The 57,671-nt window shown below is 57.4% G+C and carries 50 protein-coding genes (2 of these 50 cut by a window edge); 35 read left to right on the top strand and 15 right to left on the bottom strand.

Annotated features, from left to right (window positions below; translation table 11 throughout):
* The 5 genes from tsaB to EE949_RS16390 form a co-directional block, all read left to right on the top strand.
* Window positions 1-103 carry the end of a tRNA (adenosine(37)-N6)-threonylcarbamoyltransferase complex dimerization subunit type 1 TsaB gene (gene tsaB, locus EE949_RS16410; RefSeq protein WP_122665235.1) on the top strand. The gene continues 572 nt to the left of window position 1, outside the view, so the window shows 103 of its 675 coding nt (coding positions 573-675); its start codon lies off the left edge, out of view; its stop codon occupies window positions 101-103.
* Between the two features lie 356 nt (window positions 104-459).
* Complete coding sequence (locus tag EE949_RS16405; RefSeq protein WP_122665234.1) at window positions 460-771, top strand: hypothetical protein; 312 nt, start codon at window positions 460-462, stop codon at window positions 769-771.
* A complete protein-coding gene (locus EE949_RS16400; protein WP_122665233.1) occupies window positions 768-1,637 on the top strand; it encodes a DUF72 domain-containing protein in 870 nt (289 codons plus the stop codon). Before EE949_RS16405 ends, EE949_RS16400 begins: the two co-directional genes overlap by 4 nt.
* Before the next feature lie 51 nt (window positions 1,638-1,688).
* Window positions 1,689-2,522, top strand: coding sequence for an isocitrate lyase/PEP mutase family protein (locus EE949_RS16395; RefSeq protein WP_122665232.1), 834 nt, complete (start codon window positions 1,689-1,691; stop codon window positions 2,520-2,522).
* A 2-nt stretch (window positions 2,523-2,524) separates the two neighbouring features.
* Complete coding sequence (locus EE949_RS16390) at window positions 2,525-3,223, top strand: extensin family protein (protein WP_162874439.1); 699 nt, start codon at window positions 2,525-2,527, stop codon at window positions 3,221-3,223.
* A gap of 104 nt (window positions 3,224-3,327) precedes the next feature.
* Here the strand turns inward: EE949_RS16390 and EE949_RS16385 are convergent, their stop codons facing one another.
* On the bottom strand, window positions 3,328-3,951 hold the full coding sequence (locus EE949_RS16385) for an energy transducer TonB (RefSeq protein ID WP_122665231.1): 624 nt from the start codon (window positions 3,949-3,951) through the stop codon (window positions 3,328-3,330).
* A gap of 96 nt (window positions 3,952-4,047) precedes the next feature.
* Between EE949_RS16385 and EE949_RS16380 the strand changes: the two genes are divergently transcribed.
* On the top strand, window positions 4,048-4,833 hold the full coding sequence (locus tag EE949_RS16380; RefSeq protein ID WP_122665230.1) for a class I SAM-dependent methyltransferase: 786 nt from the start codon (window positions 4,048-4,050) through the stop codon (window positions 4,831-4,833).
* A gap of 186 nt (window positions 4,834-5,019) precedes the next feature.
* Here the strand turns inward: EE949_RS16380 and EE949_RS16375 are convergent, their stop codons facing one another.
* Window positions 5,020-5,691: a TetR/AcrR family transcriptional regulator gene (locus tag EE949_RS16375; protein WP_122665229.1), complete on the bottom strand. Its 672-nt coding sequence runs from the start codon at window positions 5,689-5,691 to the stop codon at window positions 5,020-5,022.
* A 90-nt stretch (window positions 5,692-5,781) separates the two neighbouring features.
* Between EE949_RS16375 and EE949_RS16370 the strand changes: the two genes are divergently transcribed.
* Window positions 5,782-6,882 (top strand): efflux RND transporter periplasmic adaptor subunit, encoded by a 1,101-nt coding sequence (locus tag EE949_RS16370; protein ID WP_122665228.1) that lies wholly within the window; start codon window positions 5,782-5,784, stop codon window positions 6,880-6,882.
* A 6-nt stretch (window positions 6,883-6,888) separates the two neighbouring features.
* Window positions 6,889-9,957 carry an efflux RND transporter permease subunit gene (locus EE949_RS16365; protein ID WP_122665227.1) on the top strand — a complete coding sequence of 1,023 codons (3,069 nt, stop codon included), beginning with the start codon at window positions 6,889-6,891 and terminating at the stop codon, window positions 9,955-9,957.
* Between the two features lie 142 nt (window positions 9,958-10,099).
* On the opposite strand, the gene EE949_RS16360 is transcribed toward EE949_RS16365, so the two are convergent.
* From EE949_RS16360 to dapE, 5 genes are all read right to left on the bottom strand, one after another.
* Window positions 10,100-10,789 (bottom strand): DUF4197 domain-containing protein, encoded by a 690-nt coding sequence (locus tag EE949_RS16360; RefSeq protein WP_122665226.1) that lies wholly within the window; start codon window positions 10,787-10,789, stop codon window positions 10,100-10,102.
* A gap of 116 nt (window positions 10,790-10,905) precedes the next feature.
* Window positions 10,906-13,407, bottom strand: a complete 2,502-nt coding sequence (gene plsB, locus EE949_RS16355) for a glycerol-3-phosphate 1-O-acyltransferase PlsB (RefSeq protein ID WP_122665225.1) — start codon at window positions 13,405-13,407, stop codon at window positions 10,906-10,908.
* A 212-nt stretch (window positions 13,408-13,619) separates the two neighbouring features.
* On the bottom strand, window positions 13,620-13,997 hold the full coding sequence (locus tag EE949_RS16350; protein ID WP_122665224.1) for a hypothetical protein: 378 nt from the start codon (window positions 13,995-13,997) through the stop codon (window positions 13,620-13,622).
* A gap of 77 nt (window positions 13,998-14,074) precedes the next feature.
* Complete coding sequence (locus EE949_RS16345; protein WP_122665223.1) at window positions 14,075-14,884, bottom strand: putative RNA methyltransferase; 810 nt, start codon at window positions 14,882-14,884, stop codon at window positions 14,075-14,077.
* Window positions 14,884-16,035, bottom strand: coding sequence for a succinyl-diaminopimelate desuccinylase (dapE, locus tag EE949_RS16340; protein ID WP_122665222.1), 1,152 nt, complete (start codon window positions 16,033-16,035; stop codon window positions 14,884-14,886). Before dapE ends, EE949_RS16345 begins: the two co-directional genes overlap by 1 nt.
* A gap of 550 nt (window positions 16,036-16,585) precedes the next feature.
* Between dapE and EE949_RS16335 the strand changes: the two genes are divergently transcribed.
* Window positions 16,586-17,431 (top strand): AbrB family transcriptional regulator, encoded by an 846-nt coding sequence (locus EE949_RS16335; protein ID WP_346010040.1) that lies wholly within the window; start codon window positions 16,586-16,588, stop codon window positions 17,429-17,431.
* 113 nt (window positions 17,432-17,544) lie between these two features.
* Window positions 17,545-18,390 (top strand): tRNA cyclic N6-threonylcarbamoyladenosine(37) synthase TcdA, encoded by an 846-nt coding sequence (gene tcdA / locus EE949_RS16330; protein WP_122665221.1) that lies wholly within the window; start codon window positions 17,545-17,547, stop codon window positions 18,388-18,390.
* Here tcdA and EE949_RS16325 read toward each other — a convergent pair.
* The 4 genes from EE949_RS16325 to EE949_RS16310 are packed head-to-tail and all read right to left on the bottom strand — an operon-like array spanning window position 18,366 to window position 21,451.
* On the bottom strand, window positions 18,366-18,779 hold the full coding sequence (locus tag EE949_RS16325) for a SufE family protein (RefSeq protein ID WP_122665220.1): 414 nt from the start codon (window positions 18,777-18,779) through the stop codon (window positions 18,366-18,368). The two genes, tcdA and EE949_RS16325, sit on opposite strands and share 25 nt — an antisense overlap.
* The gene (locus tag EE949_RS16320; RefSeq protein ID WP_122665219.1) at window positions 18,776-19,981 is read right to left on the bottom strand and encodes an aminotransferase class V-fold PLP-dependent enzyme; all 1,206 of its coding nucleotides are present in this window, start codon (window positions 19,979-19,981) and stop codon (window positions 18,776-18,778) included. The genes EE949_RS16325 and EE949_RS16320 overlap by 4 nt, the downstream gene beginning before the upstream one ends.
* A gap of 57 nt (window positions 19,982-20,038) precedes the next feature.
* Entirely contained in the window at window positions 20,039-21,073 is a 1,035-nt protein-coding gene (gene dapD, locus EE949_RS16315; RefSeq protein WP_122665218.1) for a 2,3,4,5-tetrahydropyridine-2,6-dicarboxylate N-succinyltransferase, read from the bottom strand.
* Window positions 21,074-21,109: 36 nt separating this feature from the next.
* Window positions 21,110-21,451, bottom strand: coding sequence for an ArsC family reductase (locus tag EE949_RS16310; protein WP_122665557.1), 342 nt, complete (start codon window positions 21,449-21,451; stop codon window positions 21,110-21,112).
* A gap of 398 nt (window positions 21,452-21,849) precedes the next feature.
* Here EE949_RS16310 and EE949_RS16305 point away from each other — a divergent pair, with 398 nt between their 5' ends.
* Entirely contained in the window at window positions 21,850-23,496 is a 1,647-nt protein-coding gene (locus tag EE949_RS16305; protein ID WP_122665217.1) for a Na+/H+ antiporter, read from the top strand.
* Window positions 23,497-23,581: 85 nt separating this feature from the next.
* On the opposite strand, the gene dapC is transcribed toward EE949_RS16305, so the two are convergent.
* From dapC to map, 3 genes are all read right to left on the bottom strand, one after another.
* Entirely contained in the window at window positions 23,582-24,775 is a 1,194-nt protein-coding gene (dapC, locus tag EE949_RS16300; protein ID WP_122665556.1) for a succinyldiaminopimelate transaminase, read from the bottom strand.
* A gap of 77 nt (window positions 24,776-24,852) precedes the next feature.
* Window positions 24,853-27,549, bottom strand: coding sequence for a [protein-PII] uridylyltransferase (locus tag EE949_RS16295; protein WP_122665216.1), 2,697 nt, complete (start codon window positions 27,547-27,549; stop codon window positions 24,853-24,855).
* A gap of 41 nt (window positions 27,550-27,590) precedes the next feature.
* Window positions 27,591-28,373 carry a type I methionyl aminopeptidase gene (gene map / locus EE949_RS16290; protein WP_122665215.1) on the bottom strand — a complete coding sequence of 261 codons (783 nt, stop codon included), beginning with the start codon at window positions 28,371-28,373 and terminating at the stop codon, window positions 27,591-27,593.
* Window positions 28,374-29,481: 1,108 nt separating this feature from the next.
* On the opposite strand from map, the gene rpsB reads away from it, so the two are divergent.
* From rpsB to ispD, 23 genes are all read left to right on the top strand, one after another.
* Window positions 29,482-30,222, top strand: coding sequence for a 30S ribosomal protein S2 (gene rpsB, locus EE949_RS16285; RefSeq protein ID WP_122665214.1), 741 nt, complete (start codon window positions 29,482-29,484; stop codon window positions 30,220-30,222).
* Window positions 30,223-30,412: 190 nt separating this feature from the next.
* Entirely contained in the window at window positions 30,413-31,279 is an 867-nt protein-coding gene (tsf, locus tag EE949_RS16280; RefSeq protein ID WP_122665213.1) for a translation elongation factor Ts, read from the top strand.
* 206 nt (window positions 31,280-31,485) lie between these two features.
* Entirely contained in the window at window positions 31,486-32,229 is a 744-nt protein-coding gene (gene pyrH, locus EE949_RS16275; protein ID WP_027898810.1) for a UMP kinase, read from the top strand.
* Window positions 32,226-32,783, top strand: coding sequence for a ribosome recycling factor (frr, locus tag EE949_RS16270; RefSeq protein ID WP_087273906.1), 558 nt, complete (start codon window positions 32,226-32,228; stop codon window positions 32,781-32,783). The genes pyrH and frr overlap by 4 nt, the downstream gene beginning before the upstream one ends.
* Window positions 32,784-32,799: 16 nt before the next feature.
* Complete coding sequence (gene uppS / locus EE949_RS16265) at window positions 32,800-33,555, top strand: polyprenyl diphosphate synthase (RefSeq protein WP_122665212.1); 756 nt, start codon at window positions 32,800-32,802, stop codon at window positions 33,553-33,555.
* On the top strand, window positions 33,555-34,370 hold the full coding sequence (locus EE949_RS16260; protein WP_122665211.1) for a phosphatidate cytidylyltransferase: 816 nt from the start codon (window positions 33,555-33,557) through the stop codon (window positions 34,368-34,370). The genes uppS and EE949_RS16260 overlap by 1 nt, the downstream gene beginning before the upstream one ends.
* Entirely contained in the window at window positions 34,367-35,557 is a 1,191-nt protein-coding gene (ispC, locus tag EE949_RS16255) for a 1-deoxy-D-xylulose-5-phosphate reductoisomerase (RefSeq protein ID WP_122665210.1), read from the top strand. The genes EE949_RS16260 and ispC overlap by 4 nt, the downstream gene beginning before the upstream one ends.
* 60 nt (window positions 35,558-35,617) lie before the next feature.
* Window positions 35,618-36,970, top strand: a complete 1,353-nt coding sequence (gene rseP, locus EE949_RS16250) for a sigma E protease regulator RseP (RefSeq protein WP_122665209.1) — start codon at window positions 35,618-35,620, stop codon at window positions 36,968-36,970.
* A 79-nt stretch (window positions 36,971-37,049) separates the two neighbouring features.
* Window positions 37,050-39,422: an outer membrane protein assembly factor BamA gene (bamA, locus tag EE949_RS16245; protein WP_122665208.1), complete on the top strand. Its 2,373-nt coding sequence runs from the start codon at window positions 37,050-37,052 to the stop codon at window positions 39,420-39,422.
* Window positions 39,423-39,467: 45 nt separating this feature from the next.
* Entirely contained in the window at window positions 39,468-39,971 is a 504-nt protein-coding gene (locus EE949_RS16240) for an OmpH family outer membrane protein (RefSeq protein ID WP_027898803.1), read from the top strand.
* Window positions 39,972-39,974: 3 nt separating this feature from the next.
* Window positions 39,975-41,030: a UDP-3-O-(3-hydroxymyristoyl)glucosamine N-acyltransferase gene (lpxD, locus tag EE949_RS16235; RefSeq protein WP_122665207.1), complete on the top strand. Its 1,056-nt coding sequence runs from the start codon at window positions 39,975-39,977 to the stop codon at window positions 41,028-41,030.
* 111 nt (window positions 41,031-41,141) lie between these two features.
* Window positions 41,142-41,582, top strand: a complete 441-nt coding sequence (fabZ, locus tag EE949_RS16230; RefSeq protein WP_122665206.1) for a 3-hydroxyacyl-ACP dehydratase FabZ — start codon at window positions 41,142-41,144, stop codon at window positions 41,580-41,582.
* Window positions 41,579-42,355: an acyl-ACP--UDP-N-acetylglucosamine O-acyltransferase gene (gene lpxA, locus EE949_RS16225; RefSeq protein WP_122665205.1), complete on the top strand. Its 777-nt coding sequence runs from the start codon at window positions 41,579-41,581 to the stop codon at window positions 42,353-42,355. The genes fabZ and lpxA overlap by 4 nt, the downstream gene beginning before the upstream one ends.
* Before the next feature lie 2 nt (window positions 42,356-42,357).
* Window positions 42,358-43,497 (top strand): lipid-A-disaccharide synthase, encoded by a 1,140-nt coding sequence (gene lpxB / locus EE949_RS16220; protein WP_122665204.1) that lies wholly within the window; start codon window positions 42,358-42,360, stop codon window positions 43,495-43,497.
* Between the two features lie 11 nt (window positions 43,498-43,508).
* The gene (gene rnhB, locus EE949_RS16215; protein ID WP_122665203.1) at window positions 43,509-44,159 is read left to right on the top strand and encodes a ribonuclease HII; all 651 of its coding nucleotides are present in this window, start codon (window positions 43,509-43,511) and stop codon (window positions 44,157-44,159) included.
* A gap of 74 nt (window positions 44,160-44,233) precedes the next feature.
* Window positions 44,234-47,755: a DNA polymerase III subunit alpha gene (dnaE, locus tag EE949_RS16210; protein WP_122665202.1), complete on the top strand. Its 3,522-nt coding sequence runs from the start codon at window positions 44,234-44,236 to the stop codon at window positions 47,753-47,755.
* Window positions 47,756-47,868: 113 nt separating this feature from the next.
* Window positions 47,869-48,816, top strand: a complete 948-nt coding sequence (locus tag EE949_RS16205; protein WP_122665201.1) for an acetyl-CoA carboxylase carboxyltransferase subunit alpha — start codon at window positions 47,869-47,871, stop codon at window positions 48,814-48,816.
* A gap of 137 nt (window positions 48,817-48,953) precedes the next feature.
* The gene (gene tilS / locus EE949_RS16200; RefSeq protein ID WP_122665200.1) at window positions 48,954-50,291 is read left to right on the top strand and encodes a tRNA lysidine(34) synthetase TilS; all 1,338 of its coding nucleotides are present in this window, start codon (window positions 48,954-48,956) and stop codon (window positions 50,289-50,291) included.
* Between the two features lie 264 nt (window positions 50,292-50,555).
* Complete coding sequence (locus EE949_RS16195) at window positions 50,556-52,187, top strand: CTP synthase (RefSeq protein WP_095093583.1); 1,632 nt, start codon at window positions 50,556-50,558, stop codon at window positions 52,185-52,187.
* A 17-nt stretch (window positions 52,188-52,204) separates the two neighbouring features.
* Window positions 52,205-53,050 carry a 3-deoxy-8-phosphooctulonate synthase gene (gene kdsA, locus EE949_RS16190; RefSeq protein WP_122665199.1) on the top strand — a complete coding sequence of 282 codons (846 nt, stop codon included), beginning with the start codon at window positions 52,205-52,207 and terminating at the stop codon, window positions 53,048-53,050.
* Window positions 53,051-53,213: 163 nt separating this feature from the next.
* A complete protein-coding gene (gene eno / locus EE949_RS16185) occupies window positions 53,214-54,500 on the top strand; it encodes a phosphopyruvate hydratase (protein WP_087273932.1) in 1,287 nt (428 codons plus the stop codon).
* Window positions 54,501-54,691: 191 nt separating this feature from the next.
* A complete protein-coding gene (ftsB, locus tag EE949_RS16180; protein ID WP_122665198.1) occupies window positions 54,692-54,970 on the top strand; it encodes a cell division protein FtsB in 279 nt (92 codons plus the stop codon).
* 22 nt (window positions 54,971-54,992) lie between these two features.
* Complete coding sequence (gene ispD / locus EE949_RS16175; RefSeq protein WP_122665197.1) at window positions 54,993-55,706, top strand: 2-C-methyl-D-erythritol 4-phosphate cytidylyltransferase; 714 nt, start codon at window positions 54,993-54,995, stop codon at window positions 55,704-55,706.
* 161 nt (window positions 55,707-55,867) lie between these two features.
* Here the strand turns inward: ispD and EE949_RS16170 are convergent, their stop codons facing one another.
* Window positions 55,868-56,761 carry a LysR substrate-binding domain-containing protein gene (locus tag EE949_RS16170; RefSeq protein WP_122665196.1) on the bottom strand — a complete coding sequence of 298 codons (894 nt, stop codon included), beginning with the start codon at window positions 56,759-56,761 and terminating at the stop codon, window positions 55,868-55,870.
* Window positions 56,762-56,881: 120 nt separating this feature from the next.
* Here EE949_RS16170 and EE949_RS16165 point away from each other — a divergent pair, with 120 nt between their 5' ends.
* Window positions 56,882-57,671, top strand: the 5' portion of a protein-coding gene (locus tag EE949_RS16165) for an S-(hydroxymethyl)glutathione dehydrogenase/class III alcohol dehydrogenase (RefSeq protein ID WP_122665195.1). 323 nt of this gene lie beyond the right edge of the window; only the first 790 of its 1,113 coding nucleotides appear in the window; the start codon lies at window positions 56,882-56,884; its stop codon lies off the right edge, out of view.

The following is a 57,671-nucleotide window of genomic DNA, read 5'->3' as shown; positions in this document are numbered from 1 at the left end:
GACTTTGGCGACCTACGCCTGGCAGCGCGGTGAGGCCATCATTGCAGACGATGCGCAGCCGGTTTACCTGCGCGATAAAGTGGCTACGCCCAAAGCCCGGTGATATCTGTAGAAACTCGTTCTTATCAAACAACATGCAAACTACTTGATTGGAAATGCATTTTCTGTAGGAGCTGCCGAAGGCTGCGAAGCATTTATCCTGACACGCCGCGATCGCAGCCTTCGGCAGCTCCTACAGGTCCAATGTTTGCCGCAAGACAGGGCAGCTTCCACAGCTTCTGTGCCATCCTCTGAAACCCTTTGTGGCCGGTCAAAACACGACCTTTCATCGCCTAAAACCATCAATTCCCCGCTGGTTTCGAAACTTTTGCGATTTGTGTGGTCTAGTTAACGTTCGGGTAATTGCAACAACTAACCCGTGACGTTAAATTGCCACTATAAGATGCAGAGTACGCACTAATGCGCATAGACGGCCCCTCACAACGTTCATACCCCATCAAACGCAAGCCGCGTAGTCAGCCTGCGATCGTTGATGGCACCTTCGAAGAAGTCGAAAACGACGCCGAAGTTGCCCAGCAGCCAGCGCACGGCGCTCGCTCAGGTGGTAGTGGGCAGGCCAACTCGACAGCCAACGTACCTGCTCGTCAGCAAGACATTATCTTTCCGCGCTCCATGAGTACCCGCGTAGCCAACGCTTTGGCCAGTTACCTCGCCACCGCCAGCTTCGTTGATTGGGATCTGGAAGTTTCCGGGCTTGATGTCCACGTTTGAACGATTCCCGCCTGCCATATTTTCTGGGATGTCCGTCATGGAGTGAGAACGCCTGGCGCGAATCACTGTATCCGGAAGACGCTCGCAGTAACGAATTTCTAGGCCTGTATTCACAGGTTTTCAACGCCGTCGAAGGCAACACTACTTTTTACGCCCGACCCGCGCCTGCTGCTGTTCAGCGCTGGGCTGAAGTGCTGCCTGATGATTTTCGCTTCACGGCCAAGTTTCCCGGTGACATCAGCCATGGCGGTGATCTGCGCCTACAGCTGCAAGCGGCTGAAACCTTCATTCAATTGCTGGCCCCGCTGGGCAAGCGTGTCGCACCTTTCTGGCTACAGCTTTCAGCCAGCTTCACGCCGCAACGCCTCGCCGAACTGATCACTTTCATTGATGAGCTGCAGTGCCCGCTGGCTGTCGAAGTGCGTAATAGAGCGTTCTTCGAAAGGGGTGATGAAGAGCGCTTGCTTAATCGTTTGTTGCTTGAGCGCGGCGTCGAGCGCATCTGTCTGGATTCCCGAGCGTTATTCAGCTGTGTGTCCAGCGATCCGGCGGTACTGCATGCTCAGTCGAAGAAACCTAAGGTGCCTGCTCGCCCTGCAGCACTGACCCAATTCCCGCAGGTGCGCTTCATTGGTCATCCCGTGCTGGAAGCCAATGACCCCTTTCTGATCCAGTGGGTGACCAAGGTCGCAGGCTGGATCGAGGAAGGCCGCACGCCTTATGTGTTCCTGCACACCCCGGATAACCTCGAAGCGCCACAGCTGGCCCGCCGTTTTCACAACCAGTTGATGGCACGCCTGCCGGGCTTGCCGCCGTTACCTGAATTGGACCGTACACCACCGGTGCAGCAACTGGGCTTGCTCTGAGGTCGATAACTGTGGCTTCAATAGCCGCATTGACGATCACAGGAGTCAGCAATGGATTCGCAACAACTTCTTCGCGCACAGACTTTCAAAGCGTTGCACGAGCGTGATCATGCATTTGTGATTCCCAATCCTTGGGACGCAGGGTCGGCCAAGCTGTTGGCGTCCATGGGCTTTGAGGCGCTGGCCACGACCAGCGCAGGCCTGGCATTCACCTTGGGGCGTGCCGATGCCGAAGGTGCGCTGAGCTTTGCCGAGTCGCTGGAAAACATCCGCGCTATCGTTGCCGCAACCGAGCTGCCTGTCGCTGCTGATCTCGAAAACTGTTTCGCCGACAGTCCGGAGGATTGTGCGGCCAACCTGTTGGCGGCCGCGCAGGCGGGCATTATTGGTGGCTCTATCGAAGATGCCACTGGCAAGACCGATCAGCCGATTTACGATTTCGAATTGTCCGTAGCGCGGGTCAGAGCGGCGGCGCTGGCTGCACGCAGCTTGCCGTTCCCGTTCATGCTCACCGCCCGAGCGGAAAACCTGCTCAACGGGCGAATGGACTTCGCTGACACCTTGAATCGGCTCCAGGCCTACGCTGACGCTGGAGCTGACATGCTCTACGCGCCCGGCCTGCGTACCCGGGAAGAAGTGATAGCGGTGGTGCGTGCTGTCGCCCCCAAGCCGGTCAACGTATTGATGGGGCTTGGCGGCGTCACGCTGACGGTTGCCGAGCTCAGTGACTGTGGCGTCAAGCGCATCAGCGTCGGCTCCTCGCTCGTCCGCGCAGCCTTCGGCGGTTTGTATCGTGCTGCTGAAGAAATCCGTACCCACGGGACTTTTAACTACGCTGAGCAGGCGCTGCCATTTGCTCAACTCAACGCGTTGTTCAAGGGCTGAGGGTGCGGGGTTCTACGCTGTTTCTGGTTTTCCTGCTGCTATGTGCCGGTGCGGTTGCTGCGGTATGGCGAGGCTGGATTGAGGTGCCTGCGCAGTGGAATCCCTGGGCACCACTGGATATCCAGGCTGAAACCAATTTCCTGACGTCCTACAAATTATCGCGGGTGAAGAGCGATCCACAGCTGTGTGATCAGGTGCTGGGATCGTCGAGCCTGCGTTTCAGCCATCAGGCCGATAGCCCTGCGTCAGCGGATTGCCCGCTCAGCGATGTGTTACGGGTCCAGGGCAGCGAGGTGGCGCTCAGCAGCAGTTTTCTCGCCAGTTGCCCGTTGGCGGTGGCCTACGCGCTATTTGAAGTGCACACCTTGCAGCCCGCCGCCCAGTCAGTATTCGGCCAGCGAGTGACGCGTATCGACCATCTAGGCAGTTTTGCCTGTCGCAACGTATATGGCAGAAGTAGCGGACGTTTGAGTCAGCATGCGAGCGCTAATGCGCTGGATATCGCAGGCTTCCGGCTGGCGGACGGGCAGCGGATCAATTTGTTGCGGGACTGGAAAGATGCGGGAGACAAGGGGCGGTTTCTGCGGGAGGTCCGCGACGGCGCCTGCAAGCAGTTCAATACCGTATTAGGGCCGGATTACAACGCAGCGCATCAAAACCATTTCCATCTGGATATGGGCGGGTGGCGGGTGTGTCGCTGAGGTAGATATTTTTGTAGGAGCTGCCGAGGCTGCGAAGGCGGCGTGTCATGGGAATCCATTCGCAGCCTTCGGCAGCTCCTGCAGATATCACCGAGTCAACGAAATCAAGCCGCCATGCGCAGGTTTTGCAGGATGATCGGGCGAGCCCAGCCCATGTCGTAGTTCAGTGCGCGCTGCTGCGCGACCATGGTGTCGTCATCCAGTGGCAGGGCGGGCTTGTCGGCCAAGTCCCATTCGAACTCGGCGATTGGCAAGTGCAGCGGACGTGGTTGAGGGCCGGGGCCAGGTATCACGCTATCATCGTAAGGATTGAGTACGTTCGGACGAACCCACTCGCTGTCGAACTCCAGGTTACGCTGCTGGGCGATCATCTCGCCGATGCTGAACGGTTCGTTCGGCGGAGGCAGCAGGTCGAGTTCGAATTCAGCGATAGGCAGAAACAGCGGCTTGGCAGGGATAAGCGGCTTGCCTTCAACCGGGCAGGCGCGCTGCTCGACGATCTTGCCCAGCGTGCGGGCACCGGCAACAGGCTCACCGGTGGCAACGTCGGTAGCAACACTGGCAGGGTCAACAGGTTCTGCAGGCGTGTCACGCAGTTGTTCAGCCATCGCACGGGCAAACGCATCCGACCAGATCTGGGTAACACCGCCCAGTGCCCGGCTGTTGCGCAGGGTAAAATCACCTGCGTGCGTTAGATAACCTATGGATGATTGCTGAATGTCTGACATATCGATCGTTACACGTCGTAGGTCTGGCAAAATGCCTGATACTTCTTTATCGGCAGATTTTGCCGATCATTAACACTTTTTGAGCGTGTGGACACAATGAGTGAGCAACAAGCGGGCAGTCGTATCCGGGTCGAGGCCCTTGATAGCCAGAGTCAGGAGCAGGCCGTGCAATGGGCGCAGCGTCTGGACCTGCTTTCAGGCGACGTTGATGCCGATTTTGCCCTCCAAGTGACTGACAATGGTCTGCAATTGCAGCAATTGGGTGATGACGCGCCGGGGCCGGTGCGGGTGGACTTCGTCGAGGGCGCAGTGGCCCATCGACGTTTGTTCGGTGGTGGCAGCGGGCAGATGATTGCCAAGGCCGTGGGTATCCAGCCGGGCGTTCGGCCTACGGTGCTGGATGCAACGGCGGGGCTGGGCAAGGATGCGTTTGTACTGGCCAGCCTTGGCTGCCAGATGAGCCTCATCGAACGCCAGCCAATCATTGCCGCACTGCTGGAAGATGGCTTGAGCCGCGGGCGACAGGATCGGGAAGTGGGTTCAATCATCAGCCAGATGCATTTGCTGACTGGCAACTCCATCGAGCTGATTCGTGGCTGGGAAGGCGAGCCACCGCAGGTAATCTATCTGGATCCGATGTTTCCGCACCGTGAAAAAACCGCGTTGGTGAAGAAAGAAATGCGTCTGTTTCGGCCACTGGTAGGCGACGACATGGATGCCCCGGCGCTGCTGGACGCGGCACTGGCATTGGCAACCCACCGCGTAGTGGTCAAACGCCCGCGCAAAGCCCCGTGCATCGAAGGTCCCAAGCCGAGCTACGCGCTGGATGGCAAATCCAGCCGGTATGACATCTATCCGAAGAAGGCGTTGAAGTCGGTGTGATTTCGACCATTTCTCTGGCACTACACAGGTCCCGCTGGATGTCTGCGGTCTCAGGCGCTCACCGGACCTGTGGGACCGAATTCATTCGGGAAGGCGGTATTCGTCACAACAAATTTGCAGTGGATGTACCGGCCCCTTCGCGAATGAATTCGCTCCCACAGGTTCACCTCGGTCCAATGGGCATCATCAGACCCCATAGGCCCGCATGAATAAGCCCACCACTTCCTGCACATGCGCTTCGGCGCTGGCCTCGTCTGGCCGCTCGCCGCAGCCGACCAGCAGGCGGAAGTTGCACACGCCTTTGATCAGGCTTAGAAAGTGTTCTGCTGCGGTTCTCGGAGAGTCGAACTTCAACTGTCCGCTTTGCTCAAGGCGGCTAAGCAATCGTTCGGTCTCCTGAAGAATCCGTTGTGGCCCGGCTTCAAAAAATATCTGCGACAGCTTTGGGTCCTGAGTGCCCAACGTCACCATCAGGCGATGCAGCTCAATGGATTCCGGGCTGTTGATCAAGACCTGAAACCCGCGCGCAACATTCAGCAGCAATGCCTTGGCAGGCAAGTCGCGATTGAGCTGAATGAACAACTCCGGCATCTGCTCTTCGCAGCGAGCCACGACGGCAGAGGTAAATAACGTCTCCTTGTCGTTGAAATGGCTATACACCGTGAGCTTGGAAACGCCAGCCTCTGCGGCGACGGCATCCATGCTGGTACTGGCGTAGCCATTGCGTACGAATAGCTCTTTCGCAGCATCGAGAATGGCTTGGCGCTTGGCCTGATCTTTCGGCCGGCCGGGTCCCGGATTGTTTTGGGAACCGCTGTGAGGACTGCTATGAGAGCCGCTTTGAGAATCGTCAGACATGTTCGTTTAATAATGTACTGGTGAGTTTGGTAATTTTTAATATACTCGCCAGTACAATTATTCCAAGCATCTTTTGCGAAGGGCTCCACCATGTTGCGCAAATGTCTGTGCCTCGTCCTGCCTCTGGGTCTGATGTCGTTGCTGTCTGGCTGTGGCCAGGAGGCAACCGCACCGATCACCATTCGTCCCGCCATGGTGATTCAGCCTTCACCTTCTGCTCAGGCGATGGACAGCTATCCCGGTGAAGTTCGCGCCCGTTTTGAACCCGATCTGGCCTTCCGGATTGGCGGCAAGGTCAGCAAGCGCCTGGTGGAAGAGGGGCAGCGGGTCAAAGCCAATCAGCCCTTGGCCGAACTGGACGCTCAGGATGTGCGCCTGCAACTGGACGCCACCCGTGCTCAAGTCGCTGCTGCCGAAGCCAATCTGCAACTGGTGCGCTCCGAGCGGGATCGCTACAAGACCCTGATGGATCGGCAGATGGTCAGCCGTTCGCAGTTTGACAATGCCGAAAACCTGTATCGCTCCGGCGAAGCCCGGCTCAAGCAGATCAAGGCCGAATTGACGGTCGCCGATAACCAGACCAGCTATGCCGTGCTGCGCGCGCCTCAGGATGGGGTGGTGGCCAAGCGTCTGGTGGAAGTGGGGCAGGTGGTCGCCGCAGGGCAAACGGTATTCACTCTGGCCGCTGATGGTGAGCGGGAAGTGCTGATCAGCCTGCCGGAACAGAATTTCGCCCGCTTCAAAACCGATCAGCCCGTCACCGTAGAGCTGTGGACCCAGCGTGAGCAGCGTTTTCCTGGTCGGATTCGTGAGCTTTCACCAGCCGCTGACCCGCGCTCGCGAACCTTCGCAGCACGCATTGCCTTTGCTGGCGGCAAGGTGCCTGCCGAGCTGGGTCAAAGTGCACGGGTGTTCATAGAGGCTGCGCAAGCCGTGCCACTGGCGGTTCCGCTCTCGGCCGTAACGTCTGAAAACGGCAGCCATTACGTGTGGCGGGTTGCTGCCGACAGCACGCTCAAGCGGGTTAACGTCCGGCTCGGGCCTTATGGCCAGGAATCGGTGCCGGTGCTGGAAGGCTTGGCGGCCAGTGACTGGATCGTTGCCGCTGGCGTGCACGTGCTGCATGAAGGCGAGCAGGTCCGTCCTGTGGATCGTGATAACCGTGCGGTCAAACTGGCTGCGAAGGAGTAAGCACGGATGCGATTCAATCTTTCCGAATGGGCGCTGCGCAATCGCCAGATCGTGCTGTACCTGATGATCGTTCTGGCTGTTGTTGGCGCGCTGTCCTACACCAAACTCGGTCAAAGCGAAGACCCGCCCTTTACCTTCAAGGCGATGGTCATCCGTACATTGTGGCCCGGCGCAAGTGCTGAAGAAGTCGCGCGGCAGGTCACGGATCGTATCGAAAAGAAACTCATGGAAACCGGCGAGTACGACCGCATCGTCTCGTTCTCACGGCCCGGCGAATCCCAAGTCACGTTTATTGCCCGTGATTCGATCTTTTCCTCTTACCTGCCGGAGCTTTTCTACCAGATCCGGAAAAAGGTCGGGGACATCCGTCAGAACTTGCCGCCGGGTGTGCAAGGGCCGTTTTTCAACGACGAATTCGGCACCACGTTTGGCAATATCTATGCGCTGACCGGCAAGGGCTTTGATTATGCCGTGCTCAAGGACTACGCCGACCGTATCCAGCTTCAACTGCAACGCATCAACGATGTCGGCAAGGTTGAACTGATTGGCTTGCAGGACGAGAAAATCTGGATCGAATTGTCCAACGTCAAGCTCGCAACACTGGGCTTGCCCATGCAAGCCGTGCAACAGGCCCTTGAAGCGCAGAATGCGGTCTCGGCCACCAGTTTTTTTGAAACACCCAGCGAGCGGGTTCAGTTACGCGTCAGCGGCCGCTTCCAGACCGTCGACGAGATTCGGGAATTTCCGATCCGCGTGGGTGATCGGACTTTGCGCATACGCGATCTGGCCGAAGTGCATCGCGGTTTCAATGATCCGCCTGCACCGCGCATGCGTTTCATGGGTGAGGAGGCCATTGGCTTGGCGGTGGCCATGAAGCCGGGTGGCGATATTTTGGTCCTTGGCAAAGCGCTGGAGGGCGAGTTCGCCCGACTGCAGAAAAACCTGCCCGCCGGGATGGAGCTGCGCAAAGTTTCTGATCAGCCTGCTGCGGTGAAAACCGGAGTCGGCGAATTCGTTCAGGTCCTGGCCGAAGCGCTGGCGATTGTGCTGCTGGTAAGTTTTTTCTCGCTGGGCATGCGCACCGGCATGGTGGTCGCGTTGGCGATTCCGCTGGTATTGGCCATGACCTTTGCCTGCATGTATTACCTGGGAATCGGCCTGCACAAGATTTCCCTTGGCGCGCTGGTATTGGCGTTGGGTCTGCTGGTGGATGACGCGATCATTGCCGTGGAAATGATGGCGATCAAGATGGAGCAGGGCTACGACCGGCTGCGAGCCGCGAGCTTTGCCTGGACCAGCACCGCCTTCCCCATGCTGACTGGCACCCTGATTACGGCTGCCGGGTTCTTGCCGATTGCCACTGCGCAGTCCAGCACGGGTGAATACACCCGCTCGATTTTTCAGGTAGTGACCATCGCGCTGTTGGCGTCCTGGGTCGCCGCCGTGGTCTTTGTGCCGTATCTGGGCGAGCGTCTGCTGCCTGATCTGGCGAAGATTCACGCTAAAAAGCATGGCACTGGACCCGGCGCAGTGGACCCTCACGGTACGCCGTTCTACCAACGGGTACGTGCGATGGTGGGCTGGTGCGTGCGCTGGCGCAAGACCGTGATTTTCGCCACGGTGGCGCTGTTCGTGCTGTCGGTGGTGATGTTCAAATTTGTCCCGCAGCAGTTCTTCCCGGCGTCCGGTCGGCTGGAACTGATGGTGGATTTGAAGCTGACGGAAGGCGCTTCGCTGAACAGCACCGCCGAGCAGGTCAAGCGTCTCGAACAGATGCTCAAGGATCATCCGGGTATCGACAATTACGTGTCCTATGTAGGCACAGGTTCGCCACGCTTCTATCTGCCGCTTGATCAGCAACTGCCCGCGACCAGCTTTGCGCAGTTCGTGGTGTTGGCGAAAACGATTGAGGACCGCGAGGCGTTACGGACCTGGCTGATCAGCAACCTCAACGAGCAATTCCCGACCTTGCGCTCACGGGTGACGCGGCTGGAAAACGGCCCGCCTGTAGGTTATCCGGTGCAGTTCCGGGTCAGTGGCGAGCATATCGAAGAGGTCCGCGCATTGGCTCGCAAGGTGGCAGCCAAGGTGCGGGAAAATCCTCACGTCGCCAATGTCCATCTGGACTGGGAAGAGCCGAGCAAAGTGGTGTTCCTCAATCTGGATCAGGATCGGGCGCGCGCACTGGGCGTAACCACTGCTGAACTGTCGAGGTTCCTGCAGCGCTCGTTGACCGGATCCAGCGTCAGTCAGTATCGCGAGGATGATGAGCTGATCGAGATCCTGTTGCGCGGTACACCTGACGAGCGTCAGCAGCTCGGGGCGTTGGCGAGCCTTGCGGTGCCGACTGAAAACGGCACCAGTGTTGCGTTATCGCAAGTGGCGACCCTTGAATACGGATTCGAAGAGGGGGTGATCTGGCACCGTAACCGTTTGCCCAACGTGACGATCCGCGCTGATATTTACGGCAAGGAACAACCGGCGACGCTGGTGCAGCAAATCCTCCCAACCCTGGCAGACGTGCGCAACGAGTTGCCGGATGGCTATCTGCTGGAGGTTGGGGGAACAGTAGAGGACGCGGCACGTGGGCAGAATTCGGTGAAGGCGGGCGTGCCGCTGTTCATCGTCGTGGTGCTGACGTTGCTGATGCTGCAACTGCGCAGCTTTTCACGGATGTTCATGGTGTTTCTGACCGCGCCGCTGGGGCTGATCGGGGTGACACTGTTCCTGCTGGTGTTCAATCAACCGTTCGGATTCGTTGCGATGCTGGGCACTATCGCCTTGTCGGGGATGATCATGCGCAACTCGGTGATCCTGGTAGACCAGATCGAGCAGGACATCGCCGGTGGACTTGATCAGTGGTCGGCGATTATCGAGGCAACCGTGCGGCGCTTCCGGCCTATCGTATTGACTGCTCTGGCGGCGGTGCTGGCGATGATTCCGCTGTCTCGCAGCGTCTTCTTCGGCCCGATGGCTGTGGCGATCATGGGCGGGTTGATCGTGGCGACAGCGCTGACGCTGCTGTTCTTGCCTGCGCTGTATGCCGCGTGGTTCAGGGTGAAGAAGGCGGATTAAAGCGGGTACATATCCGTGGGAGCGAATTCAATCGCGAAGGGGTCGTTACATTCTCAGCTTATGTATCGCCTGAAATATAGCCTTCCCGAATGAATTCGGTCCCACAGAGATAGTATTTCAAATCAAGTATTTGTTTGGCTTCCTACAACGCCCCAAACACCTTCTTCGCCAGACTCGTAGCCGCAGCTGCCGGGTTGGCGCGGATGCTTTCTTCCTGTTTGGCGATCATTTCAAACAGGCCATTGAGCGCCTGCTCGGTCACATATCCTTCGATATTTGAACTCTTGGCATCAAGCACACCCAGCGTCGCTGCCTGACCGGCAAAGGCGTTGTACTTCTGCGCCAGGCCAACCTTGTCGGTGGCTTGTTTGACGATGGGCAGGAATTTGGCTCTGATCTGCTCGCGACTGCTGCTGTTCAAGTACTGAGTTGCGGAATCCTTGCCACCGCTGAGAATGCCCTTGGCGTCAGCCACGCTCATTTTCTTCACGGCATCCACCAGCAACGCCTGAGCTTGCGGAACGGCGGCTTCGGCAGCCTGGTTCATGCTGGTTTCCAGCTGGTCAACCTGAGCGCCCATGCCGAATTGCTTCATCTTTTTGGCGACTTTGCCAAGATTGCCCGGCAGCTCGATGCGCACGTCCTGGTTATCGCTGAAGCCACCCGGTTTACCCAGTTGCTTTACGGCAATTTGCGCGCCCTGAGTCAGCGCGTCTTTCAGGCCGCCGGTGGCGTCCGATTGCGAGACGTCGTTCAGCGACAGGGCAAATACGCTGCCCGACAGCATCAGGCCCGCGCACAGGCTGGCAAACGTAAAGGGGAGATGAAGCATGAGAGCATCCTTTTCTTTGACTTGATTCGGAGACCGCGCCGGGTTGAACCCCGGCGCGGTGGTGCATAGAGCCTATCAGGAAGTCAGGCTGGCTGGCGGTGCTGAAATCGCCAGGATCAACGGCTTTCTTCGACGGGCTCCGGTTCGCTGGCATCTTCACTGCCGTGCAGCGCCACTTGGCGAATCGACAGGCGAATCTCAGCAGGCAGTACCCGCTTGGCAGCTCCCTCGGCCAGTTCGCCCAGCAGCGGGTGATAACTCAATTTGCCAGCCGGGTCCTTACGCAGTACCCCCAGGTCCAGCAGGGTCTGGATGAAGTGACGGAACAGGCTTTTGTCGAAGAATTCCGGGGCGTTCAGGCCGTGCAGGATCGATAGCCGCTGAGCCATCACCGTACACAGGTCTTCCAGTTCTTCTGCGCTGAGGGTTTTCTGTCCGCTGTTGAGCAGTAACGAAATTGCCATGTAAAACCGCTGCAGAGTCTGGGCAATGGCCCGCGACAACAGCGTCAACAACACAAACTCTCGGGAGCTCGGTGCGGGCCGCAGGTAAACGTTGTTCTCGAAGCGCAGCAGGCCTTGCTCGACAAACGCTTGCAGCCATTCATCGACCACTTCGTCCAGCTTGTTCAACGGCCAGCGGATGAACAGCTCCGACTGCAGGTACGGATACAGTGCACGGGTGTAGCGCAGGATCTGCTCGCGGCTCATGCGCGATGAACTCTGGAAGAAACTGGCCAGCAGTGAAGGCAGGGCGAAAATGTGCAGGACGTTGTTGCGGTAATACGTCATCAACACCGCATTCTGTTCGTCCAGGTACAAAATCTTGCCCAGTGCGTCCTTCTGTTCCGAGAGCAGGTCCATGCTTTTCACATGTTCAATCAACGCTCGACCGTCACCTTCCGGCAGGGTGGTATGCGGCGAATACGGTACACGCCGCAGCAGCGTCAGATACAGGTCGAGGACCCGTTCCATCGCCAGATCGTCCAGTGCCAGCTTCTGTGTGGACAGCAGCGCCAGCGCAACCAGATTCACCGGGTTGATCGCAGCGGCTTCGTTCAGATGCTGAGCCACACGTTCGCCCAGTCGATTAGTGGTTTCGTTGAGCCAGGCGGGTTTGAATTGCGGACCCAACTGCTGTTCACGCCAGTCCGGTTGTTCATCATCGAGGAATTCAGCCAGCTTGATCGGCTCTCCGAAGTTCACCGAAACCTGACCGAAGCGCTGCTTCAAGGCGCCAATGACCTTGAAGATATCGAAGATCGATTCTTTCTTTTTTGTCGCACCGCGCAGCTCGCCCAAATAGGTGCGGCCTTCCAGCACGCGCTCGTAACCGATGTACACCGGCACAAATACGATCGGCATCCGTGAGTTGCGCAGGAAGCTGCGCAGGGTAATCGCCAACATACCGGTCTTGGGTTGCAGCATGCGTCCGGTGCGCGAGCGTCCGCCTTCAACGAAGTACTCCACCGGGAAGCCTTTGGTGAACAGCGTGTGCAGATACTCGTTGAACACCGAGGTGTACAGGGGATTGCCCTTGAACGTGCGACGCATGAAAAATGCACCGCCACGACGCAGCAGGCTGCCAATGACCGGCATGTTCAGGTTGATACCCGCCGCGATGTGCGGGGGCGTCAGGCCGTTGCGAAACAGCAGATAAGAGAGCAGCAGGTAATCGATGTGGCTGCGATGGCAGGGCACGTAGATCACTTCATGACCCTGGGCAACGTCCTTCACGCCTTCGATATGACTGACCTTGATGCCGTCGTAAATCTTGTTCCAGAACCAACTCAGGATCACTTCCAGAAAACGGATCGCCGAATAGGTGTAATCCGAAGCGATTTCGTTACCGTAGCGCAGCGCCTGTTCCCGGGCCTTGGCTTCGGGGATTTTCTCCCGCTCGGCTTCTTCGAGAATGGCCTGTTTGACCAACGGCTCGTCGAGCAGGCCTTTGACCAGATTGCGTCGGTGCGACACGTCGGGGCCGATCACAGCGGTCTTCAAGTTACGGAAGTGCGTACGCAGCAAGCGCTGAGCCATGCGCAAGGTCAGTTCATAACCCTTGTTCTCGTTGACCAGATCGCGCATGTGAATCGGTGCAGAGAATTGCACCCGGGTCTTGCGGCCCAGGATCAGAATGCTCACAAAACGCCGCAGGCGGCCAGTGACCGCCCAACTGTCAGCAAACAGCAGCTTCCACGGGCTGGATTCGCGATCCGGCGACTGCCCCCAGAACACACTGACCGGAATGATTTGCGCATCTTCGGTGGCGTTCTGGCTGACAGCACTGACCAGCCGCTCCAGCGTCGGCGGCGCACCGCGTTTGTCCTGACGGCCAAGCCAGTCCGGAGACGGTGTGAGATAGAAAAACGCAGCCGGTTCAACCAGCTCGCCGACTGACACCGGCAGGATAGGACGCGGCAGGCCGGCCTTGCGGCATTCGGTGTCGATAACCGCCAGATCGCTCATGGAGGGCGATTGCAAGGCGTAAAACACCGGGCGACTGCGATCCAGATTGAGCGTGAACGAAGACTGATTGATGGTCTCGGAACGAACCCAGAGATACAACAAGCGACGCAAGGTGCCAAATACAAGGCGGCGGAACGGAGAACGGGTCATACGGCATCTGCGAAAAGGGGGCGGTGCCCGCGAGGACGCTAGTGTGCCGTATCTGGTGGGGTTGGGCAAAAATGCCGTTGCGCGACAAATCTGCAGGCCTTCACAAAGCCTGTGGGAGCGAATTCATTCGCGAAGGGGCCAGTCCAGCCGATGCATATTCATCGTCAGCAATACTGTATTCGCGAATGAATTCGCTCCCACATGAAACAGCGTTACGCCGTCTTCCAGGTAATCTCTTCTTCGCCATCCGCACTGATACGAATCCAGCGATCCGCCGTCTCTTCGCTTTCTTCCTCGACCCAGGTACCGGGTGCGCAGCGCACTTCAACGTTGAGGGCCGCGAAGGCCGCACGGGCGCAGGCGATATCGTCTTCCCACGGGGTGTCATCGCTGTCCAGATGCAGGCTGTTCCATTTGCCTACCGCCTTGGGCAGCCAGGTGACCGGCACGTTGCCCGCTTTGCACTTCCAGGTCTGGCCTTTCTGTACCCAGTCGGTGCATTGACCCAGTGCGGCGCTGAGCCACTCGGCAATGGCCTTGTGATCAACATCAGTGTCTTTCAGGTAAATCTCGATATCGGGTTGGCGCATGGATGCCTCGTGAGAAAGTGAAAAAATCCATTCGCGGATTCAGTCGGATGCCCGTTAGCGGGCATCTTCGTTGTTGGTTATTGCAGTACGAAATAATCGTAGCGCATGGAAACCGTCACCTCGAAAGGTTCGGCCTGTTCAATCACATTGGCGCGACGTTCAGCGCTGGCTCGCCAGCCGTGGGGCGTCATGGCCAGCAGGTTGGCGCGTGCCTGACCGTCAACGAGGCTGAGCTTGAAACGCAGGGTTTCACTGTGAGCCAGCGACATGCCTTCCGGCACCAATGCCAGATGTTTGTCATCGGCATAGTCACGCACTTCGTCGTAGAGCCGCTCGCGCAACTCCATCAGGTGTTCGCTGGTCGGGCCGACCCGCATTAAACCACCGCCCGGCGTCAGCAAGCGCTTGGCCTCGTTCCAGTCCAGCGGGCTGAACACACTGGCCAGAAACTGGCAGCTGGCATCCGGCAGCGGGACGCGAGCCATGCTGGCGATCAACCACGTCAGTTTCGGGTTACGACGACAGGCGCGCTTGACCGCCTCGCGGGAGATATCCAGCGCATAGCCATCGGCATCCGGCAGTGCCTCGGCTATTTGCGCGGTGTAGTAACCCTCGCCACAACCGATGTCCAGCCAGTGCGCCGGGGCACGTTCAGCGGCCAGTTCTGCCAGGCGCTTGGCCACGGGCGCGTAATGACCGGCATTGAGGAAATCCCGGCGCGCCTCGACCATGGCCTGATTGTCACCAGGGTCGCGGCTGTTCTTGTGCTGCACCGGCAACAGGTTCAGATATCCCTGACGCGCGCGGTCAAAACGGTGGTTGGCCGGGCAGGCCACACCATTGTCCACCGCAGTCAGCGGGGCAGAGCAGATCGGGCAGGTCAGCATCAGGCGAGCAACTTGACCAGGGTCTGGTAGTAGATCTCGGTCAATACATCGAGGTCGCTGGCCAGAATGCGTTCGTTGACCTGGTGAATCGTCGCGTTGACCGGGCCCAGCTCTACCACCTGCGTGCCCAATGTGGCGATGAAACGCCCGTCAGAGGTGCCGCCGCTGGTAGACGCTTTGGTCTCGCGCCCCGTGACCGCTTTGATGCTCGCCGAGACGGCATCGAGCAAATCGCCCGGCTCGGTGAGGAACGGCAGACCAGACAACGCCCAGTCCACATGCCAGTCCAGACCATGCTTGTCGAGAATGGCCGAGACCCGTTGTTGCAGGCCTTCGACGGTGGACTCGGTAGAGAAACGGAAGTTGAACACAGCTACCAGATCACCAGGAATCACGTTGGTCGCGCCGGTCCCGGAATTTAGGTTGGAAATCTGGAAACTGGTCGGCGGGAAGAAGTCATTACCTTCATCCCAATGCTCTGCGGCCAGTTCTGCCAACGCTGGAGCGGCCAAGTGAATCGGATTGCGCGCCAGATGCGGGTACGCCACATGGCCCTGTTTGCCGCGAACGGTCAGGGTTGCGCCAAGGGAGCCGCGACGACCGTTTTTGACTACATCGCCAACCAGCGTGGTGCTCGACGGCTCGCCCACGATGCACCAGTCCAGACGCTCGTTGCGCTCACGCAACCGTTCAACCACAGCCTTGGTGCCGTGATGCGCCGGACCTTCTTCGTCGCTGGTAATCAGGAAAGTGACTTTGCCTTTGTGGTTCGGATATTCACCCACAAAACGCTCAGCCGCCACCAGCATCGCTGCCAGGCTGCCTTTCATGTCTGCTGCACCACGTCCGCATAACATGCCGTCGGCATCGATCAGCGCGTCGAACGGGTCGTTTTGCCAAGCCTGTACCGGACCGGTCGGCACCACGTCGGTATGACCGGCAAAGCACAGCACCGGACCTTCGTTGCTGCCATGACTGGCCCAGAAGTTGTCCACGTCCTCGATACGCATTGGCTCAAGCGTGAAGCCTGCGTCACCCAGGCGTTGCATCATCACCGCCTGACAATCGGCATCAATGGGCGTGACCGAAGGACGACGAATCAGGTCGCAGGCGAGTTGCAGCGTAGGCGAAAGGTCGGCTGGGGCCGTCATGTACAAAACTCCGGTTGATAGCGCAGTGGACCTGTAGGAGCTGCCGCAGGCTGCGAATTGCGATGCGTCAGGCTTATCACCTTTGCAGCCTTCGGCAGCTCCTGCAGATCGTATAAGGGCGCGAAAAAGGCGCCTATCTTAAAGCAAAACGGGGATGGGAGGCCGCCGTTTAGTGATGTGCGGGCGTTTATCTCAACGTGACCGCTGTTTCTTCATTGAAGAGACTTTGTGCCGCACTCGAGATGTGCCCTACGGCTTAATGGGAAGAGACCTGCATATTTCGATGCTGTGTCCATGCACACTGGTTTGTCATTACAAACCACCGACATGCACTCAGCTTCGTCCCTGACGAGGAGCGCAAATGTGTGCAGCGCGCAAAGCATGGATCGCTATGAAAATACTATCGTTTTGGCTGGCCTGCATCGGAGGAGGAGTCACTCTTGACTATCTCGGTATTCCCCACGGTTTGCTGCTGGGCTCAATAGTGGTATCAGCGATTATTGTCAGTAAGTGGGGGGTTTCTCCGCACTTGAAGTTTGGCCTTGGTTAGGTGCAGATAGTCCTGGGTGTTGCCACCGGACTTATGTTTGATGCGTGGGACAGTCGAGTCGTCGGTGCTCTGCTTCCGAGTATCGCTTTCATGGTGCTCTGCCATATGGCCCAGATTGCCGTGGCTGGATTCTGGTTGAGCAGCGTTTCAAAGTGGAGCATCAAGGACTCTTTGCTTGCGGTGTATCCAGGTGCGCTCGCAGCGGTCTTTGATCTGATGGAGTCCGAGCGTGCGTCCAGCAAAGTGATGGTTGTACATCTAATTCGTCTTTTAGGAATTACCGTACTGGTTAGCGTATTCATGCCGGTTGATGCGCAAGTAGTCGCGACATCCAGTGAGTTAACAGGTCCGGGCATGTTTCTGGCGGTGTCATCGTTGATTGCCCTGTCTCTGCTGTCTGGACGCTTGCTATTCAGATTCGGTGTACCCGCACCATTCATGCTGACGGCGATTATCTGCACGGGTATCTACGTCAAGATGGGCTACCTGGGTGGTTTCCAAGTACCGCGATGGAGCGTGCTGTTGGCTACATTGGTTCTCGGTGTGTTGATCGGAACCAAATTCCGGGACGTTACGTGGGTAGAACTTGTTCGGCACGGAAGATCAGGCCTCGTCTCAGTGATCTTGATGTTGTCGATTGCAGGCGGTTTTGCTTTGTTGGCTGGGAGGGTTCTAGACGAAGATCCATTTACCCTTTGGCTGGCCTATATGCCAGGCGCAATTGAGACCATCGCAATTGTCGCATTCAGCAGCGGGCTGAATGTTGTATTCATCCTTTCCCATCACTTGGTGCGAATGGTCCTCCTGCACTTCGCGCCAGCGTTGATCATTCGGCTACGTCGCTAGGCGGCAATCATCAACCTGCCCCCTCAGTACATTTTCTGACCAATCACCCACCTTCAGGATGCCCTATCTCACCCAAAGCCCTATAATGCGCGCCGGTTTTTGGGGTATTGGTCATGAGTTCAGAAGATCCGCGTTTTGCAGGTATCGCCCGTTTGTACGGCATCGAAGGTCTGGAGCGGCTGCGTGCTGCCCACGTTGCTGTGGTCGGTATCGGCGGTGTCGGTTCCTGGGCGGCTGAGGCCATGGCGCGTTCAGGGGTGGGTGAGATTTCCCTGTTTGATCTGGATGACGTCTGCGTCAGCAACAGCAATCGTCAGTTGCACGCGCTGGACAGCACCGTGGGTCGGCCCAAGGTCGAGGTGATGGCTGAGCGTCTGCGGGCGATCAATCCGGATTGCGTTGTGCACGCGGTGGCTGATTTCGTGACCCGCGACACCATGGCCGAGTACATCACGCCGGATCTGGATTGCGTGCTGGACTGCATCGACGCGGTCAACGCCAAGGCGGCGCTGATTGCCTGGTGCAAGCGGCGCAAGATCCAGATCATCACCACCGGCGGTGCAGGTGGGCAGATTGATCCGACGCTTATCCAGGTCTGCGATTTGAACCGTACCTTCAACGATCCACTGGCTTCAAAAGTACGCTCGACCCTGCGCCGCGATTATGGCTTCTCGCGGACCATGAACCGTCATTACAGCGTGCCGTGCGTGTTTTCCACTGAGCAACTGCGCTATCCCAAACCGGACGGCAGTATCTGCCTGCAGAAGAGTTTTGTCGGGGATGGGGTCAAGCTGGATTGCGCCGGTGGTTTCGGCGCGGTGATGATGGTGACAGCGACCTTCGGTATGGTCGCGGCCACCAAAGCGGTGGACAAGATCGTTGCAGGCGTGCGCCGCCCATCGGAGCGCGCCAAGCCGGTGTCGGTACCGCCGCCTCAGCCCGCCGCTTCCGCCAGCTGACGCATCTTCTGTAGCACCGCATTCAGGCCGTTGCTGCGTGAAGGCGAGAGTTGACGGCTCAACCCCAATTGGGTGAACCAGTCCGGCAAATCCACTTGCTGGAGCTCCGCTGCCGACAAACCGTTGACCCGGGCCAGCAACAGCGCCACCAGACCACGAATCATCCGAGCATCGCTGGCCGCGCGAAACTGCCAATGGCCTTGGGTCATATCGCCTAGTAGCCAGACCTTGCTTTCACAGCCATGAACCAGATGCTCTTCGGACTTTTCATGATCAGCCAGAGCGGGCAATCGCTCACCCCATTGCATGAGCAGTCGCGCGCGCTGCTCCCAGCCCTGAGGTTGAGCGAAGGTGTCCAGTGCCGTTTGTGCGTCGACGGGCAGGCTCATCGCAGCAACTCCAGCGCCTGATCCAGTGCGTTGAAGAAGTGCTGCAAGTCGCTTGAATCGTTATACAGCGCAAGAGACACCCGAATCGCACCCGACAGACCAAGGCTTTTCAGCAGCGGCATGGCGCAGTGATGACCCGCACGCACTGCGATGCCTTGTTCAGTGAGCAGGTGCGCGAGGTCGGCGTTGTGCACGCCTTCCACTGTAAAGCTGACCAGCGCCAGTTGCGGTTCGCCCAGTACCTGAACCCCGTCGCGCTGACGCAAGCCTTCAAGCAGCATGGCGTGCAGGCCTGCCTCATGCTCCAGCACTGCGCGGTGATCGAGGCTCTTCAAGTAATCCAGTGTCGCGCCAAGGCCGATCACACCGGCAATCGGTGGTGTTCCGGCTTCGAAGCCCAGTGGTGCCGGGCGGAACTTCGCGTGTTCGTAATCGGTGGTCAGCACCATCTCGCCGCCAAACTGCCAATGTTGCAGGCGCGGCAGCACGTCATTGCGGCCATACAAAACGCCGACGCCTTCAGGGCCGTAGAGCTTGTGGCTGGAAAACACGTAGAAGTCACAGCCCAGTGCTTGCACGTCATGTCGCCCGTGGACCACGCCCTGAGCGCCATCGACAACAGTCAGTGCGCCTTGGGCTTTGGCCAATGCGAGTAATTCCGACAGTGGCTGCCAGGCGCCCAGCACGTTGGACAATTGGCTCACGGCAAGCAGCCGTGTGCGGCCGCCGATCAGTTGCGCAGCAGCGCTCAGGTCGATCAGCCCTTGCTCATTGAGCGGCAGAATGACCAGCTTCAGACCACGACGTTGAGCAAGTTGCTGCCAGGGCAGCAGATTGGCGTGATGTTCCAGCGCGCTGATTGCGATTTCATCACCGGCCACGAACTCATGCTCAAGGCCGTAGGCCAGCAGGTTGAGTGCGGAGGTGGCGCCGTGGGTAAAAATAATCTGACCCAACTCGCCGGCATTGAGCCAGTGAGCAACCTTGTTGCGGCTGTCCTCGAACGCCTGAGTCGCATGAGCGCCGGGCAAATGCTGGGCGCGATGCACATTAGCTGCGCCATTGGCGTAGTAATGGCTCAGGGCGTCGAGCAGGGCTTGAGGTTTCTGGGTGGTCGCGGCGTTGTCCAGATAGGTCTGGCCTTGCCGTTGCAGGGCGTCGATGGCTGGAAAGTCAGCGCGCCAAGGGGAAAAGAGGGGCATTTGCTTTGACTCGGTGAGTCAGGCCCGATCATGCGATCGGGCCTGATGCAGCATCGATCAGTTGTGAGCGTGCAGCGCTTCGTTCAGCTCGATGGCCGACTTGTGGGTTTTGCATTCCACAGCGCCGGTTTCCGAGTTGCGGCGGAACAGCAGGTCAGGCTGACCGGCCAGATCACGTGCTTTGACGATTTTGACCAGCTTGTTCTGGTCGTCGAGCAGCGCAACCTTGGTGCCAGCCGTCACGTACAAACCCGACTCCACGGTGTTGCGATCGCCCAACGGGATACCGATACCGGCGTTGGCGCCGATCAGGCAGCCTTCGCCGACTTTGATGACGATGTTGCCGCCACCGGACAAGGTGCCCATGGTGGAGCAACCGCCGCCCAGGTCAGAACCCTTACCGACGAATACGCCAGCCGAAACACGGCCTTCGATCATGCCCGGGCCTTCGGTGCCTGCGTTGAAGTTGACGAAACCTTCGTGCATCACGGTAGTGCCTTCACCGATGTAAGCGCCCAGACGGATACGCGCGCTGTCAGCGATACGCACGCCGGTCGGTACGACGTAATCGGTCATTTTCGGGAACTTGTCGACGGAGAACACTTCCAGCAGCTCGCCCTTGAGGCGTGCTTCCAGTTGGCGCGGGGCCAGTTCGTTCAGGTCGATGGCGCCCTGGCTGGTCCATGCAACGTTGGGCAGCAGAGGGAAGATCCTGGCCAGGCTCAGGCCGTGCGGCTTGACCAGACGGTGGGAGAGCAGGTGCAGCTTGAGGTAGGCCTCAGGCGTGGACGTCAGCGCTGCATCTTCGGCGAGCAGGGTCGCAACCAGCGGCTTGTGACTTTCGGCCAGACGGGTCAGCAATGCAGCCTGACCAGCATCAACGGACTTGAGGGCTTCAGCCAGCTTCGACGCCTGATCGGTGTTGAAGGTAATGGCCTGGTTGCCACCGGTGTAACCCAGTACTGGTGTAACCGCTGCGATCAATTCAGCAGACGGGTTGATCAGTGGCTGTGCGTAGAAAACTTCCAGCCATGCGCCTTGACGGTTTTGAGTGCCGACACCGAAGGCGAGGCTGAACAGGGAAGTGGACATGCAAATACCTCTTACGAATTTAAAGGGCTATCTCAGTCAGGCGATAGCCGCTGCATACAGGTCTGGTTTGAAGCCAATCAGGGTTCTGTCACCAAGATCAAGCACCGGGCGCTTGATCATCGACGGTTGAGCGAGCATCAGTTCAATCGCTTTATCCTGGTCGAGGTCGGCTTTCTGCGCCTCATCCAGCTTGCGAAAGGTGGTGCCAGCACGATTCAACACTGTTTGCCAGCCGTGCTCGTTGCACCACTGGGTCAGATGTTCGCGATCGATGCCTTGGGTTTTATAGTCGTGAAAATCGTAGTTCACCGGCTTTTCATCGAGCCAGGTGCGAGCCTTTTTCATCGTGTCGCACGCTTTGATCCCATACAGGTGCAACTTGTTGATTTCATCAGCCACGAGCTTGCCCCCTTTGAGACAGTTGAAAAACGGTGACGGATTATGCCACGGACACGCGTGCTGGGCGTGTACTGCCGACGTCTTTATGTACCCGGGAACGATGTTTTGCCTGTTTCATACCTATGGGTGACGGCGGTGCAGCAGCTTAAACCGTTAATATGGCACTTCGATGTGCAGTGAGTACCCCCTCTTGCAGACGATCTACAGGAACTGCCGAAGGCTGCGAAACATTTATCCTGACACACCATGATCGCAGCCTTCGGCAGCTCCTACAGATCCTGTGTTTGCCGCGAGACAGCGTGGTGTCATGGACGCCGGGGCAGCGCCCACAGAAAATCGCGTCAATACAGTTCGACATGTTTTAAGGAAACCCCGTAATGCAAACTGCCTACACCGTCCTCATCCTGCTGACTCTTGTAGGCATCTCGCGGTTACTGGCCCGTGTCATTCCTTTGCCGTTGCCGCTGGTGCAAATTGCTGCCGGGGCTTTGCTGGCCTGGCCCACGCTGGGCTTGCACGTGGCGCTGGACCCCGAGCTTTTTCTATTCCTGTTTCTGCCGCCGCTGTTGTTCTCTGACGGCTGGCGCATGCCCAAGCGCGACTTGTGGCGTTATCGCGGGCCGATCCTGACCCTGGCCGTCGGGCTGGTGGTGTTTACCGTGGTGGGTGCCGGTTATTTCATTCATTGGCTATTGCCGAGCATTCCACTGCCGGTTGCCTTTGCTCTTGCGGCCGTATTGTCGCCAACCGACGCAGTGGCGGTATCCGCCATCGCTCAGGATCGTCTGCCCGCACCGATCATGCGGATGCTGCAAGGCGAAGCGCTGATGAACGACGCAACCGGTCTGGTGACGTTCAAGTTTGCCCTGGCGGCCGCCATCACCGGTGTATTTTCTCTGGCTGACGCGAGCCTGACCTTTGTTCTGGTGGCCTGTGGCGGGCTCGCCATCGGTGTCGCGCTGAGCTGGCTGGTCGGGCGCTTTCGCAGCTGGATGATCACGCGAGGCTGGGATGACCCGGCAACCCACGTGGTGTTCATGTTGCTGCTACCGTTCGCGGCCTATGTGCTGGCCGAGCAATTGGGGGCTTCCGGGATTCTCTCGGCGGTGGCAGCCGGGATGATGCAAAGCTGGGTGGATTTGCTGCCGCGCCAGACCAGTACCCGCTTGCTCAATCGCAGTGTCTGGACGTTGCTGGAGTTTGCCTTCAACGGTCTGATTTTCCTGCTGTTGGGGCTGCAACTGCCGGACATCATCGGCGCTGTCACCCACGATGAAGTCACCGTCTGGCCAACTTTGCTGTATCGCTGTCTGGATGTATTGGCGATCTTTCTGGTGCTGGTTGTGTTGCGCTATGTCTGGGTACAGAGCGTCTGGCGCCTGATGATTCCTATTCGACGCTGGCGAGGGCGAAGCGAAAGCACGCTTGAGTTATCGACCGGTGCTTCACTGCTTCTGACGGTCGGCGGCGTGCGCGGAGCTGTAACGCTCGCCGGTACCTTGTCGGTGCCGATGCTGATCAGCGCCGGTGTCGTCTTTCCTCAGCGTGATCTGCTGATTTTCATTGCTGCCGGGGTCATTTTGCTGTCGCTCGTGGCCGCCTGTATCTGCTTGCCACTGCTGTTGCGTGGAATGGTGAGCGAGCCTGATCTGCGCATGAAACAAGAGGTCGGGGAAGCATGGAAGCGTATCGCGCAAGTCGCGATTCACGCGCTGGAAAACCAGGAGGTCAGCACCGGTGACAGTGCTCAGGATGCAGCTCAGGCTGCGTTGGCGACTGAAGTGAAAGCCAGGATCATGTCGGAGTACCGTCATCGCCTGGATGTTTTCAACGACACTTCCGAAGCTCAGGCCCTGGCGTTCCAGATGGATCAGATCGAGCGGCGTATGCGCATCAGTGCCCTGCGTGCGCAGCGTCTCGAACTGTACAAGCTTCATCGCCAACACCAGATCGGCGACGATGTGCTGCGTCAGATCCTGGCGCAGCTGGACCTGAACGAGGCCAACCTGGGAATGGTGAAGTAGGCGGAATTTGTAAGGGGGAGCGGCCGGACGGCGTTCCCACGGCAGATTGATCCCACGGCACATTGCATGCCGTGGGGAGTAAGCCTCACTTGGTAATGAAGTCGCGAATCCGCTCAGCGGCTTCGATGCATTCAGCCAGCGGCGCAACCAGCGCCAGGCGTACTCGTCCGGCCCCCGGGTTGAAACCGTCCACTTCGCGGGACAGATAAGAACCCGGCACCACGGTGACATGTTGGTCAACGAACAGGTCACGGCAGAACGCTGCGTCGTCGCCACCAACGCTTGGCCACAGGTAAAAGCCACCATCCGGACGTTGTACGTCCATCACCGGCGCAAGAATCTCTAGCACGGCATCAAATTTTTCGCGGTAAAGGTCGCGATTGGCGCGTACGTGTTCTTCATCGTTCCAGGCTGCAATGCTGGCCAATTGGGTTTGAACCGGCATCGCGCAGCCGTGGTAGGTGCGATAGAGCAGGAAGGCTTTGAGGATATCCGCATCGCCCGCGACGAATCCGGAGCGCAGGCCCGGCAGGTTCGAACGCTTGGACAGACTATGGAATACCACGCACCGTTTGAAATCCTTGCGACCCAGTTCCACGCAGGCACTCAGCAGGCCGGCAGGTGGTGTCTGCTCGTCGAAGTAAAGCTCGCTGTAGCACTCGTCGGCGGCGATCACGAAGTCGTGTTCGTCAGCCAGAGCGATCAGTTTTTTCAATGTTTCCAGCGGGATCAACGCGCCCGTTGGATTGCCCGGCGAGCACAGGAACAGGATCTGGCAGCGTTTCCAGATATCGGCAGACACTGCGTCGAAGTCCGGGTTGAAACCGTTCTCGACCAGGCATGGAAGGTAGTGAGGCTTCGCGCCAGCCAGAAACGCGGCGCCTTCGTAGATTTGATAAAACGGGTTCGGGCTGACCACCAGCGCGTCATCGCCACGGTTGACTACGGTCTGGGTGAAGGCAAACAGCGCTTCGCGAGTTCCGTTGACTGGCAGCACGTTCCGCGCCGGGTCCAGCCAGCCATCAGGTATGCCAAAGCGACGCTCGCACCAGCCGGAGATGGCTTCGCGCAACGCCGGGATGCCCAATGTGGTCGGATAGACTGCCATCTGGTCAAGGTTGTCAGTCATGGCCTTGGCGACGAAGTCTGGCGAGCGATGCTTGGGTTCACCAATGGACAGCGCGACCGGGCGCTTTTCCGGGTTTGGCGTCACGCTGCCGAGCAGGGCGCGAAGCTTTTCGAAAGGGTAGGGCTGAAGCAATTGCATCGCGTTATTCATGGGGCTGGCTTCCAGAAGCAGGGCGCTCATGTCAGTGAGCGCCGTAAGTCGATTCATTGAACAGCGTCAGGGTTTACTCAGATGCTGATGCGCAATTCGCCGGGCTCGTGGTTGACGTTCAGTTGCTCGACGATGGCGTCCTGCAACTGGCTGCACAACTGCGGATCGGACAGCGGCTGATTATTGGCATCGGTAATGAAGAACACGTCTTCTACCCGCTCGCCCAGCGTCGCGATCTTGGCGTTTTGCAGTGACAGGTCAAACTCCAGAAAGATTTTGCCAATCCGTGCCAGCAGGCCAGGGCGATCGGGAGCGGAAAGCTCCAGGATCGTCACCGGGCGCTGCGCATCGTTGTGGATCGTAACCTGCGGCGGAAAGGCAAAATGCTTGAGCTGGCGCGGTACACGACGTTTGATGATGGTCGGGTAGTCGTCCGGGTTCCTCAATGCGTCGGTCAGGCCGTCGCGAATTTCCTTGATGCGCACAGGATTATCGCCAATCGAGCCGCCATCGTTGTCGAGCACGATATAGGTGTCGAGAGTGAACCTGCTGCTGGAGGTGATGACCCGGGCGTCATGAATGTTCAGGTTCAACTGGTCCATCGCCGCCACTGTCACCGCGAAGAAGTCATGCTGATCGGGCGCGTAGATAAAAATCTGCGTGCCGCCTTCAAATTCGCGCTGAGTGGTTTCCTTGATCAGAACCAGCGGACCGCCATCCGTCGGTTGCTGCAGGATCGCATCACTGTGCCAGGCCACATCCCCTGCGGTATGACGCAGGAAGTAGTCATCGCCCAACTGGGACCAGAGTTGTTCCACGTCGTCCGGGTCAGTGCCGTTACGAACCAGAATATCCAGCGCGGCAATTTGGGTGCGTCGTATCTGCTCTTCGCGGTCTACCGGGTTCTCCAGGCCGCGCTTCAGGGCGCGCTTGGTTTCGGTATAAAGCTGACGCAGCAAGCTGGCGCGCCATGAGTTCCAGAGCGTCGGGTTGGTGGCGTTTATGTCGGCAACCGTCAGCACGTAGAGGTAATCCAGGTGAACCTCATCGCCGACAAACTGGGCGAAATCGTGGATCACTTGCGGATCGGACAAGTCCTTGCGCTGAGCTGTGGTGGACATCACCAGGTGATGGCTGACCAGCCAGACGATAAGACGCGTGTCCCAGTCAGGCAGTTGATGGCGGATACCAAACGCTTCGGCATCCACTGCGCCCAGCTCCGAGTGGTCGCCGCCGCGGCCCTTGCCGATGTCGTGGTACAGGCCTGCCAGGTAGATCAGTTCAGGCTTCGGCAGCCTGCCCATGACCTTGCTGGCCAGTGGGAATTTCTCTGACACCTGAGTGTACTGAAGCTTACGCAAGTGCTTGATGAGGTTCAGCGTGTGCGCATCAACCGTATAGATGTGGAACAGGTCATGCTGCATTTGCCCGACGATGTGACCGAACTCTGGCAAATACAGACCCAGAATGCCGTAACGGTTCATTCGGCGCAGGTTGCGATGAATGCCTAATTCGCATTTGAACAGCTCGATAAACAGGCTGGTGTTGCGAATGTCGTTACGGAAATCATCGTTGATCAAATGCCGGTGTTCGCGCAGCAGCCGAATGGTGTCGGCGCGCACACCTTTGATTTCCGGGTGCTGAGCCATCAGCACAAAAATTTCGATCATGGCGAACGGCGTGCGTTTGAATACGTTCGCGTTGGTCGCCTCGATGTAACCGTCATGTACCTGAAAGCGCGAGTTGAGCGGCTGAGTGCTCGCACCTTCGTCGTCGGTCAGGATGACCTCTTCGAAGTGCTGAATGATCAGGTCGCTGAGCTGCGCGATGCTCATCACTACCCGGTAGTACTTCTGCATGAAGCGTTCGATGGCCAGCTTGGCGTCGCTGTCCTGATAGCCCAGCAGGCTGGCAATGCTGCGCTGGTGGTCGAACAGCAGGCGATCTTCGGCCCGGCCTGCCAGCATGTGCAGGGCGTAACGTACCTTCCAGAGAAACTCCTGAGAGGAGGCGAGGAGGTTGTTTTCGCTTTCCAGCAAAAAGCCTTCACCCGCCAGTGCATGCAGGTTCAAGGTGCCGTATTGACGCCGGGCGACCCAGAGAATGGTCTGAATATCGCGCAGGCCCCCGGGCGAACCTTTGACGTTAGGCTCAAGGTTGTACTCGGTGTCGTTGTACTTGTGATGCCGGGTCTTCTGCTCGGCACGTTTGGCCAGGAAAAATTCTTTGCTGGGCCACATCTGTTTCGGGCTGGTGACTTCGAGCATGCGCTGGCGCAGGCGCTCGGGCCCGGCGATAGTGCGGCTCTCCATCAGGTTGGTGATCACCGTGAGGTCGGCTTGGCCTTCCACTGCGCATTCGTCTACCGAGCGCACGCTTTGACCTACTTCCAGGCCGATGTCCCAGAGCAGGGTAAGAAAGCGCTCTATGGGTTCACGGAAAACTTCATGATCGGCGCTGTCCAGCAGGATCAGCAGGTCGATGTCCGAGTAAGGGTGCAGTTCGCCGCGGCCGTAACCACCGACTGCGAGCAACGCGATGTCGGCTTCTTCGCTCCAGTCGAAATGGTCCCAGGCCTGTTGCAGGATGTTGTCCACGAACCAGGCACGGTCTTCGATCAGGCGGCGGATATCGCGACCTGACTTGAAGCGCGCATCAAGCACCTCCCGCGCATTGCGGATGGCTTTCTTGAACGCGGCAATCGGACTCGCTTTCAACGCCAGTTCGGCCTGGAACTGACCACGGTCGAACAAATCGGGATCCACCTGCGGCATGGAACTGCTTTCCTTTTATCTAGATCAAGCGAGCGTTGTGATCAGGCTGATGTGCGGGCGATGGTGTCGTCGCTGCGCAGGGTGAAAATCTCATAGCCGTCAGCGGTGACCAGAATGGTGTGTTCCCATTGTGCCGACAGCTTGCGGTCCTTGGTGATTGCGGTCCAGCCATCACCCAGCAGACGGGTTTCGGCGCGGCCCTGATTGATCATTGGCTCGATGGTAAAGGTCATGCCTTCGACCAGTGCCATGCCTTCGCCTGCCTTGCCGTAATGCACGACTTGCGGCTCCTCATGGAACACTTTGCCGATGCCGTGCCCGCAATATTCACGGACTACCGAAAAGCCGCTTTTTTCCGCGTGCTTCTGGATGACTTCGCCAATATCACCCAGCGTGGTGCCCGGGCGGACAATCTCGATGCCTTTATACAGGCATTCCTGGGTGATTTTCGACAGGCGCTCGGCCCACTCAGGCACTTTGCCTACGTGAAACATCTTGCTGGTGTCGCCGTGGTAGCCATCCTTGATCACGGTCACATCGATGTTCAGCACGTCGCCGTTTTTCAACGGCTTCTCATTCGGAATGCCATGGCACACGACGTGGTTGATCGAGGTGCAGATCGATTTGGGGAAACCTTTGTAATTCAGCGGTGCGGGTATCGCTTTCTGCTCATTGACGATGTAGTCGTGGCAGATACGGTCCAGCTCTTCGGTGGTGACGCCAGGTTTGACGTAAGCACCGATCATTTCCAGGACATCGGCAGCCAGACGACCGGCAATGCGCATTTTTTCGATGTCTTCGGGGGTTTTGATGGTGACGGTCATACGAACTCTCTCGGCGCACAGGCGGCGCGGCTAATACGGAAAACGGCGATTCTACCAGACCGTCGCAGGTGGGGGATTGTTGCTTCCTTATATAGGGCGTCGTGCGGGAGTTTTGTGTACATATCCTTTTTCGTGGTGATGGCTGATATTGGTTGCGCTTTTACAGCGCCTCACTTTTGATGGATCCGGAAGCCGGCCCAGACAAAAGTAAGCAAAACGCTCTTGCCCCACCACTTGGTGCCTCGCCTAGGCTCGGCATGCCCGTAATCCGACATTGCTGCGTGGGGCCGCCACCACCGGCCATCCATGGCCTGAGGCGGCTAAACCGGCATCCCTGCCGGTTTGCCCCACGCAGCAATGTCGAATTCCGGCCGGCGTGGTTTAACGGGGCGCCTAAGATCAAAATCAAAAGCAGATCAAAAGCAGAATGAAAACGGCGATAGCGCCTCGGACCGGTAGGAGCGAACTTGTTCGCGAGACGCCAGCACAGCCGACACAGGTCTCGCGTGACACACCGCTTCGCAGCCTTCGGCAGCTCCTACAGAAAACCGGAAAGCTCACACAACCAGGTCGGCTCTCAGGCCGCCGCGCTTTTGATTTTGATCTGAGGCGCCCCGTTAATCACGCTGGCCGAACGCAGATTCTGAAGCGTGGGCAACCCGGCAGGACGCCGGGTTAGTCGCACCGGGCCATGGATGGCCCATTGCGGCGGCCCACGGTTCAGGATCTGCGGGCGGGTACACCGAGCGACAGCGAGGTGCCGAGTGGTGGGGTAAAAGCCTTTTGGTTACTTTTGGGCCCCAAAAGTGACGCGCCGTAAGGGTGCAACCAATATCAGCCATTACCGCGACAACGGATATGTACACAAAAACCACCTCCCTATTACCGCTGATTACGAGCAGGCAATAAAAGCATCGTGCAACCTGCACGTAATTCGAGTTCCGTTATCCAGACTTCTATGGTATAAAATGCGCCGCTTTCCGGGGTAAGCCCCGCAAGCACTAACCCACACACGTGTCGACACGATGACCTGGGTGCCCTCGGCTTGAAGCCGCTGGTTGGTCATTGGGATACGTGGAGGCCTAACCCGACTTATCAAGGAACTATCATGTCCCAAGTCAATATGCGCGATATGCTGAAGGCCGGTGTGCACTTCGGTCACCAGACCCGTTACTGGAACCCGAAAATGGGTAAATACATTTTCGGCGCGCGTAACAAGATTCACATTATCAACCTTGAAAAAACCCTGCCTATGTTCAACGAAGCTCTGACTTTCGTTGAAAAACTGGCTTCGGGCAAAAACAAGATTCTGTTCGTCGGCACCAAGCGTTCCGCTGGCAAGATCGTTGCTGAAGAAGCAGCACGTTGCGGTTCGCCGTACGTCGATCACCGCTGGTTGGGCGGCATGCTGACCAACTTCAAAACCATCCGTCAGTCGATCAAGCGTCTGCGTGAGCTTGAAGTACAGGCTGAAGACGGTACTTTCGCCAAGCTGACCAAGAAAGAGGCGCTGATGCGCTCTCGTGATCTGGAAAAACTGGATCGCAGCCTGGGTGGTATCAAGGACATGGGCGGTCTGCCAGACGCGCTGTTCGTTATCGACGTTGATCACGAGCGCATCGCGATCACCGAAGCTAACAAGCTGGGTATCCCGGTTATCGGCGTAGTCGATACCAACAGCAGCCCGGAAGGCGTTGACTACATCATCCCAGGCAACGATGACGCAATCCGCGCTATCCAGCTGTACATGGGTTCGATGGCTGATGCTGTAATCCGTGGTCGCAACAATGTTGCTGGCGGCACCGACGTTTTCGTCGAAGAAGCTCCAGCAGCTGCAGTTGAAGGCTGAGTAACTAACGCCTAGCGTTTACTCAGTACGCAAAAAGGGGGCTTGGCCCCCTTTTTGCCACCTCGAGAACCATGTGTCGGCGTTGTCATGACGTTCCTGTCATCTACGGCTGTCACCATGCGTTTTCAAGAATTTGAACGCCCGCCCTGGCGGGTGGAATGGTTTAAGACCTATCCAAGAGGATTTTGAAATGGCAGAGATTACTGCAGCGTTGGTTAAAGAACTGCGCGAGCGTACCGGCGAAGGCATGATGGATTGCAAAAAGGCCTTGACCAAGGCTGGCGGCGATATCGAAAAAGCCATTGATGACATGCGTGCTTCGGGCGCCATCAAGGCTGCAAAAAAAGCAGGCAACGTTGCTGCTGAAGGCGCTATCGCTATCAAGGATGACGGTAAAGCCGCTGTCCTGATCGAAGTTAACTCGCAGACCGACTTCCTGGCTCTGCAGGACGACTTCAAAGGCTTTGTAGCTGCAAGCGTTGAAAAAGCGTTCGCTGACAAGCTGACCACTGTTGAGCCGCTGATCGCTGCTCAGGAAGAAGCTCGTCTGGCCCTGGTCGCCAAAACTGGTGAGAACGTCAACATTCGTCGTCTGGCGCGTGTTGAAGGTGACGTTCTGGGTGCATACCTGCACGGCAACAAGATCGGTGTTGTTGTAGCTCTGAAAGGCGGCGACGCTGAACTGGCCAAAGACATCGCGATGCACGTTGCTGCCAGCAACCCTGAGTTCCTGCTGCCTTCGGAAGTTTCTGCCGAAGCGATCGAGCGCGAGAAGGGCGTCTTCCTGCAACTGAACGAAGACAAGATCAAAGGCAAGCCAGCCGAAATCGTTGAAAAAATGGTTGCCGGTCGCATCACCAAGTTCCTGGCCGAAGCCAGCCTCGTTGAGCAAGCGTTCGTCAAGAACCCGGAAATCAAAGTAGGCGATCTGGCCAAGAAAGCCGGCGCTGAAATCGTTTCTTTCACCTACTTCAAAGTGGGCGAAGGCATCGAGAAGCCAGTTGATAACTTCGCTGACGAAGTTGCTGCTCAAGTGGCTGCTGCTTCCAAGCAATAAGATGGTTTTCAACGCTTGAACCAAAGAGGCTGCCCGCTTACGCGCGCAGCCTCTTTGTCAAAAAGGAAAAGGTGTTTGTTTTCCTTGGAGAAGTGGCTTACAAGGCTGCATTCTTCTGACGCTGTCGCAGCGTCAAGCTAGAGTTAGCGCAGGCATAAAATGCCCGCACAGATTTTTTTCAGAAAACGCCGCAGGAGAGATTCGCAATGGCTCAGCAGGGCAGTGGTTATCAGGCTCGCTATAAACGCATTCTACTCAAGCTTAGCGGCGAGGCCCTGATGGGCTCCGAAGAGTTCGGAATCGATCCAAAAGTACTGGATCGCATGGCGCTGGAAGTTGGCCAGCTGGTTGGCATAGGCGTTCAGGTCGGACTGGTTATCGGGGGCGGTAACCTGTTCCGTGGCGCGGCATTGAGTGCTGCCGGCATGGATCGTGTTACGGGTGATCACATGGGCATGCTGGCCACTGTGATGAATGCTCTGGCAATGCGTGATGCGCTGGAGCGTGCCAATATCTCCGCCATCGTGATGTCTGCCATTTCGATGGTGGGTGTGACTGATCACTATGATCGTCGTAAAGCCATGCGTCACCTGAGTTCAAAAGAGGTCGTGATTTTCGCGGCCGGTACCGGCAATCCGTTCTTCACCACTGATTCGGCTGCTTGCCTGCGAGCCATCGAAATCGACGCCGACGTTGTTCTCAAAGCAACCAAGGTCGACGGTGTGTACACCGCAGATCCGTTCAAAGACCCGCATGCAGAGAAGTTCGATCATCTGACTTACGATGAAGTGCTGGATCGCAAGCTGGGTGTTATGGACCTGACGGCAATCTGTCTGTGCCGCGATCACAAGATGCCACTCCGTGTTTTTAATATGAACAAGCCCGGCGCCCTGCTGAATATCGTACACGGCGGCGCTGAAGGAACCCTGATCGAGGAAGGCGCACAATGATCAACGAAATCAAGAAAGACGCTCAAGAGCGCATGCAGAAATCACTCGAATCCTTGAACCATGCATTTGGTCAGATTCGTACCGGCAAGGCTCACCCAAGCATTCTGGGCAGTGTAATGGTGCCGTACTACGGCGCTGATACTCCTTTGAGCGGCGTTGCCAACGTTACTGTAAAAGACTCGCGCACCCTGCAGGTCGTTGCGTTCGAACGTAACATGCTGGCTGCCGTCGACAAGGCGATCCAGAGCGCCGGTCTGAACCTCAACCCGACCAACCTCGGTGAGCTGCTGCTTATCTCCATGCCCGCCCTGACTGAAGAAACCCGTAAGGGCTTCACCAAGCAGGCTCGCAGCGCTGCAGAAGATGCGCGTGTTGCTGTGCGTAACATTCGCCGTGATGCCTTGGGTGACCTGAAGAAGCTGGTCAAGGACAAGGAAATCAGCGAAGACGAAGAGCGTCGTGCTGCTGCCGATATTCAGAAGCTGACTGACAAGGCGGAAGCTGATATCGACTCGGCCACCAAGGCAAAAGAAGCAGACCTGATGGCCGTATAAGGTTCGGGGCGCTTTCATGGAAAAGACTAAATCGACCGCGCCCTCATCGGTGCCGCGGCATGTCGCGATCATCATGGATGGCAACAACCGGTGGGCGAAAAAACGCCTGCTGCCTGGTGTGGCAGGTCATAAAGCCGGTGTCGACGCGGTTCGAGCGGTCATTGAGGTGTGCGCTGAAGCCAAGGTTGAGGTGCTCACGCTGTTCGCGTTCTCCAGTGAGAACTGGCAGCGACCAGCCGAAGAAGTCGGGGCGTTGATGGAGCTTTTTTTCACGGCCTTGCGCCGTGAAACCAAGCGCCTGAACGAGAACCAGATCAGTCTGCGCATCATCGGCGACCGATCCCGTTTTCACCCCGAGCTTCAAGCGGCCATGCGGGAAGCTGAAAACAGTACCGCAGGAAACGATCGTTTTGTTCTGCAGATTGCCGCCAATTATGGCGGTCAGTGGGACATCGCTCAGGCTGCGCAGCGCCTGGCGCGTGAAGTGCAGGCCGGGCATCTGCGTCCGGATGACATAACGCCCGAATTGTTGCAAACCTGTCTGGCGACTGGTGATCTGCCGTTGCCGGACTTGTGTATTCGTACCGGTGGCGAGCATCGCATCAGTAACTTCCTGCTTTGGCAGCTGGCGTATGCCGAGCTGTACTTCTCCGACCTGTTCTGGCCGGACTTCAAACACGATGCCATGCGCGCCGCGCTGGCTGATTTCGCTTCGCGTCAGCGTCGCTTCGGTAAAACGAGCGAGCAGATCGAAGCTGGAGCCCGGGTTTAATGCTGAAACAACGGATTATCACAGCGCTTATTTTGCTGCCGATTGCGCTTTGCGGTTTTTTTCTACTGTCCGGGGCCAGCTTTGCGCTGTTCATTGGCATTGTAGTCACCCTTGGCGCCTGGGAGTGGGCGCGTCTGGCGGGGTTCCCTGCTCAATCGGCTCGTGTCGCCTATGCGGTGTGCGTTGCTGCGCTGCTGTTCCTGCTTTACCTGATGCCGGGCCTTGCGCCTTGGATTCTGGTGGCGGCAGTCATCTGGTGGGCGGTAGCAACCTGGTTGGTGCTGACTTATCCGGAGTCCAGCCGTCATTGGTCCAGCGCGATCTGCAAGCTGGCGATCGGTCTGTTGATTCTGCTTCCTGCGTGGCAAGGTCTGGTATTGATCAAGCAATGGCCGCTGGGTAACTGGTTGATTCTTTCGGTCATGGTGCTGGTGTGGGGGGCAGACATCGGGGCCTATTTCTCCGGCAAGGCATTTGGCAAGCGCAAGCTGGCGCCGAAAGTCAGTCCGGGCAAGAGTTGGGAAGGTGTCTACGGTGGTTTGGCCACTTGCCTGTTGATCACTGCGATTGTCGGCGTCTCTCGCGACTGGTCCGCTGCGCAGTTCCTGTTTGGTTTGCTGAGCACGGCAATCGTCGTGTTTATCTCCGTGGTGGGCGATTTGACCGAAAGCATGTTCAAGCGTCTGTCAGGGATCAAGGACAGTAGTAATCTGTTGCCTGGCCACGGCGGGGTGCTTGATCGTATCGACAGCCTGACCGCCGCGATTCCGGTTTTTGCCGTGCTGCTTTGGGCTGCTGATTGGGGCGTGCTGTGAATCGTCCTCAACAGGTAACCGTTTTAGGTGCTACTGGCTCGGTGGGTCTGAGCACCCTGGATGTCATTGCTCGTCATCCCGATCTCTATCAGGTATTTGCCCTGACTGGCTTCAGTCGCCAAAGTGAATTGCTGGCGTTGTGCATCAAGCACACACCGCGTTTCGCTGTGCTGCCGACTCAGGAGGCTGCCCGCAAGTTGCAGGATGATCTGGCCGCTGCTGGCCTCGATACTCGAGTGCTGGTGGGGGAGGGCGGTCTTTGCGAAGTCGCTGCGCATCCACAGGTCGACGCTGTGCTTGCTGCCATTGTGGGCGCTGCTGGCCTGCGGCCTACGTTGGCGGCTGTCGAGGCTGGCAAGAAAGTTCTGCTGGCTAACAAGGAAGCGCTGGTCATGTCCGGCGCCTTGTTCATGCAGGCGGTTCGTCAAAGTGGCGCGGTATTGCTGCCCATTGATAGCGAGCACAACGCGATTTTCCAGTGCTTGCCGCTTGATTATGCGCGTGGCCTGAGCCCGGTTGGCGTACGACGCATTCTGCTGACGGCCTCTGGTGGCCCGTTCCGCGAAACGCCGTTGAGCGAGCTGCATGACGTATCCCCTGAGCAAGCCTGTGCCCATCCCAACTGGTCGATGGGGCGCAAAATCTCGGTGGACTCGGCAAGCATGATGAACAAGGGTCTTGAGCTTATCGAGGCTTGCTGGCTGTTCGACGCGCGGCCTGAGCAGATTGAGGTGGTTATTCATCCTCAAAGCGTCATCCATTCCATGGTTGATTACGTGGATGGGTCGGTGCTTGCTCAGTTGGGTAATCCGGATATGCGCACACCTATCGCTCATGCCCTGGCCTGGCCGCAACGCATTGACTCGGGCGTGGCGCCGCTGGACCTTTTCAGTATTGCGCGTCTGGATTTCCAGGCTCCCGACGAGCAACGCTTTCCGTGCCTGCGTCTGGCCCGGCAAGCTGCCGAAGCCGGTAACAGTGCTCCAGCCATGTTGAACGCGGCAAACGAAGTCGCAGTGGCTGCATTTCTTGATCGGCGCATCCGTTATCCGGAAATCGCGAGTATGATCGACGATGTTTTGAATCTTGAACCCGTTGTTCCGCTCCCTGATCTGGATGCGGTATTTGATGCGGATTCAAAAGCGCGCGTTTTGGCAGAGCAATGGCTCAGCCGCAACGGGCGATAATCGCAGAGGCTAGAAGGTGCTGGCGCAGGGCTTGAACCAGCCAGTACCCGGAGAAAGTTGATGAGCGCGCTCTATATGATTGTTGGCACCCTGGTTGCGCTGGGCGTGCTGGTTACCTTTCACGAATACGGTCACTTCTGGGTGGCGCGGCGTTGTGGCGTCAAGGTTTTACGTTTTTCGGTCGGCTTTGGCACGCCGCTGGTGCGCTGGCATGATCGTCAGGGGACCGAGTATGTGATCGCTGCCATCCCGCTGGGCGGCTACGTGAAAATGCTTGATGAGCGTGAAGGCAACGTTCCCCCCGAGCTTGCTGATCAGTCATTCAATCGCAAGTCGGTTTATCAGCGTATTGCCATTGTCAGCGCCGGCCCGATTGCGAACTTCCTCTTGGCGATCTTTTTCTTCTGGGTCTTGGCCATGCTGGGTAGCCAGCAGGTGCGTCCCGTTATCGGTGCAGTCGAAGCAGGCAGTATTGCGCAGAAGGCAGGTTTGAGTGCCGGGCAGGAAATTGTTTCTGTAGATGGCGAAGCTGTTTCCGGCTGGTCTGCTGTGAATCTGCAGTTGGTGCGTCGTTTGGGGGAAAGTGGCTCCGTCGCGCTTAAGGTGCGTGAATCTGGTGCAACGGTTGATACCGCTCACAGTCTGCAACTGGATAACTGGTTGAAAGGTGCCGAAGAGCCGGACCCGATCAAGTCGCTGGGTATCCGTCCGTGGCGTCCAGCGCTGCCGCCGGTTCTGGCGGAGCTTGATCCGAAGGGTCCTGCGCAGGCAGCAGGGCTGAAAACCGGTGACAAGCTGATTGCTCTTGATGGTCGTCCGGTAGACGAGTGGCAGCAGGTAGTTGATTGGGTGCGCGAGCGCCCTGATGCGAAAATTTCTCTACGTGTTGAGCGTGACGGATCACAGCTTGATGTGCCGCTGACGCTTGCCGCGCGCGGTGAAGGCAAGGCTGCAAGCGGTTATCTGGGGGCTGGCGTTAAAGGTATCGATTGGCCTCCGGAGATGTTGCGCGAAGTCAGTTATGGTCCTTTGGCCGCTGTGGCCGAGGGCGCCAGCCGTACCTGGACCATGAGCGTACTGACGCTCGATTCACTCCGGAAAATGTTGTTCGGCGAGCTCTCGGTAAAAAACTTGAGTGGACCGATAACCATTGCTAAAGTGGCGGGCGCTTCGGCCCAGTCGGGCATAGGTGATTTCCTGAATTTCCTCGCTTATCTGAGCATAAGCCTGGGAGTCCTGAATTTACTGCCTATTCCAGTGCTGGACGGGGGGCATTTGTTGTTCTATCTGATTGAGTGGGCACGTGGTCGCCCCCTTTCGGAAAGGGTTCAAGGTTGGGGGGTTCAGATTGGTATCAGTCTGGTGGTGGGCGTTATGTTGCTCGCGCTGGTCAACGATCTGGGTCGACTGTAAAGCTTAGCTTTGCTGAGTTGCGAATCTGCCGCATTTTGCGGCAGTTTGTTTATTGCCAGTTGGAATAAGAAAGGACTTCATGAAACGTCTGCTGCTAACTGCGGTTCTTGCCGTACTGATGATTGCCGAAGTTCACGCCGAGTCCTTCACTATCTCCGATATCCGTGTCAATGGCCTGCAGCGGGTATCCGCGGGCAGTGTATTTGGTGCGTTGCCGCTGAACGTTGGCGAGCAAGCGGATGATGGTCGTCTGGTGGATGCCACTCGCGCACTGTTTAAAACCGGGTTCTTCCAGGATATTCAGTTGGGTCGTGACGGCAATGTGCTGGTCATCACCGTCGTCGAGCGTCCATCTGTCGCGAGTATCGAAATCGAGGGCAACAAAGCCATCTCTACTGAAGACCTGATGAAAGGTCTGAAACAGTCGGGTCTGGCTGAAGGTGAAATCTTCCAGCGGGCAACTCTCGAAGGTGTGCGCAACGAGCTGCAACGTCAGTATGTTGCTCAAGGTCGTTATTCGGCTGAAGTCGCGACTGAAGTCGTTGCCCAGCCACGCAACCGCGTTGGCCTGAAGATCAACATCAACGAAGGCACGGTCGCCTCCATCCAGCACATCAACGTGGTGGGTAACAGCGTTTTCCCTGATGAAGACCTGATCGACCTGTTTGAACTCAAGACCACCAACTGGCTTTCCTTCTTCAAGAACGACGACAAGTACGCCCGGGAAAAACTGTCCGGCGACCTCGAACGTCTGCGTTCGTACTATCTCGATCGCGGCTATATCAACATGGATATCGCCTCGACTCAGGTGTCGATCACGCCTGACAAGAAAAACGTCTACATCACGGTCAACGTTAACGAAGGCCAGAAGTACAGCGTCAAGTCCGTCAAGCTGAGCGGTGACCTCAAGGTTCCGGAAGATCAGGTCAAGTCCCTGCTGCTGGTCAAGCCTGGCCAGGTTTTCTCGCGCAAGGTCATGACCACGACCTCCGAGCTGATCACTCGTCGTCTGGGTAACGAAGGCTATACCTTCGCCAACGTCAACGGCGTGCCTACACCGAATGATGAAGATCACACCGTCGACATCACTTTCGTGGTTGATCCTGGCAAACGTGCTTATGTGAACCGCATCAACTTCCGCGGAAACACCAAATCTGCTGACGAAGTGTTGCGTCGTGAAATGCGCCAGATGGAAGGCGGGTGGGCTTCGACCTATCTGATCGACCAGTCCAAGACCCGTCTGGATCGTCTGGGCTTCTTCAAGGAAGTGAACGTTGAGACTCCGGCGGTTCCAGGCACCGACGACCAGGTTGATGTTAACTACGCCGTAGAAGAGCAGGCCTCCGGCTCGATTACCGCCAGTGTCGGTTTCGCCCAGAGCGCCGGTCTGATTCTTGGCGGTTCGATCAGCCAGAACAACTTCCTCGGTACTGGTAACAAGGTCAGCATCGGCCTGACCCGCAGCGAATATCAGAGCCGTTACAACTTCAGCTATGTCGATCCGTACTGGACCGCTGATGGTGTGAGCCTGGGTTACAACGCGTTCTACCGCACCACCGATTACGACGATCTTGATGTTGACGTTGCGAGCTATGCGGTAGACAGCCTCGGTGCTGGTATCAGCATGGGCTACCCGATCAACGAAACTTCGCGTCTGACTTACGGCCTGACCGTGCAGCAGGACGAAATCAAGACCGGTACCTACACCGTCGACGAAATCTTTGATTTCGTGGACAAGGAAGGCGACAAGTACCTGAACTTCAAGGGTTCGATCGGCTGGTCCGAGTCCACTCTGAACAAAGGTGTACTGGCGACGCGTGGTCACTCGCAAAGCCTCGTGCTGGAAACTACATTGCCGGGTAGCGACCTGTCGTTCTACAAACTCGACTACCGTGCTCAGTACTTCCACCCGATCACCGATAACTACACCCTGCGTCTGCACACTGAGCTGGGTTATGGCGACGGCTATGGTTCGACCTCCGGTCTGCCGTTCTATGAGAACTACTATGCCGGTGGCTTCAACTCGGTTCGTGGTTTCAAGGACAGCACCCTGGGGCCGCGCAGTACGCCTAGTACCGGTACCAAGCCAGGCACCGCTGCTGACCCGGACCAGGATCCACTTCCGTTCGGTGGTAACGTACTGGTTCAAGGTGGCGTAGAGGTCATGTTCCCTCTGCCGTTCATCAAAGACCAACGCTCCCTGCGCACTTCGCTGTTCTGGGACGTGGGTAACGTGTTCGACACCAACTGCAATTCCAACCGGACGCTCAACGGCAAGAAAGTTGAATGTAATGACGTCGACTTCTCCGGTATGGCCAGTTCTGTTGGTGTAGGTGTGACCTGGATTACCGCGCTCGGTCCTTTGAGCTTCGCTCTGGCGATGCCGATCAAGAAACCGGATGACGATACTGAAACCCAGGTTTTCCAATTTTCCCTTGGTCAGACTTTCTAAGCGTCTGATTTTAGATAACGACAGCGAATTCTGTAGGAGTGCATCGTGCGTAAGTTGACTCAATTGGTACTGCTGGCAACCGTTCTGGCAGCAGGCCCGGCTTTTGCCGACATGAAAATTGCCGTTCTGAACTATCAAATGGCTTTGCTTGAATCTGATGCGGCCAAGAAATACGCCGTTGATGCCGAGAAGAAGTTCGGTCCGCAACTGACCAAACTGAAGACTCTGGAAAGCAGTGCCAAGGGTATCCAGGATCGTCTGGTAAGCGGCGGCGACAAAATGGCCCAGCCAGAGCGCGAGCGTCTTGAGCTTGAGTTCAAGCAAAAAGCCCGTGACTTCCAGTTCCAGTCCAAGGAACTGAACGAAGCGAAAGCCGTTGCCGATCGTGAAATGCTCAAGCAACTCAAGCCCAAGCTGGATCAGGCAGTGGAAGAAGTGATCAAGAAAGGTGCATTTGACCTGGTCTTCGAGCGCGGTGCAGTGATTGACGTCAAGCCACAGTACGACGTTACTCGCCAGGTCATCGAGCGCATGAACCAGCTGAAGTAACCTATGACCGCGACTATCAAGCTCGGCGAGTTGGCCGAGTTCCTGGGGGCCACGCTGCGTGGTTCTCAGGATAAAGAAATTACCGGGCTGGCCACTTTGCAAGAGGCCGGTCCAGGTCAGGTCAGTTTCCTGGCAAATCCGCAATACCGTAAATTCCTCGTTGATACTCAAGCCTCTGCGGTGCTGTTGAAGCCTGCTGACGCGGATTCGTATGCTGGCGATGCATTGCTGGTGCCGGATCCCTATCTGGCTTACGCGCGTATCTCCCATCTGTTCGATCCCAAGCCCAAGGCCGTTGCCGGAATCCATCCGACAGCAGTCATCGCTGATGACGCGCAGATTGATCCTGCGGCGAGCATCGGTGCTTTCGCTGTGATCGAGAGCGGAGCGCGGATCGCTGCGGGCGTTACCGTCGGTGCCCAGTGTTTTATTGGTGCCCGGTGCGAAATCGGTGAGGGCGGCTGGCTAGCTCCACGCGTTACGCTTTATCACGACGTGCGCATCGGTAAGCGAGTAGTCATTCAATCGGGTGCTGTTCTGGGCGGCGAAGGCTTCGGCTTTGCCAACGAGAAGGGTATCTGGCAGAAGATTGCCCAGATTGGTGGTGTGCTGATAGGCGACGATGTGGAAATTGGCGTGAATACCGCCATTGACCGCGGCGCGCTGGCTGACACCCGCATCGGTAACGGTGTGAAGCTGGATAACCAGATTCAGATCGCCCACAACGTGCAGATTGGCGATCACACGGCGATGGCCGCGTGCGTGGGTATCTCCGGCAGTACCAAAATCGGCAAGCACTGCATGCTTGCCGGTGGTGTTGGGCTGGTTGGGCATATCGACATCTGCGATGGCGTTTTTATCACCGGCATGACGATGGTGACCCATTCGATTACCGAGCCAGGTTCTTATTCATCGGGGACTGCCATGCAGCCTGCAGGCGAGTGGCGTAAAAGCGCTGCACGTATTCGCAAGCTCGACGACATGGCGCGTCGACTGCAAAAACTGGAAAAGATTGTTGAGGCAGTGACCTCAGGCGTTAATGCTTCATCAGATGGCTGATACTTTTTTCATATCAAGCGCGCACTGCCGATAAATTGCTTCCTTGATTTGCAGAGGAGTGCAGCGCAATTGCCGCGCACTCCCAATCTTGACTACAGGCTTCCCCTCGAAATGATGGACATCAACGAAATTCGCGAATACTTGCCACACCGCTACCCGTTCCTTTTGGTGGATCGTGTCGTTGAGCTCGATGTAGAGAGCAAAAGTATTCGTGCTTATAAAAACGTCAGCATCAATGAACCGTTTTTCAACGGGCACTTCCCTGCGCATCCAATCATGCCGGGTGTGTTGATCATTGAGGCGATGGCACAAGCGGCCGGTATCCTTGGCTTCAAAATGCTGGGTGCCAAACCTGCTGATGGCACACTGTATTATTTCGTGGGCTCGGACAAACTGCGTTTCCGCCAGCCTGTGCTGCCGGGCGACCAGTTGATTCTTGAAGCGAAGTTCCTCAGCTGCAAGCGTCAGATCTGGAAGTTCGAATGCCAGGCTTCGGTCGACGGCAAGCCGGTTTGCTCCGCAGAAATCATCTGTGCGGAACGTAAACTATGAGTTTAATTGACCCTCGCGCAATCATCGATCCGACAGCCGTCCTGGCTGACAATGTGGAGGTCGGCCCGTGGTCGATCATCGGAGCCGGTGTGGAAATTGGCGAGGGTACAGTGGTTGGGCCTCACGTGATCCTGCGTGGCCCGACCCGGATCGGTAAGCACAATCGTATCTACCAGTTTTCCTCGGTAGGCGAGGACACACCCGATCTCAAGTACAAGGGTGAGGCGACGCGTCTGGTCATTGGCGATCACAACGTGATTCGTGAGGGTGTGACGATTCACCGTGGGACTATTCAGGACCGTGCTGAAACCACGATTGGCGACCACAACCTGATCATGGCCTATGCACACATCGGTCATGACAGCGTCATCGGCAACAACTGCATTCTGGTTAACAACACCGCGTTAGCGGGTCATGTGCATGTTGCGGATTGGGCGATCCTGTCCGGTTTCACCCTGGTCCATCAGTATTGCCATATTGGTGCCCATAGTTTTTCCGGTATGGGGACGGCCATTGGCAAGGACGTTCCTGCATTTGTAACCGTGTTCGGCAACCCTGCCGAAGCGCGGAGCATGAACTTTGAAGGCATGCGCCGCCGCGGCTTCACCGAAGAAGCCATTCACGCGCTGCGTCGGGCCTACAAAGTGGTTTATCGGCAGGGGCTGACGGTTGATCAGGCCATTGCCGACCTGGCTGAGCCTGCTGCCCAGTTCCCAGAGGTCGCTCTGTTTCTTGAGTCTATTCAGACCTCGACCCGCGGCATCACCCGCTAATCATGTCCAGCGTATTGCGTGTCGCTTTAGTCGCTGGCGAGGCGTCGGGGGATATTCTCGGCTCTGGTCTCATGCGCGCCATCAAGGCGCGTCATCCTCATGTCGAGTTCATCGGTGTCGGCGGTCCGCTGATGGAAGCCGAGGGCATGGTGTCGTACTTCCCGATGGAGCGTCTGTCGGTGATGGGGCTTGTCGAAGTGCTGGGTCGACTGCGTGAGCTGATGGCTCGACGCAAGCTGTTGATTCAGACTCTCATCGATCAAAAGCCTGATGTCTTCATTGGTATCGACGCGCCGGACTTCACACTCAACATCGAGCTTCAGTTGCGTCGTGCCGGAATAAAAACGGTGCACTACGTCAGCCCGTCTGTGTGGGCGTGGCGGCAGAAGCGGGTCCTCAAGATTCGTGAAGGCTGCGACCTGATGTTGACCCTGCTGCCTTTCGAAGCTCGTTTTTATGAAGAGAAAGGTGTGCCGGTCAAATTCGTCGGGCATCCGCTGGCTGACACCATTCCGCTACAGGCCGACCGCGCTGCCGCGCGCGCCGAATTAGGCCTGGGCGATGGGCCTGTCGTAGCGTTGATGCCGGGCAGTCGCGGTGGTGAAGTGGGGCGTCTGGGCAGTCTGTTCTTTGATGCTGCCGAGCGCCTGCTGGCCTCACGTCCTGATGTCCGCTTTGTGCTGCCGTGCGCCAGTCCGCAGCGTCGCGCACAGATCGAACAGTTGCTGGTGGGTCGCGAGTTGCAGGTGTTGCTGCTCGACGGCCGCTCCCATGTGGCGCTGGCCGCCTGCGATGCGGTATTGATCGCGTCGGGCACCGCGACACTGGAAGCACTGCTTTACAAGCGTCCAATGGTGGTTGCCTATCGTCTGGCACCGCTGACCTTCTGGATACTCAAGCGTCTGGTGAAAAGCCCTTACGTCTCGCTGCCCAACCTTCTTGCGCAGCGTCTGCTGGTGCCGGAGTTGTTGCAGGATGACGCCACCGCTGAAGCGTTGGTGCAGCAGCTGCTGCCGTTGCTGGATGATGGCGCTGCGCAGACTGCGGGCTTTGACGAAATACACCGGACCTTGCGTCGCGATGCATCCAATCAGGCCGCCGAGGCGGTGTTGAGCCTGATTGGCCATTCGCCTTCACTGTGAGTTCGCGTTCAATGCAAATGGGTCTGGATTTTAATCTGGTCGAGGAGCTGGTTGCCGGCGTTGATGAAGTGGGCCGCGGGCCGCTTTGTGGTGCGGTGGTGACAGCAGCGGTGATTCTCGACCCGCGCCGCCCGATTCTGGGGCTCAATGATTCGAAGAAGCTGACCGAGGCCAAGCGCGAGCTGCTGTTCGATGAAATCTGTGAGAAGGCGCTGTCCTGGCATATTGCCCGGGCGGAAGTCGAAGAGATCGACGAACTGAACATTCTGCACGCCACCATGCTCGCCATGAAGCGTGCTGTGGAAGGCTTGATGATCACGCCGAAGCTGGCATTGATCGATGGCAACCGTTGCCCTCAGTTGTCAGTACCCAGTGCGCCGGTGGTGCAGGGTGATTCCAAGGTACCGGCCATTGCAGCTGCGTCTATTCTCGCCAAGGTCAGTCGTGACCGTGAAATGGCGGCCATGGAACTCAAGTATCCGGGTTACGGCATTGGCGGACACAAGGGCTATCCAACGCCTGTTCATCTTGAAGCCCTTGCGCGCCTGGGGCCGACGCCCATTCATCGGCGTTCGTTCGGGCCAGTGCGGGCTGCCTATGAGGCGCGTGATGCAATGATTCAGTCAGCGTTGTCCTCATCGTCGATTTTCCCATTGAGCTGACAGTGGGCTGATGTTTTGCCAAAGGCCCGGTACAATCCGGGCCTTCGTTTTTGTTCTAGCGCTATAGGATCTCCATGCCGGCTTCTTTCGTTCATCTACGCCTGCACACCGAATATTCGCTGGTCGATGGCCTGGTACGGGTCAAACCGCTGGTCAAAACCCTCGCAGCCATGAATATGCCTGCCGTGGCGGTGACTGATCAGAACAACTTGTGCTCGCTGGTCAAGTTCTACAAGGCGGCAATGGGCGCGGGGATCAAGCCTATCTGCGGTGCAGACCTGTGGCTGTCGAACAAGGACGAAGATGCAGCGTTGAGCCGCATCAGCCTGCTGGTCATGAATGCCAAGGGCTACCGAAATCTCACTGAGCTGATTTCCCGTGGCTTCATTGATGGTCAGCGCAACGGCCAGATCATCATTGAGCGCGAGTGGGTGGCCGAAGCCAACGAAGGCCTGATCGCACTATCTGCGGCGAAGGAAGGCGAGATTGGCATGGCGTTGCTGGGTAACAACCCGGCCGACGCGGACCAACTATTGCGCGAATGGATGGCGGTTTTCCCCGATCGTTTCTATGTCGAAGTGCAGCGGACCAACCGCGCCAACGACGAAGAGCACCTGCACGCGGCGGTGGCTCTGGCAGAGCGCCATGGTGCGCCGCTGGTGGCGACCAACGATGTGCGATTCATCAAGCAGGAAGATTTCGAAGCGCATGAAACCCGTGTCTGCATCGGTGAAGGGCGTGCGCTGGACGACCCGCGCCGCTCGCACAATTACAGCGATCAGCAGTATCTGAAAAGCGCCGAGGAAATGGCCGAGCTGTTCAGCGACCTGCCGGAAGCGCTGGAAAACTCGGTGGAAATCGCCAAGCGCTGCAACATCGATGTGAAGCTGGGCACTCACTTCCTGCCTGACTACCCGATTCCGGATGGCATGACCATCGACGAGTACTTCCGCAAGGTATCGTTTGACGGCCTGGAAGAACGCCTTGCGGTGCTTTGGCCTAAAGACACCACCCCGGACTATGAAGCCAAGCGTCAGGTCTATGTCGACCGGTTGAATTTCGAGCTGGATATCATCATCCAGATGGGATTCCCGGGTTACTTCCTGATCGTGATGGACTTTATCCAGTGGGCCAAGAGCAACGGCGTGCCGGTAGGTCCGGGCCGGGGATCGGGCGCCGGGTCGCTGGTGGCCTATGTACAGAAAATTACTGACCTTGATCCGCTGGAATATGACCTGCTGTTCGAGCGGTTCCTGAACCCGGAGCGGGTATCCATGCCCGACTTCGACGTCGACTTCTGCATGGATGGTCGTGACCGCGTGATTGATTACGTGGCCGAGAAGTACGGCCGCAATGCGGTAAGCCAGATCATCACCTTCGGTTCCATGGCCGCCAAGGCGGTGGTGCGCGACGTGGCTCGGGTGCAGGGCAAGTCTTATGGGCTGGCCGATCGTCTGTCGAAGATGATCCCGTTCGAAGTCGGCATGACGCTGGAGAAAGCCTACGAACAGGAGGAGATTCTCCGCGACTTCCTCAAAGTCGATGAAGAGGCTGCCGAAATCTGGGAAATGGCGCGCAAGCTTGAAGGCATTGTGCGTAACGTCGGCAAGCACGCCGGTGGTGTGGTTATCGCTCCGACCAAGCTGACTGACTTTTCGGCGATTTATTGCGACGAAGAGGGCAGCGGTCTGGTAACCCAGTTCGACAAGGATGATGTCGAGGCTGCAGGGCTGGTGAAGTTCGACTTCCTCGGTCTGCGGACTCTGACCATTATCGACTGGGCGCTGAAGACGATTAACCGCGATCGCGCCAAGGTCAACGAAGAGCCGCTGGATATCGCCTTCATTCCACTGGATGACGCGCCGACCTATCAGTTGCTGCAGAAAGCCGAAACGACGGCGGTGTTCCAGCTTGAGTCGCGCGGTATGAAAGAGCTGATCAAGAAGCTCAAGCCCGACTGCCTGGAAGACTTGATCGCACTGGTTGCCCTGTTCCGTCCCGGCCCGCTGCAATCGGGCATGGTTGATGACTTTATCAACCGTAAGCACGGTCGTGCCGAGCTGTCCTACCCGCACGTCGACTACCAGTACGATGGGCTGAAACCGGTTCTGGCACCTACCTACGGCATCATTCTTTATCAAGAACAGGTGATGCAGATTGCGCAGGTCATGGCTGGCTATACCCTCGGCGGCGCTGACATGCTTCGTCGTGCGATGGGTAAGAAAAAGCCTGAGGAAATGGCCAAGCAGCGGGGCGGTTTCATTGAGGGTTGCAAGACCAACAATATTGACCCGGATCTGGCAGGTAACATTTTCGACCTGGTAGAGAAGTTCGCCGGTTATGGCTTCAACAAGTCTCACTCGGCCGCCTATGGTCTGGTTTCCTACCAGACCGCGTGGCTGAAGGCGCACTACCCGGCACCGTTCATGGCTGCGGTACTGTCCGCGGATATGCACAACACCGACAAGGTCGTCACCTTGATCGAAGAAGTGCGGATCATGAAGCTGCGCCTGGACGCGCCCGACGTGAATACCTCCGAGTACAAGTTCACGGTGAGCGAAGATGGCCGCATTATTTATGGCCTCGGCGCGATCAAAGGTGTGGGCGAAGGCCCGGTTGAGGCGATTACTGAAGCGCGTGAGGCCGGACCGTTCAAGGATCTGTTCGATTTCTGTGCGCGGGTTGATCTCAAACGGGTCAACAAACGGACTCTCGACGGTTTGATTCGCAGCGGCGCGCTTGATCGCCTCGGTCCCTACTTCGAAACCGAACCTAAAGCGTATCAGGCCAATATCGACCGCAACCGCGCGGTGCTGCTGGCGTCGCTGGTCGAAGCCATTCAGGCCGCGGAGCAAACAGCGCGCAGTCACGACAGCGGTCACTCGGACCTGTTTGGCGGGTTGTTCGTAGAAGAAGACACCGATGTGTATGCCAATCACCGCAAGGCGAAGGAGGGGAGTCTCAAAGACCGGTTACGCGGTGAGAAAGAGACTCTTGGCTTGTACCTGACCGGGCACCCGATTGACGAATACGAAGGCGAGATTCGCCGCTTTGCACGGCAACGAATCATCGATCTCAAGCCTGCTCGTGATACCCAGACCGTCGCCGGCCTGATCATTGCGTTGCGGGTCATGAAGAACAAGAAGGGCGACAAGATGGGGTTTATCACCCTTGACGACCGCTCGGGGCGAATAGAAGCTTCGCTGTTTGCCGAAGCGTTCCATTCTGCTCAGGCCTTGCTGCAGACTGACGCCATGGTGGTGGTCGAGGGTGAGGTCAGCAACGACGATTTCTCTGGCGGGCTGCGCTTGCGTGCCAAACGGGTGATGAGCATCGAAGATGCACGTACCAACCTGGCAGAAAGCTTGCGTCTGACCGTACGTGCCGAAGCGCTTAAAGGCGACCGGCTGCGCTGGCTGGGCGATCTGTGCAAGCGCCATCGTGGTGCTTGCCCGATTACCCTGGATTACACCGGGCTGGATGCCAAGGCCTTGTTGCAGTTTGGCGAAGCGTGGCGAATTGATCCTGCAGACAGCTTGATTCAAGCTCTGCGTGACCAGTTCGGGCGTGAGAACGTCTTCCTGCAGTATCGCTGAAAGCATCAGCCCAGAATTTTTTAAACTCGACCTGAATGCGCCTGTTCCCGTAAGGTAAGGCGCTAACGGATCAACCGGCCGGCCTCTTGGCCGTCGACCCAAGACGGATGCCTATGAACCCGAATTTTCTTGATTTCGAACAGCCGATCGCTGACCTGCAAGCCAAGATCGAAGAATTGCGCTTGGTGGGTAATGACAACTCGCTGAACATCGGCGACGAAATCTCGCGACTGCAAGACAAGAGCAACACGCTGACCGAAAGCATTTTCGGCAACCTGACCAGTTGGCAGATTGCACGTATGGCGCGTCACCCGCGTCGTCCGTACACGCTGGACTACATTCAGCACATCTTCACCGAGTTCGATGAGCTGCATGGCGACCGTCATTTCTCCGACGACGCTGCAATCGTCGGCGGTATTGCCCGTCTGGAAGGCCAGCCAGTTATGGTGATCGGCCATCAGAAAGGCCGTGAAGTGCGTGAGAAAGTTCGTCGTAACTTCGGTATGCCACGCCCAGAGGGCTATCGCAAAGCCTGCCGTCTGATGGAAATGGCCGAGCGTTTCAAGATGCCGATCCTGACCTTCATCGACACACCGGGCGCTTACCCGGGTATCGACGCTGAAGAGCGTAACCAGAGCGAAGCCATTGCCTGGAACCTGCGGGTCATGGCCCGTCTGAAAACGCCAATCATCGCCACGGTTATCGGCGAAGGTGGTTCGGGCGGTGCGTTGGCAATCGGTGTTTGTGATCAGCTCAACATGTTGCAGTACTCCACCTACGCGGTTATCTCCCCGGAAGGCTGTGCTTCGATTCTGTGGAAAACCGCCGAAAAGGCACCTGATGCTGCTGAAGCCATGGGCATCACGGCTGAGCGTCTGAAAGGCCTGGGTATTGTTGATAAAGTCATCGGCGAACCGCTGGGTGGTGCACATCGCGATCCTGCCGCTGCTGCACTGGCAATTCGTCAGGAATTGAGCAGCCAGCTGGCAATGCTCAAGAAGCTGGACAACGATGCGCTGCTGGCTCGTCGTTATGATCGTTTGATGAGCTACGGTCTCTGATTTAGAGGCGACGCTTCAATCGCGTTCTTGTGGGAGCGAATTTATTCGCGAAGGCATTCAGTTTGACGATGACGATGTGTCGGCTGTACCGGCCTCTTCGCGAATGAATTCGCTCCCACGGGAAGCACTAATATCTAATGGCTACATCCATCTCCCCCCGTCATGATCTCCCCGCCAGGCTTCTTCAAGCCATGGCCCCCTGGCGTAACGCGCCGGTCTGGCACATCGGTTTCTCTGGTGGCCTGGACTCCACGGTATTACTGCACCTCCTGGCTGAACTCGCCAAGCGCGAACACCTGCCTGTCATTAAAGCCATTCACGTCCATCACGGCCTGCAGCCTGCTGCTGAAGCGTGGCCTGTGCATTGCCAGCAGGTTTGTCAGGCGCTGAGCGTTCCTCTGCACGTCGTCAGCGTACAGGTGATGCCCGGTGCCAGTCTGGAGCAGGCTGCCCGGGATGCACGCTATAAGGCGTTCAGCGGGCAGTTAAGCGGCGATGAGGTGCTGCTGACCGGGCAGCATCGGGATGATCAGGCTGAAACTTTGCTTTTTCGCCTGCTGCGCGGCGCAGGTTTGCGCGGGTTGGCGGGGATGCCTGTCAGTCGCGCCTTGGGTCGCGGCCAGTTGGTAAGGCCATTGTTGGGGGTGTCCCGCGAAGAGTTAAGGCTTTACGCCGCCGCACACGGATTGAGCTGGGTGGACGACCCTAGCAACAGTAATTCGCGCTTTGCCCGAAATCACTTGCGCAATGAAGTGCTGCCGGTGATCAAGGCTCGTTGGCCGCAGGCAGCCACCAATATCGCGCGTGCTGCCGCTCATCTGGATGAAGCTCAGCAGTTGCTGGATGAATTAGCTTCGGTGGATCTGGCGAATGCGAACGTTGCTGGTCCCTATGCGTGGATCAATGTGCCCTCGTTGGCGCTACCTGCGCTGGCCACGCTTTCCCCTGCACGGCAACGCAATGCATTGCGCCACTGGCTGGCGCCGCTGACCCGTCTTCCGGACAGCGATCATTGGGCGGGTTGGGAAAGTCTGCGCGACGCAGGGCAGGGAGGGCGTCCTGTCTGGCGTCTCACTGATGGCGAATTGCACCGCGATCAAGGGCGCATCTGGTGGCTTTCCGACAACTGGTTGCGGCCGATGCAAGCTGTCGGAGTCTGGCCCGATGCGTGTCGGCAACTGGACCTGCCGGGTAATGGTCAGCTGTTCATTGAGGGTGACGTACCTTCTGGAGCCCTGGAGGTGCGATATCGTCTTGGTGGGGAAGTTCTGAACCTGCCCGGCCGGGGGCATCGCGACCTGAAACGGCTGCTCAATGAGTGCGAAATACCGTTATTTGTCCGCGGCCGATTGCCGCTGCTGTTCCGCGAGGGCGAGTTTTTGGCCGTGGCGAACCTGCCCGCACTCAATGTTTGCGGCCATGAAAGCTGGATGTTGCACTGGGTGCCACCGACGAATGACCAAAGTTTGAGCTGAAAGCCCAATTCCGGTAGACTACGCTCCCTTCTTGATACAGCTTCTGTGGATCCTTTTGGATCGACATGAGTTGCCGGTTACCAACCAGTCTTTGCTGGATGATTCTTAAATGTGGCGCGCAATTGACAGGCTTTTTCAGTCAGTCCGTTTCAACGCAGCAGTTCGGGAGTTCACCGTGAATTTTGTCGGTAATCGGGGGCTTCGGCCTTCCTTCGCTTTCCCCGGCGGCTCTGACCGCTTTAACGCAGACTTCTAGGGTTTTTCATGACGCGCTACATCTTCGTCACGGGCGGTGTTGTTTCTTCATTGGGGAAAGGCATTGCCTCGGCTTCATTGGCGGCCATCCTGGAGGCGCGGGGACTTAAGGTCACCATGCTCAAGCTTGACCCCTATATCAACGTCGATCCGGGCACCATGAGTCCGTTCCAGCACGGTGAGGTGTTCGTCACGCATGACGGCGCCGAAACCGACCTGGACCTTGGCCACTACGAGCGGTTCATCCGCACGACCATGACCCAGAACAACAACTTCACCACTGGCCGTGTGTACGAACACGTCCTGCGCAAAGAGCGCCGTGGTGATTATCTGGGCGCGACCATTCAGGTCATTCCGCACATCACCGACGAAATCAAACGCCGGATCATCAAGGGCGCAGGCGATGCCGACGTCGCTCTGGTCGAGATTGGCGGCACCGTAGGTGATATCGAGTCGCAACCGTTCCTGGAAGCGATCCGCCAGTTGCGTTTCGAAGTGGGTGCCAAGCGCGCCATGCTGATGCACCTGACACTGGTTCCTTACATTGCGACTGCTGGCGAAACCAAAACCAAGCCGACCCAACACTCGGTGAAGGAATTGCGTTCCATCGGCTTGCAGCCTGACGTTCTGGTATGCCGTTCCGATCACCCGATCGATATTTCTTCGCGTCGCAAGATCGCTCAGTTCACCAACGTGGAAGAGCGTGCAGTTATCGCGCTTGAAGACGCTGACACCATCTACAAGATCCCTGGCATCCTGCACTCTCAGGGTCTGGATGACTTCGTCGTTGAGCGCTTTGGCCTGCAGTGCAACAGTGCCGACCTGTCCGAGTGGGACGCTGTGGTAGACGCCAAGCTCAATCCTGAGCATGAAGTTACCATCGCCATGGTCGGCAAATACATGGAACTGCTGGACGCTTACAAGTCGCTCATCGAAGCGATGAGTCACGCTGGCATCACCAACCGTACCAAGGTCAACCTGCGCTACATCGACTCTGAAGACATCGAGAATCAAGGCACTGCTCTGCTGGAAGGCGTTGATGCGATCCTGGTGCCTGGCGGCTTCGGTCTGCGTGGCGTCGAAGGCAAGATCACTGCTGTTCAGTTTGCTCGTGAAAACAAGGTGCCATACCTGGGGATCTGCCTGGGCATGCAAGTGGCCGTGATCGAATACGCTCGTAACGTACTGGGCTGGAAGGACGCCAACTCCACTGAATTCGATCGCAATGGCGCACACGCTGTTGTAGGTCTGATCACCGAGTGGGCTGACGCCACCGGCGCAGTTGAAACCCGTACTGAAAGCTCCGATCTGGGCGGCACCATGCGTCTGGGCGCTCAGGAATGTCAGCTTGAGCCAGGTTCGCTGGTGCACGATTGCTACGCCAGCGACGTGATCGTCGAGCGTCATCGTCATCGCTATGAAGTGAACAACAACCTCTTGCCGCAGTTGCTTGAAGCTGGCCTGAAAGTGTCGGGTCGCTCCGGTGATGGTGCGCTGGTAGAAGTGGTTGAAGCCCCGGATCATCCATGGTTCGTTGCCTGCCAGTTCCACCCTGAGTTCACCTCGACACCTCGCGATGGCCATCCGCTGTTCAGTGGCTTCGTCAAGGCAGCACTGACTCAGCACAAGAAAAATTCTTGATTCGGGAAATCCAGAACATGGCTCAGAAAACTATCCGCGTCGGCTCGATCGAAATTGCCAATGACAAGCCAATGGTGCTTTTCGGTGGCATGAACGTCCTCGAGTCCCGGGACATGGCCATGCAGATCTGCGAAGAGTACGTACGGGTTACCGAAAAGCTCGGTATCCCTTACGTGTTCAAGGCCAGCTTCGATAAAGCCAACCGCTCGTCCATGCACTCTTATCGTGGCCCTGGCCTGGAAGAGGGCATGCGGATCTTTGAAGAAGTCAAAAAGACCTTCAATGTGCCGCTGATCACTGACGTGCATGAACCAGAGCAGGCGAAAGTCGTAGCCGAAGTCTGCGACATCATCCAGTTGCCTGCCTTCTTGTCGCGTCAAACTGATCTCGTCGTTGCCATGGCCCGTACGGGTGCCGTGATCAACATCAAGAAAGCCCAGTTCCTCGCGCCTCAGGAAATGAAGCACATCCTGAACAAGTGTGAGGAAGCCGGTAACGATCAGTTGATCCTCTGTGAGCGCGGTTCGAGTTTTGGCTACAACAATCTGGTTGTAGACATGCTTGGCTTCGGCATCATGAAGCAGTTCGAGTATCCGGTATTTTTCGACGTGACCCACTCCCTGCAAATGCCGGGTGGCCGTTCGGACTCTGCCGGCGGTCGTCGTGCACAGGTTTTGGAACTGGCGAAGGCTGGCATCAGTCAAAACCTCGCCGGACTGTTCCTTGAGGCGCATCCTGATCCTGACAATGCCAAATGCGATGGCCCTTGCGCCTTGCGTCTGGACAAGCTGGAGCCGTTCCTGGCTCAGCTAAAGGCTCTGGATGAGTTGGTCAAAAGCTTCCCGGTAGTAGAAACCGCTTAAAGCTGCTTCTCCGGAGGGTTGCCCTCCGGTAAAGTGCCGCACGCTTACATCCCCCGACCCCAGGTCGGGGTTTGTCGCTCTAAGGTCTGCCCTGCATTGAGCCCTGGAGCGGCAAGCATTTCCCAGCTGCGTCGTTTTCGTCAATCTTGGAGTGTTTACAACAATGGCAAAAATCGTCGACATCAAAGGTCGTGAAGTTCTCGACTCCCGTGGCAATCCCACCGTGGAAGCAGATGTGCTCCTCGACAACGGCATCATCGGTAGCGCATGCGCACCGTCCGGTGCTTCAACCGGCTCGCGCGAGGCGCTGGAGCTGCGTGATGGCGACAAGAGCCGTTACCTGGGCAAGGGCGTTCTCAAGGCTGTAGCCAACATCAATGGTCCGATTCGCGACCTGTTGCTGGGCAAGGATCCGGTTGATCAGCAAGCGCTGGACCGCGCCATGATTGCGCTGGACGGTACTGAAAACAAAGCCAGCCTGGGCGCCAACGCGATCCTCGCTGTATCTCTGGCCGCCGCGAAAGCCGCTGCCCAGGATCAGGACCTGCCGTTGTACGCGCACATTGCCAACCTGAACGGTACACCGGGTGTTTATTCGATGCCGGTTCCGATGATGAACATCATCAACGGTGGCGAGCATGCCGATAACAACATCGACATTCAGGAATTCATGATTCAGCCTGTCGGCGCCAAGACCTTCTCTGAAGGCCTGCGCTGGGGCACCGAGATTTTCCATCACCTCAAAGCTGTGCTGAAGGCTCGTGGCCTGAACACCGCCGTAGGTGACGAAGGTGGTTTCGCACCTGACCTCAACTCCAATGCCGATGCACTGGACGCTATCGCCGAAGCTGTCGCCAACGCAGGCTACAAGCTGGGTACCGACGTGACCCTGGCGCTGGACTGTGCGGCGAGCGAGTTTTACAAGAACGGCAAATACGTTCTGAGCGAAGAAGGCGAGTACGACTCTGCCGGGTTCGCCGACTACCTGGCTGATCTGGTCAGCAAGCACCCGATCATCTCCATTGAAGATGGCCTGGACGAATCCGATTGGGATGGCTGGAAAATTCTCACCGACAAGATCGGCGACAAGGTCCAGCTGGTAGGTGACGACCTGTTCGTGACCAATACCAAAATTCTCAAGGAAGGCATTGAGAAGAAGATCGGTAACTCGATTCTGATCAAGTTCAACCAGATCGGCACGTTGACCGAGACGCTGGAAGCCATTCAGATGGCCAAGGCTGCCGGTTATACCGCCGTTATCTCGCACCGTTCTGGCGAAACCGAAGATTCCACTATTGCCGATCTGGCGGTGGGCACCTCGGCAGGCCAGATCAAGACCGGTTCGTTGAGCCGTTCTGACCGTATCTCCAAGTACAACCAGCTGCTTCGCATCGAAGAGCAGCTGGGTGCCAAGGCTGTTTATCGCGGTCGTGGCGAGTTTCGCGGTTGATAGCGAGATGGTAAAAAGACAGCCGGTGCTGTGAGAGTCTTCCGATTTTTCGGAGGATTCGGCAGTATCGATGCGGACTTGCGGTAATTGAGCCTGGCGCTGCCAGGCTCAATGCCCTCAGTCCCTTTTTCGTATTGCTAGCTTCACGTTGTTGGCCCTGCTGTCTTTTTTTACTGGGTACCTGATATTCAATGCGCAGTCCTAACTGGTTGTTTCTGGTCTTGATCCTGATGCTCGCGGGCCTGCAATATCGCCTGTGGGTTGGTAACGGGAGCCTGGCTCAGGTTGCCAGCCTCAATCAGCAAATTGCCGATCAGCATGCCGAGAACGAAGCATTGCTGGAGCGCAACCGGGTCATGGACGCAGAAGTGCTTGAATTGAAAAAAGGTATGGAAACCGTCGAGGAGCGTGCCCGTCATGAGTTGGGTATGGTCAAAGACGGCGAGACGCTTTATCAGTTGGCACAATGAAGCTGGCTTTGAAGCTGACCCTATGACAAAGAGCATCCTCCCGGCCTTCTGGGCAGTGGTTCCTGCCGCGGGTGTTGGTGCCCGTATGGCCGCAGACCGTCCCAAGCAGTACCTGCAACTGGGCGGCATGACAATTCTTCAACACAGCCTCCTTTGCTTTCTGGATCACCCCCGTCTTAAAGGCTTGGTGATCAGTCTGGCTGTGGATGATCCTTACTGGCCGGCCCTGCCTTGTGCGCTGGATTCGCGTATTGCGCGAGTGGATGGCGGCAAGGAGCGCGCAGATTCAGTGCTTAACGCGTTGCTGTATCTGCATGCTCAAGGTGCTGGAGATGAGGATTGGGTGTTGGTTCACGACGCCGCGCGACCCAATCTTGCGCGTTCAGATCTTGATAACCTGCTAAGTGAGTTGGCCGATGACCCGGTGGGTGGGCTATTGGCGGTTCCTGCCCGCGATACGCTGAAACGCGCGGGGCCTGACGGCAGAGTCACTGAAACCGTAGATCGCAGTTTGATCTGGCAGGCCTATACGCCACAGATGTTCCGGCTCGGCGCGCTGCATCGTGCGTTGGCTGACGGGCTGGTTTCCAACGTCGCGATTACCGACGAGGCTTCCGCGATCGAATGGGCGGGTCAGTCACCCCGGCTGATCGAAGGTCGTTCCGACAATATCAAGGTCACTCGTCCTGAGGATCTTGAGTGGTTGCGCCAAAGGCGCAGCGAGTTCAATCGCTAAGGTCCAGGATCCGCCCCGTTGTCCATGGCGCTATCCTGTCTAACGGCAGCCAAATGACCTGTGGGACCGGATTCATCCGGGAAAGCGGCATTCCAATCGATGCACCGGTTGCGGATTTACCGGCCCCTTCGCGAATGAATTCGCTCCCGCGGAGAATTGAGTTACTTGTACTCATCCCGCATTGCCAACCCGTCTTTCAGATAATCCACCAGCTTGCGCACCTTTGGCGAAAGGTGCCGCTGTTGCGGGTACAACGCCCAGACCGCGGTATTGGGCGGTTGATGGGCTTCCAGTAACGAAACCAGCGCACCGCTGTTCAAATGGCTTAGCACGTAATAATCCGGCAGCTGGCACAACCCCACGCCGTGCAGCGCCGCATCCAGCACCGCCTGACCACTGTTGCAGCGCCAGTTGCCCTGGACGCGCTGGGAAAACTCGCGCCCATTTTGCTGAAGCACCCAGGTATCACTGCTGCCGATCAGGCAATTGTGGCGACTTAGCTCCGACACACTATGTGGCCGACCGTAACGCTCCAGATAAGACGGGGATGCGCACAAGTACATCCTGCGTGGCGCCAGGCGGGTTGCGACCAATCGGGAGTCCTGCAATCGACCGAGACGAATGGCCAGATCAAGGCCCTCATGAACCATGTCCAGGGTGTCATTGTTCAACTGGATTTCCACTCGGATCTGCGGGTACAGGTCCATGAAGCGTGTCACCAAGGGCGTGATGAATCGCTCGCCATAGGCCACGGCACAGGTCATACGCAGCAGGCCTTTGGGTTCACTGGTCAGATCGCCTACGGCGCGCAGCGCTTCTTCACGTCCGTCTTGCAGACGCTGGCAGTGGTGCAGGAATGTCTGACCCGCTTCAGTCAGCGCGACACGCCGCGTGCTTCGATATAGCAGTCGGGTTTGCAGGCGCTCTTCGAGGCGAGCGATCTGGCGACTGATGTGCGAGGACGACACACCCATGCGCTCAGCGGCTGCCGTGAACTGGCCACACTCTGCCACTGCCACGAACTCATCCAGACCTTCCCAGCGATTGGTGTACATCGATTATCCCTGTTCAGCAATAATGTTTTGCTTTTGACCGGATTATTAATCAACTGGCACTGCTTTACACTCCTTCCATTGTTTTCAGCTTCTATTACTAACTTCATTGGAGAAAGATCGATGATCAAGTCACGTGCCGCAGTTGCCTTCGCCCCTAACGAACCGCTGCAAATTGTAGAAGTCGACGTTGAAGCGCCGAAGGCGGGTGAGGTCTTGGTTCGCACGATTGCCACCGGTGTGTGCCATACCGACGCCTACACCTTGTCGGGTGCAGATTCGGAAGGCGTGTTCCCGTGCATTCTCGGTCACGAAGGTGGCGGTATCGTCGAAGCGATTGGCGAGGGCGTTACCTCCCTGGCGGTGGGCGATCACGTCATCCCGCTTTACACTGCTGAATGCCGCGAGTGCAAATTCTGCCTGTCGGGCAAAACCAACCTCTGTCAGAAAGTGCGTGCCACTCAGGGCAAGGGTCTGATGCCTGACGGCACTACCCGTTTCAGCTACAACGGTCAGCCGGTCTATCACTACATGGGCTGCTCGACGTTCTCCGAATACACCGTGGTGCCGGAAATTTCCCTGGCGAAAATTCCGAAAGAAGCACCGCTGGAAAAAGTCTGTCTGCTCGGCTGCGGCGTCACCACCGGCATCGGTGCAGTACTCAATACCGCCAAAGTCGAGGAGGGCGCTACTGTCGCCATCTTCGGTCTGGGTGGTATCGGTCTGGCTGCAATCATTGGCGCGAAGATGGCCAAGGCCTCGCGCATCATCGCAATCGACATCAACCCGGCAAAATTCGACGTGGCGCGTGAACTGGGGGCTACCGACTTCATCAACCCTAAAGATCATGAAAAGCCGATTCAGGACGTGATCGTTGAATTGACAGATGGCGGTGTGGATTACAGCTTCGAAT

Origin of the sequence: Pseudomonas viridiflava (assembly GCF_900602065.1) — a bacterium.
GTDB lineage: Bacteria > Pseudomonadota > Gammaproteobacteria > Pseudomonadales > Pseudomonadaceae > Aquipseudomonas.
This window is presented reverse-complemented; position numbering and strand designations above follow the sequence as displayed.

Bases quoted from the DNA above. Each gene is read 5' to 3' on its own strand.
- EE949_RS16405 (WP_122665234.1), top strand. From the start codon at position 460: ATGCGCATAGACGGCCCCTCACAACGTTCATACCCCATCAAACGCAAG.
- EE949_RS16395 (WP_122665232.1), top strand. From the start codon at position 1,689: ATGGATTCGCAACAACTTCTTCGCGCACAGACTTTCAAAGCGTTGCAC.
- EE949_RS16385 (WP_122665231.1), bottom strand. From the start codon at position 3,951: ATGTCAGACATTCAGCAATCATCCATAGGTTATCTAACGCACGCAGGT.
- EE949_RS16380 (WP_122665230.1), top strand. From the start codon at position 4,048: ATGAGTGAGCAACAAGCGGGCAGTCGTATCCGGGTCGAGGCCCTTGAT.
- EE949_RS16375 (WP_122665229.1), bottom strand. From the start codon at position 5,691: ATGTCTGACGATTCTCAAAGCGGCTCTCATAGCAGTCCTCACAGCGGT.
- EE949_RS16370 (WP_122665228.1), top strand. From the start codon at position 5,782: ATGTTGCGCAAATGTCTGTGCCTCGTCCTGCCTCTGGGTCTGATGTCG.
- EE949_RS16365 (WP_122665227.1), top strand. From the start codon at position 6,889: ATGCGATTCAATCTTTCCGAATGGGCGCTGCGCAATCGCCAGATCGTG.
- EE949_RS16360 (WP_122665226.1), bottom strand. From the start codon at position 10,789: ATGCTTCATCTCCCCTTTACGTTTGCCAGCCTGTGCGCGGGCCTGATG.
- plsB (WP_122665225.1), bottom strand. From the start codon at position 13,407: ATGACCCGTTCTCCGTTCCGCCGCCTTGTATTTGGCACCTTGCGTCGC.
- EE949_RS16350 (WP_122665224.1), bottom strand. From the start codon at position 13,997: ATGCGCCAACCCGATATCGAGATTTACCTGAAAGACACTGATGTTGAT.
- EE949_RS16345 (WP_122665223.1), bottom strand. From the start codon at position 14,884: ATGCTGACCTGCCCGATCTGCTCTGCCCCGCTGACTGCGGTGGACAAT.
- dapE (WP_122665222.1), bottom strand. From the start codon at position 16,035: ATGACGGCCCCAGCCGACCTTTCGCCTACGCTGCAACTCGCCTGCGAC.
- tcdA (WP_122665221.1), top strand. From the start codon at position 17,545: ATGAGTTCAGAAGATCCGCGTTTTGCAGGTATCGCCCGTTTGTACGGC.
- EE949_RS16325 (WP_122665220.1), bottom strand. From the start codon at position 18,779: ATGAGCCTGCCCGTCGACGCACAAACGGCACTGGACACCTTCGCTCAA.
- EE949_RS16320 (WP_122665219.1), bottom strand. From the start codon at position 19,981: ATGCCCCTCTTTTCCCCTTGGCGCGCTGACTTTCCAGCCATCGACGCC.
- dapD (WP_122665218.1), bottom strand. From the start codon at position 21,073: ATGTCCACTTCCCTGTTCAGCCTCGCCTTCGGTGTCGGCACTCAAAAC.
- EE949_RS16305 (WP_122665217.1), top strand. From the start codon at position 21,850: ATGCAAACTGCCTACACCGTCCTCATCCTGCTGACTCTTGTAGGCATC.
- dapC (WP_122665556.1), bottom strand. From the start codon at position 24,775: ATGAATAACGCGATGCAATTGCTTCAGCCCTACCCTTTCGAAAAGCTT.
- EE949_RS16295 (WP_122665216.1), bottom strand. From the start codon at position 27,549: ATGCCGCAGGTGGATCCCGATTTGTTCGACCGTGGTCAGTTCCAGGCC.
- map (WP_122665215.1), bottom strand. From the start codon at position 28,373: ATGACCGTCACCATCAAAACCCCCGAAGACATCGAAAAAATGCGCATT.
- rpsB (WP_122665214.1), top strand. From the start codon at position 29,482: ATGTCCCAAGTCAATATGCGCGATATGCTGAAGGCCGGTGTGCACTTC.
- tsf (WP_122665213.1), top strand. From the start codon at position 30,413: ATGGCAGAGATTACTGCAGCGTTGGTTAAAGAACTGCGCGAGCGTACC.
- pyrH (WP_027898810.1), top strand. From the start codon at position 31,486: ATGGCTCAGCAGGGCAGTGGTTATCAGGCTCGCTATAAACGCATTCTA.
- frr (WP_087273906.1), top strand. From the start codon at position 32,226: ATGATCAACGAAATCAAGAAAGACGCTCAAGAGCGCATGCAGAAATCA.
- uppS (WP_122665212.1), top strand. From the start codon at position 32,800: ATGGAAAAGACTAAATCGACCGCGCCCTCATCGGTGCCGCGGCATGTC.
- EE949_RS16260 (WP_122665211.1), top strand. From the start codon at position 33,555: ATGCTGAAACAACGGATTATCACAGCGCTTATTTTGCTGCCGATTGCG.
- rseP (WP_122665209.1), top strand. From the start codon at position 35,618: ATGAGCGCGCTCTATATGATTGTTGGCACCCTGGTTGCGCTGGGCGTG.
- bamA (WP_122665208.1), top strand. From the start codon at position 37,050: ATGAAACGTCTGCTGCTAACTGCGGTTCTTGCCGTACTGATGATTGCC.
- lpxD (WP_122665207.1), top strand. From the start codon at position 39,975: ATGACCGCGACTATCAAGCTCGGCGAGTTGGCCGAGTTCCTGGGGGCC.
- fabZ (WP_122665206.1), top strand. From the start codon at position 41,142: ATGATGGACATCAACGAAATTCGCGAATACTTGCCACACCGCTACCCG.
- lpxA (WP_122665205.1), top strand. From the start codon at position 41,579: ATGAGTTTAATTGACCCTCGCGCAATCATCGATCCGACAGCCGTCCTG.
- lpxB (WP_122665204.1), top strand. From the start codon at position 42,358: ATGTCCAGCGTATTGCGTGTCGCTTTAGTCGCTGGCGAGGCGTCGGGG.
- rnhB (WP_122665203.1), top strand. From the start codon at position 43,509: ATGCAAATGGGTCTGGATTTTAATCTGGTCGAGGAGCTGGTTGCCGGC.
- dnaE (WP_122665202.1), top strand. From the start codon at position 44,234: ATGCCGGCTTCTTTCGTTCATCTACGCCTGCACACCGAATATTCGCTG.
- EE949_RS16205 (WP_122665201.1), top strand. From the start codon at position 47,869: ATGAACCCGAATTTTCTTGATTTCGAACAGCCGATCGCTGACCTGCAA.
- tilS (WP_122665200.1), top strand. From the start codon at position 48,954: ATGGCTACATCCATCTCCCCCCGTCATGATCTCCCCGCCAGGCTTCTT.
- EE949_RS16195 (WP_095093583.1), top strand. From the start codon at position 50,556: ATGACGCGCTACATCTTCGTCACGGGCGGTGTTGTTTCTTCATTGGGG.
- kdsA (WP_122665199.1), top strand. From the start codon at position 52,205: ATGGCTCAGAAAACTATCCGCGTCGGCTCGATCGAAATTGCCAATGAC.
- eno (WP_087273932.1), top strand. From the start codon at position 53,214: ATGGCAAAAATCGTCGACATCAAAGGTCGTGAAGTTCTCGACTCCCGT.
- ftsB (WP_122665198.1), top strand. From the start codon at position 54,692: ATGCGCAGTCCTAACTGGTTGTTTCTGGTCTTGATCCTGATGCTCGCG.
- ispD (WP_122665197.1), top strand. From the start codon at position 54,993: ATGACAAAGAGCATCCTCCCGGCCTTCTGGGCAGTGGTTCCTGCCGCG.
- EE949_RS16170 (WP_122665196.1), bottom strand. From the start codon at position 56,761: ATGTACACCAATCGCTGGGAAGGTCTGGATGAGTTCGTGGCAGTGGCA.